The sequence below is a fragment of the Streptomyces sp. RPT161 genome, from assembly GCF_027533845.1.
Classification (GTDB): Bacteria; Actinomycetota; Actinomycetes; order Streptomycetales; family Streptomycetaceae; genus Streptantibioticus_A; species Streptantibioticus_A silvisoli_A.
The window spans coordinates 113,803-171,473 of the sequence record NZ_JAPZVN010000005.1 but is presented as its reverse complement, the minus strand read 5'-3'; the positions used below and the strand labels follow the sequence as shown (position 1 = coordinate 171,473).

General features: G+C 71.1%; 48 protein-coding genes, 2 tRNA genes and 1 pseudogene (2 of these 51 only partly in view). 24 read left to right on the top strand and 27 right to left on the bottom strand.

The genetic code is table 11. The features are described 5' to 3' along the window. Positions 1-604, top strand: the 3' portion of a protein-coding gene (locus O5O46_RS13975) for a S41 family peptidase (RefSeq protein WP_269855839.1). Its footprint begins 2,948 nt before the window's first position; the window shows 604 of its 3,552 coding nt (coding positions 2,949-3,552); its start codon lies beyond the left edge, outside the window; the stop codon is at positions 602-604. A 1-nt stretch (position 605) separates the two neighbouring features. Here O5O46_RS13975 and O5O46_RS13970 read toward each other — a convergent pair whose 3' ends face one another. The 6 genes from O5O46_RS13970 to O5O46_RS13945 form a co-directional block, all read right to left on the bottom strand. After that, positions 606-2,720 carry an AfsR/SARP family transcriptional regulator gene (locus tag O5O46_RS13970; RefSeq protein WP_269855708.1) on the bottom strand — a complete coding sequence of 705 codons (2,115 nt, stop codon included), beginning with the start codon at positions 2,718-2,720 and terminating at the stop codon, positions 606-608. Positions 2,721-3,170: 450 nt separating this feature from the next. Continuing rightward, a complete protein-coding gene (locus O5O46_RS13965; protein ID WP_269855707.1) occupies positions 3,171-3,338 on the bottom strand; it encodes a hypothetical protein in 168 nt (55 codons plus the stop codon). A gap of 277 nt (positions 3,339-3,615) precedes the next feature. Then, positions 3,616-4,500 carry an SDR family oxidoreductase gene (locus O5O46_RS13960; protein ID WP_269855706.1) on the bottom strand — a complete coding sequence of 295 codons (885 nt, stop codon included), beginning with the start codon at positions 4,498-4,500 and terminating at the stop codon, positions 3,616-3,618. Positions 4,501-4,540: 40 nt separating this feature from the next. Further along, positions 4,541-6,034 (bottom strand): flavin-containing monooxygenase, encoded by a 1,494-nt coding sequence (locus tag O5O46_RS13955; protein WP_269855705.1) that lies wholly within the window; start codon positions 6,032-6,034, stop codon positions 4,541-4,543. A 109-nt stretch (positions 6,035-6,143) separates the two neighbouring features. Further along, the gene (locus tag O5O46_RS13950) at positions 6,144-7,073 is read right to left on the bottom strand and encodes a DUF2637 domain-containing protein (RefSeq protein ID WP_269855704.1); all 930 of its coding nucleotides are present in this window, start codon (positions 7,071-7,073) and stop codon (positions 6,144-6,146) included. After that, a complete protein-coding gene (locus O5O46_RS13945; protein WP_269855703.1) occupies positions 7,070-7,276 on the bottom strand; it encodes a hypothetical protein in 207 nt (68 codons plus the stop codon). Before O5O46_RS13945 ends, O5O46_RS13950 begins: the two co-directional genes overlap by 4 nt. A gap of 188 nt (positions 7,277-7,464) precedes the next feature. On the opposite strand from O5O46_RS13945, the gene O5O46_RS13940 reads away from it, so the two are divergent. Further along, the gene (locus O5O46_RS13940) at positions 7,465-8,190 is read left to right on the top strand and encodes a MerR family transcriptional regulator (protein WP_269855838.1); all 726 of its coding nucleotides are present in this window, start codon (positions 7,465-7,467) and stop codon (positions 8,188-8,190) included. 3 nt (positions 8,191-8,193) lie between these two features. Here O5O46_RS13940 and O5O46_RS13935 read toward each other — a convergent pair whose 3' ends face one another. Further along, positions 8,194-9,441, bottom strand: a complete 1,248-nt coding sequence (locus O5O46_RS13935) for a glycosyltransferase 87 family protein (protein ID WP_269855702.1) — start codon at positions 9,439-9,441, stop codon at positions 8,194-8,196. A 142-nt stretch (positions 9,442-9,583) separates the two neighbouring features. Beyond that, the gene (locus O5O46_RS13930) at positions 9,584-10,780 is read right to left on the bottom strand and encodes a MarP family serine protease (RefSeq protein ID WP_269855701.1); all 1,197 of its coding nucleotides are present in this window, start codon (positions 10,778-10,780) and stop codon (positions 9,584-9,586) included. Here O5O46_RS13930 and O5O46_RS13925 point away from each other — a divergent pair. Then, positions 10,772-11,794: pseudogene (locus tag O5O46_RS13925) on the top strand (DNA-3-methyladenine glycosylase family protein); the annotation flags it as partial. The gene O5O46_RS13930 and the pseudogene O5O46_RS13925 sit on opposite strands and share 9 nt — an antisense overlap. A gap of 676 nt (positions 11,795-12,470) precedes the next feature. Beyond that, positions 12,471-13,121: a TetR/AcrR family transcriptional regulator gene (locus O5O46_RS13920; protein WP_276096679.1), complete on the top strand. Its 651-nt coding sequence runs from the start codon at positions 12,471-12,473 to the stop codon at positions 13,119-13,121. Between the two features lie 40 nt (positions 13,122-13,161). On the opposite strand, the gene O5O46_RS13915 is transcribed toward O5O46_RS13920, so the two are convergent. Next, positions 13,162-13,914 carry a ScbR family autoregulator-binding transcription factor gene (locus O5O46_RS13915; protein WP_269855699.1) on the bottom strand — a complete coding sequence of 251 codons (753 nt, stop codon included), beginning with the start codon at positions 13,912-13,914 and terminating at the stop codon, positions 13,162-13,164. A 220-nt stretch (positions 13,915-14,134) separates the two neighbouring features. Here O5O46_RS13915 and O5O46_RS13910 point away from each other — a divergent pair, with 220 nt between their 5' ends. Beyond that, complete coding sequence (locus O5O46_RS13910; RefSeq protein ID WP_269855698.1) at positions 14,135-15,031, top strand: ScbA/BarX family gamma-butyrolactone biosynthesis protein; 897 nt, start codon at positions 14,135-14,137, stop codon at positions 15,029-15,031. A 120-nt stretch (positions 15,032-15,151) separates the two neighbouring features. Continuing rightward, complete coding sequence (locus tag O5O46_RS13905; RefSeq protein WP_269855697.1) at positions 15,152-16,093, top strand: NAD-dependent epimerase/dehydratase family protein; 942 nt, start codon at positions 15,152-15,154, stop codon at positions 16,091-16,093. 187 nt (positions 16,094-16,280) lie between these two features. Here the strand turns inward: O5O46_RS13905 and O5O46_RS13900 are convergent. The 7 genes from O5O46_RS13900 to galU form a co-directional block, all read right to left on the bottom strand. Next, positions 16,281-16,354, bottom strand: a tRNA-Ala gene (locus O5O46_RS13900). A gap of 73 nt (positions 16,355-16,427) precedes the next feature. Next, on the bottom strand, positions 16,428-17,423 hold the full coding sequence (sepX, locus tag O5O46_RS13895) for a divisome protein SepX/GlpR (protein WP_269855696.1): 996 nt from the start codon (positions 17,421-17,423) through the stop codon (positions 16,428-16,430). A gap of 151 nt (positions 17,424-17,574) precedes the next feature. Next, complete coding sequence (locus O5O46_RS13890; RefSeq protein WP_391858397.1) at positions 17,575-18,135, bottom strand: GNAT family N-acetyltransferase; 561 nt, start codon at positions 18,133-18,135, stop codon at positions 17,575-17,577. 56 nt (positions 18,136-18,191) lie between these two features. Then, a complete protein-coding gene (locus O5O46_RS13885) occupies positions 18,192-18,695 on the bottom strand; it encodes a MogA/MoaB family molybdenum cofactor biosynthesis protein (RefSeq protein WP_269855694.1) in 504 nt (167 codons plus the stop codon). Further along, a complete protein-coding gene (moaC, locus tag O5O46_RS13880; RefSeq protein ID WP_269855693.1) occupies positions 18,692-19,195 on the bottom strand; it encodes a cyclic pyranopterin monophosphate synthase MoaC in 504 nt (167 codons plus the stop codon). Before moaC ends, O5O46_RS13885 begins: the two co-directional genes overlap by 4 nt. 75 nt (positions 19,196-19,270) lie before the next feature. After that, entirely contained in the window at positions 19,271-20,575 is a 1,305-nt protein-coding gene (gene glp, locus O5O46_RS13875; protein ID WP_269855692.1) for a molybdotransferase-like divisome protein Glp, read from the bottom strand. Continuing rightward, positions 20,572-21,480, bottom strand: coding sequence for a UTP--glucose-1-phosphate uridylyltransferase GalU (gene galU, locus O5O46_RS13870; RefSeq protein WP_269855691.1), 909 nt, complete (start codon positions 21,478-21,480; stop codon positions 20,572-20,574). Before galU ends, glp begins: the two co-directional genes overlap by 4 nt. Positions 21,481-21,559: 79 nt before the next feature. Here galU and O5O46_RS13865 point away from each other — a divergent pair, with 79 nt between their 5' ends. Beyond that, a complete protein-coding gene (locus tag O5O46_RS13865) occupies positions 21,560-22,159 on the top strand; it encodes a 5-formyltetrahydrofolate cyclo-ligase (RefSeq protein WP_269855690.1) in 600 nt (199 codons plus the stop codon). 19 nt (positions 22,160-22,178) lie between these two features. On the opposite strand, the gene O5O46_RS13860 is transcribed toward O5O46_RS13865, so the two are convergent. Beyond that, positions 22,179-24,893 carry a penicillin acylase family protein gene (locus tag O5O46_RS13860; protein ID WP_269855689.1) on the bottom strand — a complete coding sequence of 905 codons (2,715 nt, stop codon included), beginning with the start codon at positions 24,891-24,893 and terminating at the stop codon, positions 22,179-22,181. Between the two features lie 205 nt (positions 24,894-25,098). On the opposite strand from O5O46_RS13860, the gene O5O46_RS13855 reads away from it, so the two are divergent. The 5 genes from O5O46_RS13855 to mscL all read left to right on the top strand — a co-directional run bounded on the left by O5O46_RS13855 (position 25,099) and on the right by mscL (position 30,003). After that, entirely contained in the window at positions 25,099-26,646 is a 1,548-nt protein-coding gene (locus O5O46_RS13855; protein ID WP_333482376.1) for a potassium/proton antiporter, read from the top strand. Positions 26,647-26,838: 192 nt separating this feature from the next. Then, complete coding sequence (locus O5O46_RS13850; protein WP_443072513.1) at positions 26,839-28,125, top strand: MFS transporter; 1,287 nt, start codon at positions 26,839-26,841, stop codon at positions 28,123-28,125. Between the two features lie 122 nt (positions 28,126-28,247). Beyond that, positions 28,248-28,541, top strand: a complete 294-nt coding sequence (locus O5O46_RS13845) for an FmdB family zinc ribbon protein (RefSeq protein ID WP_269855688.1) — start codon at positions 28,248-28,250, stop codon at positions 28,539-28,541. Between the two features lie 94 nt (positions 28,542-28,635). After that, on the top strand, positions 28,636-29,484 hold the full coding sequence (locus O5O46_RS13840; protein ID WP_269855687.1) for an S-methyl-5'-thioadenosine phosphorylase: 849 nt from the start codon (positions 28,636-28,638) through the stop codon (positions 29,482-29,484). A 39-nt stretch (positions 29,485-29,523) separates the two neighbouring features. Further along, positions 29,524-30,003, top strand: coding sequence for a large conductance mechanosensitive channel protein MscL (gene mscL / locus O5O46_RS13835; RefSeq protein ID WP_269855686.1), 480 nt, complete (start codon positions 29,524-29,526; stop codon positions 30,001-30,003). 4 nt (positions 30,004-30,007) lie between these two features. On the opposite strand, the gene O5O46_RS13830 is transcribed toward mscL, so the two are convergent. Together O5O46_RS13830 and O5O46_RS13825 are read right to left on the bottom strand one after the other, a co-directional pair. Beyond that, a complete protein-coding gene (locus tag O5O46_RS13830; protein WP_269855685.1) occupies positions 30,008-30,181 on the bottom strand; it encodes a hypothetical protein in 174 nt (57 codons plus the stop codon). A gap of 26 nt (positions 30,182-30,207) precedes the next feature. After that, a complete protein-coding gene (locus O5O46_RS13825; protein ID WP_269855684.1) occupies positions 30,208-31,185 on the bottom strand; it encodes a sigma-70 family RNA polymerase sigma factor in 978 nt (325 codons plus the stop codon). 201 nt (positions 31,186-31,386) lie between these two features. On the opposite strand from O5O46_RS13825, the gene O5O46_RS13820 reads away from it, so the two are divergent. Beyond that, positions 31,387-31,896, top strand: a complete 510-nt coding sequence (locus O5O46_RS13820; RefSeq protein ID WP_269855683.1) for a GNAT family N-acetyltransferase — start codon at positions 31,387-31,389, stop codon at positions 31,894-31,896. Positions 31,897-31,957: 61 nt separating this feature from the next. Here the strand turns inward: O5O46_RS13820 and O5O46_RS13815 are convergent, their stop codons facing one another. The 5 genes from O5O46_RS13815 to O5O46_RS13795 form a co-directional block, all read right to left on the bottom strand. After that, entirely contained in the window at positions 31,958-32,449 is a 492-nt protein-coding gene (locus tag O5O46_RS13815) for a MarR family winged helix-turn-helix transcriptional regulator (protein ID WP_269855682.1), read from the bottom strand. Positions 32,450-32,535: 86 nt separating this feature from the next. Further along, the gene (locus O5O46_RS13810) at positions 32,536-34,056 is read right to left on the bottom strand and encodes an MFS transporter (RefSeq protein WP_269855681.1); all 1,521 of its coding nucleotides are present in this window, start codon (positions 34,054-34,056) and stop codon (positions 32,536-32,538) included. A gap of 78 nt (positions 34,057-34,134) precedes the next feature. Next, positions 34,135-34,782, bottom strand: coding sequence for a TetR/AcrR family transcriptional regulator (locus tag O5O46_RS13805; protein ID WP_269855835.1), 648 nt, complete (start codon positions 34,780-34,782; stop codon positions 34,135-34,137). Positions 34,783-34,932: 150 nt separating this feature from the next. Further along, complete coding sequence (locus O5O46_RS13800) at positions 34,933-35,970, bottom strand: ABC transporter permease (protein ID WP_269855680.1); 1,038 nt, start codon at positions 35,968-35,970, stop codon at positions 34,933-34,935. Between the two features lie 25 nt (positions 35,971-35,995). Beyond that, on the bottom strand, positions 35,996-36,532 hold the full coding sequence (locus O5O46_RS13795; protein ID WP_269855679.1) for a DoxX family membrane protein: 537 nt from the start codon (positions 36,530-36,532) through the stop codon (positions 35,996-35,998). A 266-nt stretch (positions 36,533-36,798) separates the two neighbouring features. Here O5O46_RS13795 and O5O46_RS13790 point away from each other — a divergent pair, with 266 nt between their 5' ends. The 3 genes from O5O46_RS13790 (at position 36,799) to O5O46_RS13780 (ending at position 40,492) form a co-directional block, all read left to right on the top strand. Continuing rightward, positions 36,799-38,556 carry an acyclic terpene utilization AtuA family protein gene (locus tag O5O46_RS13790; RefSeq protein ID WP_269855678.1) on the top strand — a complete coding sequence of 586 codons (1,758 nt, stop codon included), beginning with the start codon at positions 36,799-36,801 and terminating at the stop codon, positions 38,554-38,556. A gap of 174 nt (positions 38,557-38,730) precedes the next feature. Then, positions 38,731-38,904, top strand: a complete 174-nt coding sequence (locus O5O46_RS13785) for a hypothetical protein (RefSeq protein WP_269855677.1) — start codon at positions 38,731-38,733, stop codon at positions 38,902-38,904. 223 nt (positions 38,905-39,127) lie between these two features. Continuing rightward, positions 39,128-40,492: an NAD(P)/FAD-dependent oxidoreductase gene (locus O5O46_RS13780; RefSeq protein ID WP_269855676.1), complete on the top strand. Its 1,365-nt coding sequence runs from the start codon at positions 39,128-39,130 to the stop codon at positions 40,490-40,492. Positions 40,493-40,504: 12 nt separating this feature from the next. Here the strand turns inward: O5O46_RS13780 and O5O46_RS13775 are convergent, their stop codons facing one another. Then, positions 40,505-42,967 carry an RICIN domain-containing protein gene (locus O5O46_RS13775; protein ID WP_269855675.1) on the bottom strand — a complete coding sequence of 821 codons (2,463 nt, stop codon included), beginning with the start codon at positions 42,965-42,967 and terminating at the stop codon, positions 40,505-40,507. 201 nt (positions 42,968-43,168) lie between these two features. Between O5O46_RS13775 and O5O46_RS13770 the strand changes: the two genes are divergently transcribed. From O5O46_RS13770 to pgi, 4 genes are all read left to right on the top strand, one after another. Then, positions 43,169-43,241 (top strand) — tRNA-Arg (locus O5O46_RS13770). A 302-nt stretch (positions 43,242-43,543) separates the two neighbouring features. Beyond that, positions 43,544-45,466, top strand: coding sequence for a DNA helicase RecQ (gene recQ / locus O5O46_RS13765; protein WP_269855834.1), 1,923 nt, complete (start codon positions 43,544-43,546; stop codon positions 45,464-45,466). A gap of 128 nt (positions 45,467-45,594) precedes the next feature. Then, a complete protein-coding gene (locus O5O46_RS13760) occupies positions 45,595-47,883 on the top strand; it encodes a heavy metal translocating P-type ATPase (protein ID WP_333482370.1) in 2,289 nt (762 codons plus the stop codon). 224 nt (positions 47,884-48,107) lie between these two features. Further along, on the top strand, positions 48,108-49,766 hold the full coding sequence (pgi, locus tag O5O46_RS13755) for a glucose-6-phosphate isomerase (protein WP_269855674.1): 1,659 nt from the start codon (positions 48,108-48,110) through the stop codon (positions 49,764-49,766). Positions 49,767-49,883: 117 nt separating this feature from the next. Here pgi and O5O46_RS13750 read toward each other — a convergent pair whose 3' ends face one another. Then, positions 49,884-52,376, bottom strand: coding sequence for a D-alanyl-D-alanine carboxypeptidase (locus O5O46_RS13750; RefSeq protein ID WP_269855673.1), 2,493 nt, complete (start codon positions 52,374-52,376; stop codon positions 49,884-49,886). A 283-nt stretch (positions 52,377-52,659) separates the two neighbouring features. Between O5O46_RS13750 and O5O46_RS13745 the strand changes: the two genes are divergently transcribed. The 4 genes from O5O46_RS13745 to O5O46_RS13730 all read left to right on the top strand — a co-directional run bounded on the left by O5O46_RS13745 (position 52,660) and on the right by O5O46_RS13730 (position 56,869). Then, positions 52,660-53,364 (top strand): GOLPH3/VPS74 family protein, encoded by a 705-nt coding sequence (locus tag O5O46_RS13745; protein ID WP_269855672.1) that lies wholly within the window; start codon positions 52,660-52,662, stop codon positions 53,362-53,364. A 329-nt stretch (positions 53,365-53,693) separates the two neighbouring features. Continuing rightward, positions 53,694-54,551 (top strand): helix-turn-helix domain-containing protein, encoded by an 858-nt coding sequence (locus O5O46_RS13740; protein WP_269855671.1) that lies wholly within the window; start codon positions 53,694-53,696, stop codon positions 54,549-54,551. Between the two features lie 191 nt (positions 54,552-54,742). Next, positions 54,743-54,961 carry a DUF397 domain-containing protein gene (locus tag O5O46_RS13735; RefSeq protein WP_269855670.1) on the top strand — a complete coding sequence of 73 codons (219 nt, stop codon included), beginning with the start codon at positions 54,743-54,745 and terminating at the stop codon, positions 54,959-54,961. A gap of 384 nt (positions 54,962-55,345) precedes the next feature. Beyond that, positions 55,346-56,869 (top strand): sodium:solute symporter family protein, encoded by a 1,524-nt coding sequence (locus O5O46_RS13730; protein ID WP_269855669.1) that lies wholly within the window; start codon positions 55,346-55,348, stop codon positions 56,867-56,869. A gap of 30 nt (positions 56,870-56,899) precedes the next feature. Here the strand turns inward: O5O46_RS13730 and O5O46_RS13725 are convergent, their stop codons facing one another. Continuing rightward, positions 56,900-57,671 carry the 3' portion of an ADP-ribosylglycohydrolase family protein gene (locus O5O46_RS13725; protein ID WP_269855668.1) on the bottom strand. The gene runs 323 nt beyond the window's last position, so the window shows 772 of its 1,095 coding nt (coding positions 324-1,095); its start codon lies off the right edge, out of view — the gene reads right to left on this strand; the stop codon is at positions 56,900-56,902.

Sequence of the window (57,671 nt, the reverse complement as noted above, 5' to 3'; positions counted from 1 at the left end):
CCCGGACATGGGCGGCTCCGGCTGGGCGCAGTTCAACCGCGACCTGCGGATGGAGGTCTCCCGGCCCGCGCTGATCGTGGACGTACGGGGCAACGCGGGCGGCAACATCAGCGAGTTGGTGATCGAGAAGCTGACCCGCAAGATCCTCGGCTGGGACCTGACCCGGGGCGCCCAGCCGGTGAGCTACGCCAGCAACGCCCCGCGCGGACCGATCGTGGCACTCGCCGACGAGGCGACCTCCTCCGACGGCGACATGATCACCGCCGCTTTCAAGCAGCTGGCCCTCGGACCGGTGGTCGGCACCCGCACCTGGGGCGGAGTGGTCGGCATGACCGGCCGCCACCGGCTGATCGACGGCACGGTGATCACCGTGCCGATGAACGCCGCCTGGTTCGACGGGTACGGCTGGGGGATCGAGAACGGCGGCGTCGCCCCGGACATCGAGGCGCTGCGCACTCCGCTGGACTGGGCCGAGGGCCGCTCCTCGCAGCTGGCGGTGGCCGTGCGCACCGCGCTGGACCTGCTGGAGAAGCATCCGCCGGCCACCCCGCCGGACCTCTCCGGGCGTCCCGACCGCAGCCGTCCGCCGCTGCCACCGCGGTAGTTCACGCCGCGCCGTCGGAGCCCGCGTCCGGGGAGCGGCACAGCGACCCCTCGGGAAACAGCACGGCGGCGTCCTGCGGTCCCTGGCCGTCGGTCCAGCGGGCCAGCGCGGTGAGGTTCACGGCCTCCGACTCCAGCCACTCACCCGCCTGTTGGGATCCGCTGAACAGCGCGGAGGCTCTGCGCGGCACGGTCAGGCAGGCGCGCACCGCGGCGGCGGTGCGTGAGGCGTACCAGCACACCAGCCGGGCGCGGGCGGCCCGCAGCTGCGCCGGGTCGTCCTCGGTGCGGGCCCGCTCGGCCGCGTAGTCGCGCAGCAGTCCGGGCAGCCGCAGTCGGCCGTGCGCGCTCTCGATGACCAGATGGGCGGCGGACAGCCGCTGGGCGTGTCCGGTGACCTCCTCCACCGGCAGGTCGGCGAGCGCGGCGACCGCCTCGATGCCGGTCTCCGGCAGGTCGGCGGCCCCCAGCAGCCGGAACAGCCGCCGGGCGGGGGCGGGCAGGGCCCGGTAGGAGTGCTCGAAGGCGCTGCGCACCGCGCAGCCGCCACCGCCCAGCGAGAGCAGGGTGAGCCGGTCGCCGGCCCGCAGCCGGTTGGCGTAGCTGCGGAAGGACGAGAAGCGGTGGCTCGCCAGATTGGCCGCGGCGGCGCACAGGGCGAGCGGCAGATGGCCGCACTCGGCGGCGAGTTCGGCGGCCGCCTCGGGTTCGGTGGCGACCCGGTCGCGGCCGACGATCTGGGCCAGCAGGTCCAGTGCGCCGTCCGGTTCCAGGCAGTCCAGCGGCATCCGGTGGGCGCCGTGGAAGGCGGTCAGTTCGGACAGTTCGGTGCGCGCGGTGACCAGCACCGCGCAGCCCGGCTCGCCCGGCAGCAGCGGGGTGACCTGCGCCGGGTCTCCGGCGTCGTCCAGGACCAGCAGCACCCGGCGCCCGGCCAGCCGGGCCCGCAGCAGCGAGGAGCGGGCCGTCGAGCCGGGCGGTACACAGCCCTGGCCGTCGCCGGTGGGCAGCCCGGTGGCGTGCAGCGCGTCGGCGAGCAGGTCGTCCGGGTCGCGCGGCGAGCCGTCCGGCGCGGTGAGCGGCAGGAACATCTGCCCGTCCGGGAACCTGGCGGCCAGCCGGTGCGCGACCCGTACCGCCAGGGCGGTCTTGCCGCAGCCGGGCGCTCCGGTGAGCACCACCACCGGTACCGTCCCGGCCGCCGTGGGAGTGCTGAGCAACCGGACGGCCTGCCCCTCGGTCGCCTCCCGGCCCGCTAACTCGGCGGGGCCGCAGGGCAGTTGCCGCGGCTCGGCCCAGGGGGCCTGGGCGGCTGGGCGGACCTGGGGCATTCGGTCGCGCGGCGGCGGCCACTCGATGTCCACGTCGTCCAGCAGGCACTGGTGCACTGCGCGTAGATCGGGGCCAGGCTCAACGGCCAGTTCGGCGTAGAGGAGCTGGGCGACGTCGTGGTACGCGGTGAGCGCCTCGGCGCGGCGACCGCACTGGTACAGCGCCGTGATCAGCTGACACCACGGGCGTTCGCGCAGCGGGCGTTCGGCGACCACCCCGCGCAGCACCGACAGCGCGTTGGCGGCGGCGCCCTGCATCAGGTCCAGGTCGCACAGCCGCTCCACGACGTGCAGCCGCTCGTCCTCCAGCGCGGGCGCCTCGTCGCGCTGCAGCGTCTCGCACGGCACGTCCTGCAGCGCCGCACCCCGCCACAGGCTCAGCGACTCGGTGAAGTTGCGGGCTGCCAGGGCGAGTTCACCGCGGACCAGGGCGCGCTCGGCGGTCGCGGTCAGGGAGCGGAAGCGGGTGAGGTCGACGGTGTCGTCGGGAGCGGTGAGCGCGTATCCGCCCGGTCCGCTGCGGATCAGCTGGTCGGTACCGGTGGCCTCGCGCAGCGTCCGGCGCAGCCGTGCCACGTAGGCCTGCACGGCGTTGCGTGCGCCGCCAGGGGGTTCCCCGTCCCAGAGTCGCTTGATTAAACTCTCAACGGTCACCTCCTGATTGGTCTGCAGCAGCAACAACGCCAGCACGGATCGCTGGCGCCCGGCCCCGAGCGGGATCTGCCGCGCGGCATACCGAATGTCCAGCGGCCCGAGCAGGCCGAAGTACACAGCTTCTGTCGTCATATGCGTCCCCACCGGATGAGGTCAGCCATCCGGCACCATCCTGCCTTGTGGGGATGCGGTGAAAACCTCGTCTTTTCCGCCAAGCATGGTGTCGGTGCGGATCGCGACACGCCCTCAACACGGCCCGGCGGCTACGCAGCGTGTCAGGGTCGCGTCAGCCAGCAGTCAGCGGGCCGTCATGGCGGTGCGGCAGAGTGCGTGTCGCCGGATTCCCGTGGGGGCCAAGCCTCCCGGCCGCTACGGGATATGACGGTGCGTCAGCCACGGACCCCGCACGCGGTCGCCTACCCGCGTCAGCGATCGCGTGCGGTCGTGGTGGCGACAGCCCGTCTCGTACCAGCGCCGGGCCTGCGGCCGCCGGCCCGACGATCCGGCTGATTCCGGCAGGGCGGAATCAGAAAGGGGGGAAGGGCGCGCCCGTGGGGGGACGCGCCCTTCTCCGTATACGACTCAGCAGTCGAACCGGTCCTGGAGGTCGTCCAGCACCTCCTGCTCCGGGTACCTCTCACCGGCTTCGCGGACCTCGCGGTCCTCCACCGCCGGATCCGCTCCCCGCGCACACCTCGCCGGCCGCCGACGCATAACTTCGGCGACCTTCTCGCGGACCCGCTCGCGCATCCCCACGACTCCAGCGAAGCACGCCCGCCCCTCGCCCGCATCCCGGAACTGTCACCGCGCGTAACATCACGGTTTCATCTCCGCGCCTGGAGATTTTTCCGCTGGTTGGTCTGAGCTTCGCGAAGGATTTACCGACCCTTCACTCACTGCCAAGGAATCCTGCGCTCCGGGGCCCGAGTTGTAGCGCTTTTCGTGTCTCCACCCCAAGCCGCCACGGCGTGGACCCGCGGGGTCGCGGCGGACGCCACCAGACAGCGGCCGTCCGGCGAAGCGCGGTTCAGTGCCGGGCGCGATGTGTCTCGTCGGCCTGGCCGCCGGGGCCGACCAGGCCGCGGCGGGGCTGCGGTACGGCGCGCAACTGCTCCTCGGCGCGCCGCACTTCGCGTTGGCCCACCGTCGCCACCAGCCCCGGAAGATACCCCCGTACCGCCTGCATTCCGCGTAGCCACCACTGGCCGTACACATGCGGGGCGCGGCGTTCCACGCCGGCGGCGATGCGGTCGACGGCCGGGCCGAGCGGATACGTGCGGTTCAGCGGCCACGGGAGCCTCGCCCGCAACTCCCGTAGTACCGCGTCCTGATCAGCGCCGCGCACCATGTCGGTGTCCGTCCAGCTCAGATAGCCGACTCCCACCCTGACGCCCTGGTGGGCCACTTCGGCCCGCAGGCTGTGGGCGAACGCCTCGGCGCCCGCCTTGCTGGCGCAGTACGCGGCCATCATCGGCGCCGGGGACAGCGCCGCCAGCGACGCTATCTGCAGGTAGTAGCCGCGCGAGGCCACCAGCGCGGGCAGGAAGGCCCGCGCCGTGGCGACACTGCCCAGCAGGTTCACCTCGATGACCCGGTCGAACGACACCGGATCCGCGTCCAGGAACGGCCCCCCGGTGGCGATCCCCGCGTTGGCCACCACGGTGTCCACCCGGCCGTAGCGGGCGACGATCTCGGCTGCCACCCGGGCCATCGTCTCGCCGTCGGTGACGTCCGCCTCCCACGCGGCGCCTTCCGGCCCCAAGTCACCGGCGACCTCGGCAAGTTCGGCGGGCTCCAGCCCGACCAGCGCCAACCGCGCACCGCGCGCCGCCAGCTTCCGGGCCAGCGACGCGCCGACCCCGCGTGCCGCACCGGTGACCACCACGACCTGACCTCTGATCGGCCTGCTCATCGCACATCCCCCTGCTTCCACGTCGAGTTGGTGACGCCCGTCACACCCCTACCCCTTCCGCTGGCACCGGCGCTCGCAGCACCTCGTACTCCGCCAGCCGTACCTCCCGGGTGGCGCGCCGGAACTCGGCCGTGGTGCCGGGCCAGACCGTGGTGTTGCGGCCCGCCGCGTCGAGGTACCAGCTGGTGCAGCCGCCGCTGTTCCACACCGTGCGCCCCATCCGCCGCTGCAACGCCTCGTTCCAGGCGCGCACCGCCCGCGGCCGGGCGTCCAGCGCGGCGGCACCGGTGCGGTCCAGGGTGCGCAGGTAGTCCGCGATGTAGTTCAGCGTGGACTCGATCATCAGGATCATCGAGCTGTTGCCCAGACCGGTGTTGGGCCCGATGATCAGCAGCAGGTTGGGGAAGCCGTCGACCGTGCTGCCGCGCAGCGCGGCCATCCCGTCCTTCCAGTGCTCGGCCAGCGTCCGCCCCTCGGCGCCGATCACCCGGTCCGCGATCGGCATGTCCGTGACGTGGAAGCCGGTGCCGAACACGATGGCGTCCACCTCGCGTTCGGTGCCGTCGGCCGTGACGACGCGCGAACCGCGCACCTCGGTGAGCGCCGAGGCGACCACCTCGGTGTTGGGCCGGGCGAGCGCCGGATAGTAGTCGTTGGACAGCAGGATGCGCTTGCAGCCGATGGTGTAGTCGGGGGTGAGCCTGGCCCGTAGCGCCGGATCCTTGATCGCCCGGCGGATGTGGGCTCTGGCGATCTGCTCGGTGGCCCGCATCAGTTGGGGCCGTTTGACGAACGCGCCGACCTGGAACTCCCTGAGCAGCCAGAGCAGTCCACGGCGCGCCCGGTGGGTGGCCGGGACGGTGTGGTGCAGCCACTGCTCCACGGCGTTGATGCCCCGGTCCATGCGCGGCATGACCCACGGCGGGGTGCGCTGCACGACGGTCAGCCGGCGCACCCGGGGCTGGATGGACGGCACGATCTGGATGGCGGAGGCGCCCGTGCCGACCACCGCGACCCGCTTGCCGTCGAGGTCGAAGTCATGGTCCCAGCGTGCGGAGTGGAAGACCCGTCCGGGGAAGTCCGGCAGTCCCGGGATGTCCGGGACCTTCGGGTCGGACAGCGGCCCGGTGGCGGATATCAGAACGTCGGCGGTGCGCTCACCACTGGTCGTGCGCAGCTCCCAGTGCGCCGCCTCGGCGTTCCAACGGGCCCGCAGCACCTCGGAGTCGAACCTCAGGTGCGGGCGGAGCCCGAAGGTGTCGGCGACCCGCTCCAGGTAGGCGCGGATGTGCGGCTGCCCGGAGAAGGCGCGCGGCCAGGCCGCGTTGGGCGCGAAGGAGAACGAGTACAGGTGCGACGGTACGTCGCAGGCGCACCCCGGATAGTCGTTGTCCCGCCAGGTGCCGCCGACCGCGTCGGCCCGCTCCAGGATGACGAAGTCGGTGACGCCCTCGCGGCGCAGCCGCACCCCCGCCCCCAACCCGCCGAAGCCGGATCCGATCACCGCCACCCGGGTGTGCTCGCGCTCGGCCATGCCGCTGCCTCCTGCCCGTACCGCTCACCGCATCGCGCCAGCAATCACTGGCACAGTTCGGAGGGTAGAGCAGTCGCGTTACCGGCGGTAGGGGTTGACGCGCACCGGATCAGCCGCGGCCGTGCCGCTGCCGGGGCAGCGCGTGCCGCGGCGGGTTGGTGAGGGTGATCTGGCGGACGAGCTGGTGGAACGAGACCAGGGCGGTGACCGGCGGCAGCCCGGCAACAGCCATGCCCAGCACGGTCCTTGGCGCGTGCGCCACGCACAGGTACACCGCGATGGCGGAGAACATGACCACCACCGCCCAGGAGTGCCCGGCGCGGCGCCGGTGCACGGCGGCCCGCAGAATCGACAGCGAACCGACCATCCACGGCCCGTAGACCAGCAGGGGCCACAGGGCGACGACGCCCTCCGGCGCGTCGGGGGAAGCGAGACGGCGCAGCGGATCGTAGGAGATGACTCCTCCCAGGACACTCAGCATGGCGACGATCGCGGCGGTGGCCGCGGCGATGACGAGGCTGAGCACCCTCAGCCAGGGGAACGGCTTGGGGCGCTTGTCCCGCAGTTGCTGGACGAGCCGGATCACCCGGCCCGGTCGGCGGCGGGCGCCGCGCTGCCGGGGGATGACCGGGGGCGCCGACTCGACGTAGTCGTCGTCCAGTTCGGCGTCGTCGTCCTCGGGCGCGGCGTCCTGGAGGAGTTGGGCCAGTCCGGCGTCGAAGTCCCATGTGCCGTCGAAGACTTCGGCACCGGACAGGTCCTGCCCGTCCAGCGTTCTGGGGTCGAAGTACGGTGCCTCGAAGGACGGTTCGACGGGCGCGGCGTAGGGCGCCTCGAAGGACGGCTCGTAACCGGTCTGGTAGGACGCCTGGTAGGACGGTTCGTCGTGCGGCATCCGGTACGTCGAGGCGGCGCCGTACCCCTGCGGCACACCGTACGAGGCGCCGTACGGGCTGCCGTACGAGGTGTCATGGGCCGTCCCGTACGACACCTCGGCCGTGTCCCATCCCTCACCGGGAGCGGCCCGGTACCCCCTCACGGGCGCCCACCCGGCGCCACGCCGTAGCGGCGGACGAACTCGCCCTGCAGCCCGTCCAGCACCCCGAACAACTCCTCCAGCAGATCAGCGCTGTGCTCGTAGTCCACCGCCCCGGGCAGGCCCCATCCCCCGTAGCGAAGAGACGCCTCTACCCTCTCGTCGCGGCGACCGGCCGCTGTGCCCCGCAGGCATTCTGTCGTCACGCACCCACCAACGAGGCAGCGTATGCGGGGATTTGGACCACCTGGGTGAATTGTCCAACCCGTCGCATCCGCGCACCCCGATAACCAGACCGCACGCGAGGCGGCCGGGGTGCGCGTGCTGCGGCCGTAAGCTGGCCGACGTGGAGGAGTCAACCGGCGGTAAGCGGCGGGCCGGACGCGAGTACCGGATGCCGGAGCTGGCCGAGGAGGCCGGGATCAGTGTGCGGACGCTGCGCTTCTACCGTGAGCGCAAGCTGCTTCCGGCACCGCGCCGCGAGGGGCGGATCGCCTGGTACTCCGAGGCACACCTGACCCGGCTGCGCACCATCGCCGCGCTGCTGGAGCGCGGGCACACCCTGGGCGGCATCGCCGAACTGCTGACCGCCTGGGAGAACGGCCGGGACGTGGGCGAACTGCTCGGCCTGGAGAACGCCATCGCCGCGCCCTGGTCGCAGGAGACCCCGGTGCGGCTGACGCGCGGCGAACTGGCCGGCTCCTTCGGCACCGAGGTCACCGCGGACAACCTCGCCAGCGCGGTCGAGTTGGGCTACCTCGGCGTGGACGGCGAGCACATAGTGCACGTCAGCCGCCGCCTGCTGGACGCCTCCGCCGCACTGGTCCGCGAAGGCGTGCCGCTGTCGGCGGTGCTGGCGGCGGGCCGCGAGGTACGGGCGCGGGTCGACGCGCTGGCCGACCTCTTCACCGCGCTGATCCGCAGGCACGTCATCGACCCGGTCGCGGAGGGCTGCGAAGGGCTGCCGCCCGGTGGTGCGACCCGGCTGGCCGAGGCGCTGGACCGGCTGCGGCCGCTGGCGAAGACCGTGGTGGACGCCGAGCTGTCGATGGCCATGGACCGCCGGGTGCGCGCCGAACTCGACGACTGGCTGCACCAGCGCAACCCCAACAGCCCCTGAGCGTCAGGCGGTTACCCGCTCCACGCGCCTCGGCTGCGCCGCCTGGGTCCGCGGCGGCGAGGTGCCGCGCCACAGCTGCCGGCACGCCCATACGCTCGCCACCAGCAGCAGACCGTTCCTGACCAGCAGCACGGCGATGCCGGGCAGGTTGCTGCGCACCACGGGACCGAAGCCGATCGGGAACTCCAGCACGGTGAAGACGCAGGCCACCAGCACCAGGCCGATGGGCAGCCGCTGCGCCGTGCGCCGGTGGGCCAGGCACACCCCGCCGAGGCCGAGCAGCCAGATCAGGTACTGCGGGCTGATCACCCGGCTGGTGGTGATGAAGACCAGCACCGCGGTGAACGCCGCGTCGTACAGCACCGCCTGGTCGAACGCGCGGGCCTTCAGCCGCCACCACACCAGCCAGCCGAACGCCAGCACGGTCGAGGCCAGCACCAGCTTGCTCATGGTGTGCACATACGGGCCGAGGAACTCGAATGAGCCGTAGTGCAGCCGGGACGTGCCGGACCACAGCCCCAGGTAGCGGGCGACATGGAAGGGCAGCGCGCCCAACGACTCGATCTCGATGCCGCGTTGCCGCTGCTCGGTGAGGAACGCGAACGCGCCCCGGGTGAACACCAGGAACACCAGCCCGAGCGCGGCCACCGTGGCCGCCGCGGCCCCCCACACCCTGCGAGTGGCCCGGCCGCGCGCCACCCCGGCCAGCACCAGCACCGGCCACACCTTGACCATCGCGCCGATCCCGGCCAGCACCCCGGCCACGCGTGGATACCGGGCGACGGCCAGCAGCGCGGCCACCGCGACCGCGGTCGCCATCACGTCGTAGCGGGCCAGCGCGATCGGCCCGAGCACCGCCACCCCGACGATCCACAGCCACGCCCCGTCCAGCCGACCGCCCGGGGCGCGGGCGGCCCGCAGCAGCAGGGCGAACACCAGCGCGTCGGCGGCGCAGGCCAGCAGGTAGAAGGCGGACGCGTAGGACAGGAACGGCAGCAGGGCCGGGGCCAGGAAGGCGGCCGCCGCCACGGGCGGGTACTGCCAGGTCACGTCGCCGACCGGGAAGCTGCCGGTCAGCAGGTGCTCGTACCAGCCGTGGTAGATGACGGCCACGTCCGGCCGTACGTCGTCGCCGGGGTACCGCCAGACCCCGAACAGCGCCAGCAGCAGCACCGCCCGGGTCGCCGCCCAGGCCAGTACCGCCCACAGCGCCCCGCGGCCGTCCGCGCCCGTCGTTCTACGCCACCACACAGCTCTCAGGCCTCTCCGCCGCCCGCCGCCGCGGGGAAGACTGCCGGTACCGACCCGCCTTGAGGTGACCATACGATGAACAGCGCACGACGTCGCGTCGATGACGCCGCACGCTGCTCCGACCGGTGTTCGGGACGGGCGGTCACAGCGCGGCACGGGTTCCGGTGCTGACCGGCTCGGTGGCGGTCGCGGCACGGCCGGCGTCGGCGGCGACCTGCTGCGCGGTCAGTACGTAGCCGGTGTCCGCGTCCGAGGTGGAACGGGCGAAGACCACCCCGTAGACCTTGCCGCTGGTGGTGAGCAGCGGGCCACCCGAGTTGCCGTGCCGTACGTCGGAGCGGATCTGGTAGATGTCGCGGGTCGTGGTGTTGTCGCCGTAGATGTCCTGGCCCTTGGCGGTGATCCGGCTGGCCACCGTTGCCGCCCGCAGGTCGAGGCCGCCGTCCTCGGGGTATCCGGCCACCACCGCCGGGCCGCCGCGGTGCGCCTGCGCGGCGAAGGACAGCGCGGGCGCGGGCAGCCCGGGCACGTCCAGCACCGCCACGTCGGTGCTGGGGTCGAACAGCACGACCTTCGCGTCGTACCTGGGGCCCACCCCGCCGATCTGCACGGTCGGCTCCTGGACACCGGCGACCACATGGGCGTTGGTCATCACATGGTCACTGGCGTAGACGAACCCGCTGCCCTCCTGGCCGCGCTCCCCGCCGTCCACGTCGGCGACGCCCACCACCTTGACCACACTGTGCTTGGCCGCCGCGGTCGCCGCGGGGGTGACGGCGTCTCCGGAGGGCGCCGGGACACTGGTGGTCGGCTCGTTCTCGAACGGGTTGAACACCTGCGGGAAGCCCGCTCCGGACAGCGCGTCGGTGGCCCGGCTGAACCACGCCGGGGTCTGTGCGGGCATCGCCCGGTCCACCGCGCCGAGCACCGTCGAGTTGCGGATCTGCTGGCTGAGCGCCGGCATCGGCGCGGTGGCCAGCACACTCGCCATCAGCCACGCCACCGCCAGCAGCGCCAGGGCGCCGGCCGCCGCGCCGCCGACGCCGTCCACCCAGCGGACCGGCCCCCAGTCCAGGCCCTGCCGCACCTTCCAGGCCAGCCGACCGGCCAGGGCGTGCCCCAGCCCGGCTGGGACCAGCACCACCAGCAGCGCGACCACGGCCGCCGCCGCGGTGCCCGCGGTCACCGGCCGCAGGGCGAAGGGCAGCAGCCACACACCGACCACCGCACCACCGAGAAACCCGGCCAGCAGGATGCAGCTCGCGACGAGGCCCCGGCGGTAGCCGGAGACGGCGTAGCCGACGGCTGCCAGCAGGAGCAGCAGGTCTAGCAGGTTCATACGGGGGAAAACGCGACGGAACGACCCGCGGTTCCCTTCGCGACCCTTCTCACAGGGTTCGCGTCTCACAGGATCCGGGTCGATGTCGGATTTCCGCTAGCCCCGGCCCGGGCGACCCGCGAGGGTGGAGCGGTGAGGCTCAAGCTGCCCTTCCGGGCTCCCCTGTGCCCGGACAACCTCTTCGGGCACCTGATCGCGACCGCCGTACCCGGTGTGGAGGAGTGGCGGGACGGCGCCTACCGCCGCACGCTCCGGCTGCCGCACGGCCCCGGCGTCGTGGCGCTGCGGCCGAGGGCGGACCACATCGCCGCCGAACTGCGCCTCACCGATTCACGGGACGAGGCGGTGGCGGTCGGCATCTGCCGCCGTCTGCTGGACCTGGACGCCGACCCCGCCGCCGTGGACGGCCTGCTGCGCCAGGACCCGCTGCTCGCGCCGCACGTCGACCGGCACCCCGGGCGCCGGGTGCCGCGCGCCGTGGACGGCGCGGAGTTCGCGGTGCGCGCGGTGCTCGGCCAGCAGGTGTCGACCGCCGCGGCCCGCACGCTGGCCGGGCGGCTGGTCGTCGCGCACGGTGAGCCGATCGACGACCCGGCGGGCGGGCTGACGCATGTGTTCCCATCCGCCGAGGCACTGGCCGCGCTGAACCCGGAGGCGCTGGCGATGCCCAGGTCCCGGCGCAGGACGCTGGTCGAGCTGGTGGCCGCGCTGGCCGACGGGAAGATCGCCCTCGACGCGGACGGCGACTGGGAGCGCACCCGCGAACAACTGCGTTCGCTGCAGGGCTTCGGACCGTGGACAGTGGAGGTGATCGCGATGCGGGCGCTCGGCGATCCGGACGCCTTCCTCCCGACCGACCTCGGAGTGCGCCTGGCCGCACAGGAGTTGGGCCTGCCCACCACCCCTGCCGCCCTCACCCGCCACGCCGCCCGCTGGCGCCCCTACCGCGCCTACGCCGTCCAGTACCTGTGGGCCACCGGCGACCACCCGATCAACCGGATCCCCGTCGGCTGACGGCTGAAGCTCCAACCGCCGTACACAGGCGGCGCTACAGCCCCAACCCGCGCCCGTGGACCAGGCGGCCTCCGGCCGTCCGGGGCGGGCTTCACGGCGCCCCGCGAGCACCCCGCACTCCGGCCGCGCCTCCGTGGCGCACGCCGTCCCGCGAATGGCTCGTTCCATGCGGTGCCCTTGCCATCACTCATGGAAACCGCTTACTTCACACAGATCCTTGTATATGGAAACCGACCCGCCTGTTTGTGGCGCCCCGAACCACCCTTCATGAACCTGACAGCCCATTCTCCCAGATGGCCTTCCGGGCGCCACAACCGCCCCACAACGGCTCATACAACCCCCCAACGCATCCGCTGACCTGCACCTATGACCCGCACCCCGCTGAGGGGGCGCATAGCTGACACACAGGCGCACCTCCGTCAGTGTTGCGGAATCAACCCGACAGTATTGTTTGTTTTTCCACGGGACAGTGGCAAGATGCCCACGGAAACCGCACACAGGCCGTTGCGGCGGAGCACCGTGCCGTTCGCTTGAGAAAGCACCCCGTGACGAGCCGTCAACGACGCGTAACCTCCCTCCACGACGAAAGGACGGGTACCGGCCGATGCAGGTCCGTGCTGCTCGAACTCGCCAGGCCCTCATCAACGCCGCCGCGAAGCTGATCGACGATCGCGGTATGAAAGGCACCGGTCTTCTCGACGTCAGCCGGGCGGCCGGGGTGAGCAAGGGGGCCTTGTACTTCCACTTCGCCTCGAAGGACGAACTGATCACCGCCGTCACCGACGAGGCCCGCAGCTCGGTGCGCGCGCTCGCCAACGAGCACCTCGACGGCCAGACCTCCACCCTCGCGGGCGCCGCCCGGTTCACCGACGCGATGTCACGGCGGATGCGCGAGGACCACGTACTGCGCGCCGGACTGCGACTTGAGTCGGAGGGCGCGGTGAGCAGGGTGACGGGAGGTGAGTCGCTGCGCGAGACCTGGCTGACCACACTGCGCGGCCGGCTCGCCAAGGACGCCGCCGAGGGCGCGCTGCGCCAGGGCGCCGACGCGACGCACACCGCCAACCTGTTGGCCGCCGTCACCGTGGGCCTGGAGTCACTGGGCCGCGAGGACGAGTCGTGGTGGGACCCGGAAGTCACCAGCGGTATCTGGCAGTTGCTGATGATGTTCGCCAGGCCGCAGCAGGAGAGGGTGGGCTGCGGGGGGACCGACCCGGTCGCACCCGCCGGGCAGCTCGGCGAGGTACGGGAGTTGACGCCCAGCGTGCCGGTGCCGTCGAGCCCGGCGGAGTTGCTGGGGGTGTCCGGCGCCGCACGCGCCAGTTGACCGCACCCGGTCCAACCGGCCGGGGCGCGGGGGAGGTTGGTCAGACCTGGGGCAACGCCTCGGTCAGTGACGTCTCCAGCTCGTCGGCCACCGAGCGGCTACCGGAAGCACGGCCCGGTACGCCGCCGGTGGCGAACCCCCCGGCGCTCCGGGCCGGTTCGGCGCCCTGCGCCGGTCCGGTCATGATGACCCGCTGCGGGTCCACCACCAGGTGCGGAAGCAGCCCCGGAATCGCCAGCGCGGGCAGCAGGTACTTCCACAGCGCGGCCACCCTCAGCGGCAGGTCCCGCCGCTGCCCGTAGACCTGGGACAGCAGTTGGATACCGGTGAACGCGCCGATGATGAGCTGCGACACCTCCTCCGGATCCACGCTGACCAGCAGTTCGCCGCGCTCCTGCGCCTGCCGCAGCAGATCGAGGATGACATCGGCGGCGCCCTGGTACGGCGCGACGTTGGGGTTCTTGTACGACGCCTGCTCCACGCTGAGCCGAACCCCGGCGCGCAGTACGACATCGGTGCGCAGCCGGTGCGCGAACGCCATCGCCAGGTCGATGGTGGCCTGCAGCTTCACCTCGTTCTCCGGCGGGACCAGTGCCTCGGACTGCGCGTCCACCACGGCGTCCGCGATGGCCTCCTTCGAGGGGAAGTGGAAGTACAGCGCTCCCCTGGTCAGCCCGCTTCTGGCGAGGATCTCGGTGGTGCTGGCCCCCTCGTAGCCGTACTCGTCGAATACCTCGGCAGCCGCCTCCAGGATCGTGCGCCGGGTCTTCACCGCCCGCGCCTGCTGCGCCATTTCAACTCCTGAGCCCTTTGAAAACCAAACCGGCTTGTCTGTACCTTATCCGGAGCGTCTGTCGCCGATCCGTTAAGAGAGGCGCCGGATCCGCGGCTTCGCCATTTGTCCACTGCCCTCGCAGAGACAGGTATCCTCCATGCAGTCGTCGAGTGTCACCGCACCGCGTATCCCGCTTTCCCGCTCGGCTGTCACACTCGCCACTCCTCCGCAATCGACCGTGGCACGCGAAATACCCGAGCTCACCACCACCGTGCCGCGGCAGTACGTGCACCGGGCGGCCATAAGTGAAGTCTTCCTCACCGGCTGGGAAACCGGCGATCCCGACGGCTTCATTGTGCGGGGCCAGTGGCCGCGTGGCCATGCGCTGTTCGCGCCGCGCTTCGGACAGCAGGATCCGCTGCTGATCGCCGAAACGATTCGGCAGGGCGGCACGCTGCTGGCCCACACCGAGTACGACGTTCCGCTCGACCACCACTTCCTCATGTCGAGCCTGGAGTACACCTCCGTGCACGAGGCCCTCACCGCGGGGCCGGTGCCGAGCGAGGTCGAGCTGCACATCACCTGCCACGACATCGCCCAGCGCGGCAAGCAGGTCTCGATGCGGTACCGGGTGCACGTCTGGCTGGGCCAGATCCGGGTGGCCGTGGCCAGCGCCAGCTACAAGACGCTGTCGCCCCACGTCTACCGGCGCGTCCGCGGCGAGCGTCCGGTCAGCAACGACGCCGTGCTGCCGCCCGCCGTCGACCCGGCCCTCGTGGGCCGCCGGGACCCGCGAGACGTCGTGCTCTCCGGTTCCGAGAGCCCGCACCGCTGGCTGCTGCGAGCGGACACCTCGCATCCGCTGTTCTTCGACCACCCGGTCGACCACGTTCCGGGAATGCTGCTTCTCGAAGCCGCCCGACAGGCCGCCCAGGCGGTAATGCACCCAGTACCGGTACAGGCCCTCGGAATGGCCAGTACTTTCAGCCACTACGCGGAACTCAACACCCCGTGCCGCATCGCGGCGGAAGTCGGACAGCGCGGCCAGGACGGAAACACCCCAGTTCGGGTCACCGGAGTTCAGAACGGCCAGAGCGTCTTCGACTGCACGGTCACCACCCGGCCACTGGGCTGAATTCAGCCAATCCTCGGCACAGGGGTTGACACCCGCAATACCCAGGAAAAGGGAATTCCATCCGCCAGTCCGGCGAGAATCACGGAACGCCCCGCCGCGAGACAGGAAGATCAGGGAACCATGCCCGGCACCATCATGATCACCGGCGCCACCGGCTTCATCGGCAGCCATGTGGCCCGCCACGCCGCCCGGCTGTTGCCCGACCGGGAACTGCGCCTGATGGTCCACCGCAAGGCGCTGGTCCCACCCGCCTCACCGCATGTGGAGACCGTCCCCGGGGACCTGGCGGATCCGCGCTCGCTACGCGGTGTGTGCGCCGGCGTGGACGTGCTGGTGCACTGCGCCTCGCAGATCGGCGGGCCCGCGGAGAGCTGCCAGGCCGTCAACGCCCACGGCACCGAGGCACTGGTCGCCGAGGCGCGACGCTCGGGAGTGCGCCGGATCGTCTACGTGAGCACGGCGGCGGTCTACGGGCGCGGCCCGTTCCGCGGCGAGCGGGCGGAGGACCTCCCGCTGGCCCCCGCGTCGGCCACGTCGCGCAGCCGGGCAGCCGCCGAGCAGGCGGTACTGGCGGCGGATGGCATCGTGCTGCGCCCGCACATGGTCTACGGCGCCGGGGACCGCTGGGTGGCCCCCGGGCTTCGCGGCCTGATGACGGCCCTGGGCAGCACGGTGGACGGCTGGCGGTGCCACCTGTCGCTGATCGACGTGGACGACCTGGCCCAGGCGGTGCTGGCCACCGCCCTCGCTCCGCGCGAGGACCTCACCGCGTCCGTCTACCACGCCAACCACCCGCGCCCGGTCCTGGTGGCGGACCTGCTGCGGGCCCTGGGCGAGGTCTACGGCCTGCCCTGGCCCACCGTCGACCGCGACTACGCGACGGCCCGGGCGCACCTGCAGGCGCAGGGCAGGACCAGTCACGACCTCGACATGGTCACCGTCGACCACTGGTTCGACAGCGACCCACTGTGGACCGCGCTACGCCGCGCCCCCGGCCCCGGCTTCGCCAACCGCTTCCCGCCACACACCACTTGGTACCGCGACGCGTCCCAGGCGGCGTGACGCGGCGCACAGTCCCCCGCCGCCAAGCCCTCAACTCGCCGGAGCCACATGGTGCTTGGCGGCGGCCCCGCAGGATGGGCGCGGGTGGCGAAGCCCCCGCACCGCGCAGCGAAGTCGAGCAGAAAAAACAAGAGGGCGACCGATCCGCGATTCTCACGGACACAGGTCGCCCTGACTCGTTGTGTTGTGGACCTGAGGGGATTTGAACCCCTGACCCCCTCGATGCGAACGAGGTGCGCTACCGGACTGCGCCACAGGCCCTTGCAACGAGGAAAACTCTAGCATCCCCGCCGGGGTGCTTGTGCCCACCCCTGTTCGAGGGGGCGGCCCGACCTCACTCGTTGGCGGCGCGCGGGCGGTCCTCGGCGATGCCGGGGGCGTACTGGTCGAACAGCGGGGTGCGGTCCCGGTCCCGCTCGCGGGGGCGGCGGGGGCGGGGCTGCTCGGGCTCGGCGGCGGTGGTGCCGGAGCGGGCGGAGCTCCAGGTGTCGGGAGCGCCGAGGTCGACGCTGCCGGTGCTGCGGGGGGCGACCGGCGCGGTGACGTACGTCGGCAGCGGCACCGGGACCGGCTCCCAGCCGTCGTCCGCGGCGACCTGGTTGCGCTGCTGGTCGACCCACTCGGCGTGGTCGGTCTGCTCGACCAGGGCACGGCGGTCGGCGGTGCGCGGCGAAGGAGGCTCCGGGGCGGCGGGAGCGGCGGGCTCCTGGACGGCCGCACCCGCCTGCTCAGGGCGGGGCCGCTCGCGCGGGCGGTCCCGCAGCCGCCGGGCCGCCTCGATCGCCCGGCGCTGGTCCATGGTGAACTCGAAGCGGCGCCGCTCGGCCCGGCGCAGATGGGCGATGTAGAAGGTGAGCAGCACTCCGGGCACGCCGGGCGCCCACAGGTACGCCAGACCGCCCACCGCGGCGCCGATCGTGCCCGCGGTGAAGGCCAGGAACAGCACGGTGGTGGTGCGACGGCGGCGGGCGAGCACCTTTGCCCGTGCCAGCCGCGCCCGTTGGGCGGTGCGCTGGGGCTGTCCGCCGCGCTCGACGGCGGGCTCGACCGGTTGCACCTCGGTGGCGGGCAGTGCCAGCGACCGTACGTCCACCTCGGGCTCGGGATCGGGCTCCGCCGCGGGGAGCTCGGGCCGCGGTTCGCCGCCCTCGCGCGCCTTGGCGTACCGGCGCTCCATGCCCGCGCGTCCGGACAGCAGCCGGATCGCGGTGCTGAAGCGTTCCGTCGGACGGGCCTCGTTGAGCTCGTCCTGCCTACGGAGCCACATCGGCACCAAGTAGGCAGCCCACGCCCCGACAATGGCTGCGTAGATGAGGCCGCTGCTGCTCACGCCCAACACGGTAGGGGCCCCAGTGACGGCCCAACAGCAATTCGGCGCGGTGTGTCGCACGATCTGGCTGATATGCCGAACTTTTTTTGTGATTGTTGGGCTGGTCTCGCGGCGAATACGGTCATTCAGGGGCCATTTTCGAACAGGTATTTTATTTGTGGGATGCGCCGGGACGCGCCCGGTGCCAGCGGGCCAGCATGCCCTCGGGCACCTCGTCGACAGTGAGCGCGTAGACCAGGTGGTCCCGCCATGCCCCGTCGATGTGCAGATAGCGCGGGCGCAGCCCCTCCTCCCGGAAGCCGAGCTTCTCCACCACCCGGCGGCTCGGCCCGTTCTCCGGGCGGATGCACACCTCGACGCGGTGCAGGCCCATGGAGCGGAAGCAGTGGTCGACGGCGAGCGCGACCGCGGTCGGAATGACCCCGCGCCCGGCCACCGCCTCGTCCACCCAGTAGCCGATGTGCGCCGAGCACATCGACCCCCAGGTGATGCCCGCGATCGTCAACTGCCCCACCAGGCGCCCCTGGTACTCCACGACGAGCGGCAGCATCCGCCCTGCGTGCGCCTCGGCCCGCAGATGGCGCACCATCTGCCGGTACGTCGGACGGTGCGCGACATGGCCGGGCGGCGCGGGCGGCATGGTGGCCTCCCAGGGCCGCAGCCACTCGCGGTTGCGGCGGTTGACCTCCCGCCAGGCGCGCTGGTCGCGCATCCTTATCGGGCGGAGCGTCACATCGCCGTCCACCAGTTCGGTGACCCAGGGTCCGTTCAGCTCGGTCTCCGGTCGGTGCGGGGGTGGTCGCCGCCGTGGATCTGGTCGACGGCGTGGGCCAGGAGCGGTGCGAGGACGGCCAGGCCGTCCCGTACGCCGCCCGTCGAACCGGGCAGGTTCACCACCAGGGTGCCTCCCGCGACACCGGCGAGGCCACGCGAGAGCGCCGCGGTGGGCACCTTCTCGCGGCCCGCCGCGCGGATCGCCTCGGCGATGCCGGGAACCTCGAAGTCGATGACCCGGCGAGTGGCCTCGGGGGTGCGGTCGGTGGGCGAAAGGCCGGTGCCGCCGGTGGTCAGCACCACGTCGTAGGCGGCGGCGACCGCCGCCCGCAGCGCCTCCTCGACGGGGTCGCCGTCCGGCACCACCCGCGGCCCGTCCACCGCGAACCCCAGCTCCGTCAGGGCGGCCGCGATCAGCGGCCCGCCCCGGTCCTCGTAGACCCCGGCGGCGGCCCGGTTGGAGGCGGTCACCACGAGCGCCCGGCCCGCCCCGCTCACCGTGACCCCTCCGGGCGGGACCAGTCGCCGGACTTGCCGCCGGTCTTGGTCTCCACTCTGATGTCCGTGATGACCGCGGCCTTGTCCACCGCCTTGACCATGTCGACGACGGTGAGCGCGGCGACGCTGACCGCGGTCAGCGCCTCCATCTCCACGCCGGTGCGGTCGGTGGTCTTCACCGTGGCCGCGATCTCCACCGCGTCGTCCGTGACCGCCAGTTCCACCCGCACACCGGAGACGGCGAGCGGATGGCACAGCGGGATCAGCTCGGGCGTGCGCTTGGCGCCCATGATGCCGGCGATCCGTGCGGTGGCGAGGGCGTCGCCCTTGGGCACGCCCTCGCCGCGCAGCAGTTCCACGACGCGGCCGGAAACCAGTACCCGCCCGGTGGCGCGGGCGGTGCGCGCGGTCACGTCCTTGCCGCTCACGTCGACCATGCGGGCCGCACCGGCCTCGTCGAGGTGCGTCAGATGACCTTGGTGGTCAGGTGGGCTGCTCATGGTTCTCCCGGTCCAGTGCTCCGCCGGTCAAGTCCGCTTGCCTGGTGCAGCAACGGTACCGGCAGCCGCCGACGGTCAACCGAGCAGGATCACGTCCACTTCCGCGCCCTCGTCGATCCCGGTGCTCCGCTCGGGCACCACGATCAGCGCGTTGGCGTGCGCGAGCGCCTTGACCAGGTGCGAACCGGCGCCGCCCACCGGGGTCACCGCGCCGTCCTCGTACCAGCCGCGCAGGAACTGCCGCTTGCCCTCGGGCGAACCGCTGATCCGCGCCGCGCAGCGCGCGGTGACCGTCTCCCGGCGCACCGGCTCCAGGCCCATCAGCGCGCGGATCACCGGCCGTACGAACAGTTCGAAGGAGACGTAGGAGCTGACCGGGTTCCCGGGCAGCGCCAGCAGCGGGGTGCGGTCGGCGCCGATCAGGCCGAAGCCCTGCGGCTTGCCCGGTTGCATGGCCAGCTTGCGGAACTCCAGTTCCGACAGCGCCTCCTTGACCACGTCGTACGCGCCGACGCTGACGCCGCCGCTGGTGACGATGAGGTCGGCGCGGATCAGCTGGTCCTCGATCGTCGCGCGCAGCGTCGCCGCGTCGTCGGCGACCGCGCCCACCCGGTAGGCGATGGCGCCCGCCTCACGGGCGGCGGCGGCCAGCGCGTAGCTGTTGGAGTCATGGATCTGCCCGGGCCCCAACTCCTCGCCGGGCGGCACCAGTTCGCTGCCGGTGGACAGCACGACGACCCGTGGCCGCGGCCGGACCAGCACCTGGCCGCGGCCGATCGCGGCCAGCAGCGCGATCTGCGGCGGCCCCAACCGGGTCCCCGCGGCGAGAGCCGGCTCGCCCACCGGAGCGTCACTGCCGCGGGCGCGGACATGGGCGCCGGGCTCGACCGGCCGGTGGACCCGGACCTCGCCGCTGGCGCCCGCCGGGTCGGCGCTGTGTGCCCGCATGGTGGTGGCCGGGCCGGCGCCGTGGCCCGCGTCGGTCCACTCGACGGGCACGACGGCCTGCGCGCCGGGCGGCAGCGGTGCGCCGGTCATGATCCGCGCGGCCTGCCCGGGGCCGACGGTGGGCAGCTGCGCTTCGCCCGCCGCCACGTCGCCGATGACCTTGAGGACCACCGCGGTGTCCTCGCCCGCGCCCGCGACGTCGGCGACGCGCACCGCGTAGCCGTCCATCGAGCTGTTGTCGAACGGCGGCAGCGCCACCGGGACCGTCACGTCCTCGACCAGTACGCACCCTTGCGCGTCGAGGAGTTGCAGCTCGATGGGTTCCAGCGGGGTCAGCCGCCGCAGGATGTCGTCAAGGTGGTCGTCCACCGACCACACGCGGTCCGCCCCACCCCCGTCCGCCGCCGGGGCGGACCTCTCCGGACTGCTCACGTTTGCATTTCCTCCGAGACGTAATGGCGAAGCCAGGCCCGGAACTCCGGTCCCAGGTCATCACGTTCGCATGCCAGCCGCACGATCGCCCGCAGATAGTCACCGCGGTCACCGGTGTCATACCGCCGCCCGGAGAACAGCACACCGTGCACCGGGCCGCCCGGCGTCTCGTCCAGGGCGAGTTCGCGCAGCGCGTCGGTGAGCTGGATCTCGCCCGCACGCCCCGGCGGGGTCTGCTTGAGCACGTCGAAGACGCCGGCGTCGAGCACGTACCGGCCGATGACGGCGTACGAGGAGGGCGCCTCGGCGGTGGTCGGCTTCTCCACCAGGTCGGTGACCCGGACGACGTCGACCTCGTCCATGGGTTTGACCGCGGCGCAGCCGTAGAGGTGGATCTGTGCCGGGTCGACCTCCATGAGGGCCACCACACTGCCGCCGAATCGTTCCTGGACCTCGATCATGCGGGTCAGCAGTCGATCACGCGGATCGATCAGGTCGTCGCCGAGCAGTACCGCGAACGGCTGCCGCGCCACATGCGGCTCGGCGCACAGCACGGCATGGCCGAGGCCCCTGGGGTCGCCCTGGCGCACGTAGTGCATGGTGGCCAGGTCGCTGGACTCCTGGACCTTGGCCAGCCGGGACTCGTCCCCCTTGCGGCTGAGGGCCTCTTCGAGCTCGTAGTTGCGGTCGAAATGGTCCTCCAGTGGCCGCTTGTTACGGCCGGTCACCATGAGTACGTCCGAGAGCCCGGCGGCCACGGCCTCCTCGACGACGTACTGGATCGCGGGCTTGTCCACGACCGGCAGCATCTCCTTGGGCGTCGCCTTGGTCGCCGGGAGGAACCGGGTGCCGAGCCCTGCAGCGGGGATGACAGCCTTGCTGATCCGAGGGCGTACCTGAGTCATGTTCCGCACGATAACCGTTGTGTGTGACATAGAAATGTGATCCGCGTGTGAATCGCGGACATGATCACCAGGGGATGTAATGGGCGATACCGGTCAGGGGGCCGCCGACAAGATCACGCTGCGCGCCGATCTGCTGGCGGCCCGCCGCGCGATGACGCCGCCGCAGCGGTCGGCGGCGGCCCGCGCACTGGCCGAACACGCCCTTGAACTGCCGCAGTTGGCGGCGGCGGGCACGGTCGCCGGCTATGTGTCGGTGGGCGGCGAGCCCGGCACCCGGGAACTGCTCGACGTCCTGCGCGGGCGCGGGGTGCGGGTGCTGCTGCCGGTGCTGCGGCCGGACAACGATCTCGACTGGGCCGTATACGGCGGGCCGGACTCGCTGGCCCCGGCCGGGCGCGGTCTGCTGGAGCCGGACGGCCCGCGGCTGGGGTGCGACGCGGTGCTGGGCGCGGACACCGTGCTGCTGCCGGGGCTGGCGGTGGACGCGCACGGCGTGCGGCTGGGCCGCGGCGGCGGCTCCTACGACCGGGTACTGGCCCGGCTGGCCCGCGCCGGTGCGCACCCGGCGCTGGTGGTGCTGCTCTACGCGCACGAGGTGGTCGCCCGGGTCCCGAGGGAACCGCACGACCACCCCGTGCACGCGGTGATCACACCCGACGGCGTCCGGCGCTTCGCCTGAGGAGCGCCCCGGGGCCGCCCTACGGCGTCAGCGTCAGCTTGTCCTTGGTGCCCTTGTCGACCGTCGCACTGGTGTAGGACCAGGGCAGTAGCTGGCCGTTGACCCACATGTTCGTCTGGTCCGTGTAGTGGGCGCTGTAGGCGTGACCCGAGGCGCCGGTGAGGTTTATCCAGCGGGACTTGTCGAAGTCGTCGAGGTTGACGATCATCCGCATCGACGGCACCCAGACCACGTCGTAGCCGCCCGCCGCGTTCCAGCCGCTCGCGTCGACCGCCGCCTCGCCGCCGCTGAGCTGCCACGGGCCGCGGTTGAGCAGCCACTTGAGCAGGGCGGGGTTGTCACCGCTGCCCAGCGTCTGGCTGCGCAGCTCCATCTTGTGCAGCCGTCCCCAGCTCCAGGTGTCGATGTCCTTGCCGAGCTTGGAGGTCAGCTCGAAGCGGGCGTCCTTCATCGCCTGGGCGAGCAGCTGGTCACGGGTGGTGGCCGGCTTGTTGCTCGTGGTGGAGGTGTTCCACCAGGGGTTGTTGGCGTTCGGCAGGATCTCGCGGACCACTTCGAACCACCGGTCGCCGCCGTCCGGCTGCGCCTGCGACGGATCGCGCTCACCGCACTCGTTGACCAGCTGCTGGCCGCCGCCCAGGTTGTTGGCCTGGCCGGAGTCGCTGGTCGGGGTCACCCACAGGCACTGCCCCTTGGGCCGCAGCTCCTTGGGCATCTTGTTGCCGAAGGCGAGCTTGAGGGTGTTGCGCCACACAGCGTTGAAGTACGCGGCGGCGGCCGAGTCCGAGCTCTGGCTGAAGTCCCAGCCCTCCAGCAGCTGCTGCGCCTGGCGGACGTAGGGGTCGGTGACGTTGATCTTCAGCAGGTACGGCACCAGCAGCTTGGCGATCTCGCTGCTGTTGTCCATCTGCATGGACTGCATGTCGTCCATGGAGATCTTTCCGCCGCCCGCCAGTTTTGACTGGATCAGGTCGTTGATGCGCTGGCTACGGGTGCCGTAGCCCCAGTCGTCGGTGATCTCGTACGGGTAGTCCTTGCCCGCGACGGCCTGGTTGGCGGTGACGATGTAGCCGCTCTTGGGGTCCTCCTCGTAGGGCAGCGCGGTACGCGGCACCCAGCCGGTCCACTGGGCGCGCGGGTCCCATCCGGGAGCCGGCCAGCGGCCGTCGAAGCCCTTGGCGCGGACCGGGATCTGGCCGGTCGCCTGGTATCCGATGTGGCCCTTGGTGTCGGCGTAGACCAGGTTCTGCGCGGGCGCCGAGAAGTCCGCGGCGGCGGCCCTGAACTGGTCGAAGTTGGCGGCCTTGTCCACCTCGAAGACCGCGTCCATGGTCTTGCCCGGGGTGAGCGCGGACCAGCGCAGCGCCACCGCGTAGCCGCCCCGACGGTCCGGCGCCGGGTCGCTGACCGGTGCCTCCTGGCCGACGGTGCTCAGCTCGTCGCTGACATCGGAGATGACCGGCATCCCGTTGTTGGCGACCCGCACGGTGATGGTGCGGCTGCTGCCGCCCGCGACCTTGATGGTCTCCTGGCGGGTGGTGAACGGCACCTGCTTGCCGTCGTAGAGGTAGCTGTCCCCGGTGACCTTCTCCAGGTACAGGTCGGTGGTGTCGGCGCCCATGTTGGTCAGGCCCCAGGCGATGTTCTGGTTGTGCCCGATCACCACACCGGGCATTCCGGCGAACGTGTACCCGGTGACGTCGTAAGGGCAGGAGGCGCTCACCGTGCGGCAGTGCAGGCCCATCTGGTACCAGACGGACGGCAGTTGGGGCGCCAGGTGCGGGTCGTTGGCCAGCAGCGGCTTGCCGGTGGTGGTGTACTTGCCGGACACCACCCAGGCGTTGGAGCCGATGCCGTTGCCGGTCGGTCCGAGCAGCGCGGGCACGTTGTCCACCGTGTGTGCCAGCGCGGCGAGTTGGCCGCCGGCGTTGTTGGTGCCGGGCGCCGACGCGGTACCGGTGGTGCCCTGCGGTACGAAGTCCTTGCCGCCGTTCGCGACCGTGCCTGCGTCCACGACGGGCTGGTTGCGGTCGTACGGGTACTGCGGGTAGAGCTGCTCGATCTGCGCGGTGGTGAGGCGGCTGGTCATCAGGGCGCGGTCGATCTCGTCCTGCATGTTGCCGCGCAGGTCCCAGGCCATCGCCTTGAGCCAGGAGACCGAGTCCACCGGGGTCCACGCCTCCGGCTTGTAGCCGTTGCCGATGTCCAGCGCGGTGTACTCCACCGACAGGGCGGCGCCGTGGTGGCTGGACAGGTAGGCGTTGACACCGTCGGTGTAGGCCTGCACGTTCGCCTTGGTCTCGGGCGACAGCTGGGTGTCCCACTCCTGCTGGGCGGCCTGCCGCATGCCCAGGGTGCGGATGAAAGCGTCGTTGTCCACCTCGCTGGAGCCGAACATCTCGGAGAGGCGGCCCGCGGTGAAGTGGCGGCGCACGTCCATCTCGTAGAAGCGGTCCTGCGCCTGCACGTAGCCCTGCGCGCGGAACAGGTCCGCGGTGGAGTCCGCGTAGATCTGCGGGATGCCCTGCGCGTCCCGGTCCACCTGGACCGGGCCTGACAGCCCCTTGAGCTGGAGCGTGCCGGTGGTCTGCGGGTAGGAGGCGCGGATCGTACTGACCGTCCAGTACGAGCCGTAGCCGATGCCCGACACCAGGAGCAGTACGACCACGATCACGAGCAATCGTGCGCGGCGGCCCTTCTTCTTCGCGGGAGGGCCGGACGTGTTGGCGGGCATCGCTGTCCTTCGCGGGGCAGGGTGGACCGAAGTGCTGGCAGCAACCATATGGGGAGCGGGCGCCCGCCAGGCAGGGGGACCCCGGAATCCCAAGTACAGGTAAAATGTTAGAGAGGGAAACGAACTCCCGTTCCAGCAACCCCAGTACGGCCCGCCCCCTTAACGGAAGGACCGCGCCCTGTCTGTCGAGCACCTCAACGAAGTCCTGCTGGTCTCCGCCCTCGTCCTGCTCGTCGCGGTGGCGGCGGTAAGGGTGTCGTCCCGCAGCGGGCTGCCGAGCCTTCTGCTCTACCTGGGCATCGGCGTGGCCATCGGCCAGGACGGCATCGGAGTCCAGTTCAACGACGCGGCCCTGACCCAGGTGTTGGGGTACGCGGCGCTCGTGGTGATCCTCGCCGAGGGCGGCCTTGGCACCAAGTGGCACGAGATCAAACCCGCGGTGCCCGCGGCGGCCGTGCTGTCCACGGCCGGCGTCGCGGTGAGCGTGGCCGTCACGGCCGCCGCCGCGCACTTCCTGGTGGGCCTCGACTGGCGGCAGGCGCTGATCATCGGCGCGGTGGTGTCCTCGACCGACGCGGCGGCGGTCTTCTCCGTGCTGCGCAAGGTGCCGCTGCCGCCCCGGCTGAACGGCATCCTGGAGGCCGAGTCCGGCTTCAACGACGCGCCCGTCGTCATCCTCGTGGTCGCCTTCTCCACCGCGGGACCGATCGAGCACTGGTACGTGCTGCTCGGCAAGATCGTGCTGGAGCTGGCGATCGGCGCCGCCGTCGGCATCGCCGTAGGCAAGCTCGGCGCCCTCGCGCTCAAGCACGTCGCGCTGCCCGCCTCCGGTCTGTACCCGATAGCCGTGATGGCGCTCGCGGTGCTGGCCTACGCGGGCGGCTCCCTGGCGCACGGCAGCGGCTTCCTCGCGGTCTATCTGGCCGCCCTGGTGCTGGGCAACGCGCCGCTGCCGCACCGGCCGGCGACCCGCGGCTTCGCCGAGGGCGTCGCGTGGCTGGCGCAGATAGGCATGTTCGTACTGCTCGGTCTGCTGGTCGCACCGCGCGACCTGGGCCCCGACCTGCTGCCCGCGGTGATCATCGGGGCTGTGCTGACGCTGGTGGCCAGGCCGCTGTCGGTGGTCGCCACGCTGACCCCGTTCCGCGCCCCCTGGCGGGAGCAGGCGCTGCTGTCCTGGGCGGGGCTGCGCGGCGCCGTGCCCATCGTGCTGGCGACCATCCCGATGGTGCACCAAGTCGCCGACAGCCACCGGGTGTTCAACATCGTCTTCGTGCTGGTGATCGTCTTCACCCTGGTGCAGGGCCCCACCCTGCCGTGGGTCGCCAGGCGTCTGCGGCTCGGCACCCCGGAGGCCGCCGCGGACCTGGGCATAGAGTCCGCGCCCCTGGAGCGGCTGCGCGGCCATCTACTGTCGGTCTCCATACCCGAGCGGTCCCGGATGCACGGCGTGGAGGTCTCGGAGCTGCGGCTGCCGCCCGGCGCCGCGGTCACCCTGGTGGTACGGGACGGCAAGAGCTTCGTGCCGGGCCCGGCGACCGTACTGCGGCGCGGCGACGAGCTGCTGGTGGTGGCCATCGACCAGGTGCGGGACGCGGCCGAGCGGCGGCTGCGCGCGGTGGGCCGCGGCGGCAAGCTGGCGGGCTGGCTGGAGGGCCACGCCCCGGCCGCGCACCGGCCGCACAGGGGGACGCGTCCGGTGTCGCACCGCCCACACGGCCGGGTGGAGCGCGGATCCGACTCATACCGCTAACATGGTGATGTTGTAAATCCCCAACTCTGCCTGATGCAGAGCTGGCGCGACCGCACGGCGGCCGCGGTCCCTCTGCCACCCGAACGGTGCGGACCGACGGTATCTACCGGCGCCCTGCGCGAGAGGACAGCTCTCGGCGCATCGCGTGGCAATCCCATCGGTGCGCTACCAGGCGGCAGAAAGGCCCTGGCCGTGGCAACCACGGTCCGCGAACACGACCGCGTGGACACCGGTCCCGAGACCGGCACCGGTACCTCAGAACAGACAACGAGCCGGTCCGCGCGCCCCGGCTACAAGCAGCTGCTGCGCACTGCGGACGCATGGACGTTCCTGCTCCCCGGCTTCGCCGCCCGCCAGCCCTTCGCGATGCTGACCATCGGCATCGTGCTGCTGGTGCAGCACACCACAGGCTCCTACGGCAGCGCCGGCGTGGTCTCCGCCGCCACCGGCGTGTCCATGGCGCTGTTCGCCCCGCAGAGCGGCAAGCTGGCCGACCGCTTCGGCCAGGGCGCCGTACTGCTGCCCGGAGTCCTGGTGCACACCGCCGCCATCGCCGCGCTCATCACCCTGGCGCTGGCACACGCCCCGCTGTGGGCGCTGCTGGCCGCGGCGGTGCCCGCGGGCGCCTCGGTGCCGCAGGTCGGGCCGATGGTGCGGTCCCGGTGGGCGGTGAAGCTGAACGGCTCGCCGCTGATGTCGACGGCCGCCGCCTTCGAGTCGGTGACCGACGAGTTCACCTTCGTGGTCGGCCCGGTGCTGGCCACCGCGCTGTGCACGTCGGTGCACCCGGCGGCCGGACTGGTCGCCGAGGCGGCGCTGACACTGGTCGGCGGTCTGCTGTTCGCCGCGCAGCGGCGCACCGCACCGGTGCCGAGCCGCTTGGCGGGCGGCGGCACGCGGCACGCCTCCGCGCTCACCGTGCCGGGCGTGCGGGTGCTGGCGATCGTGTTCCTCGGCATCGGCTCGGTCTTCGGCGGCATGCAGGTCTCCCTGACCGCCTTCACCCAGGCGATCGGCGAGCCCGGCATCAACGGCCTGCTGTACGGCACGTTCGCCGCGGGCAACATGTGCGCGGGCGTCGTGTGCGGCGCCATCGCCTGGAAGGTCACCCCGCAGCGCCGGCTGCTGGTCGCCTACCCGCTGCTGACGCTGGCCTGCTCGACACTGTGGGCGGTGCACGCGGTGCCGCTGCTGGGCGCGCTGGGGCTGCTGGTCGGGCTGTGCATCGCGCCCTCGCTGATCACCGGCTACACCCTGGTGGAGTCGCTGGTCCCGGCGGCGGCCAGGACCGAGGCGTTCACCTGGCTGACCGGCGCGGTGGCGCTGGGCCAGGCCGCGGCTGCCACGGTCTCCGGTCAGCTGGCCGACCGGTTCGGGGCCAGCGCGGGCTTCCTGGTCCCGCTGGGCGGTACGGCCCTGGCGCTGGCCACCCTGCTGACGTTGCGGGGACGCCTGTCCACCACCCGTCAGGACGGGTGACCGGCCGCCGGAAGGGGTACGCCGTGCCGGGTGTGACACGGCTCGCGGTGGACTGATGCGCCGGAATACTGCACTATGGAGCGTCGTTAGCACTCATTGAGTGAGAGTGCCAGGAGGAGCAAGTGCCGACCTACCAGTACCAGTGCACCGAGTGCGGCGAGCCCCTAGAGGCGGTGCAGAAGTTCAGCGACCCGGCGCTCACCGAGTGCCCGAGCTGCCAAGGCAGGCTGCGCAAGGTGTTCTCCGCGGTCGGTGTCGTCTTCAAGGGCTCCGGCTTCTACCGGACGGACAGCCGCGGCTCGTCGTCCAGCAGCAGCCCGGCGAAGTCGTCCTCGACCAGCTCGGAGTCCAAGTCGTCCGGCGGCTCGGAGTCCAAGTCGTCCAGCACGGCGGCAGCCAGCACTCCGGCCGCCTGACCGGGCGGGCCGCACACCTTACGTCTTGCGTACGGACCCCACCGAAGCGTTTCGGTGGGGTCCCGGCCATGTCCGGCACGGCTAGGGTGACGGCATGACGCAGACCAGCAGCGGCCCGGCGGAGATAGGTGTCATCGGAGGGTCCGGTTTCTACGCCTTCCTGGACGATGTGACGGAAATCACAGTCGACACCCCCTATGGCGCGCCGAGCGACTCCCTGTTCCTCGGAGAGGTGGCCGGACGCAAGGTCGCCTTCCTCCCCCGGCACGGACGCAAGCACCATCTGCCGCCGCACCGGATCAACTACCGCGCCAATCTGTGGGCGCTGCGCTCGCTCGGTGTCACCCAGGTCCTCGGCCCCTGCGCGGTGGGCGGCCTGCGGGACGAGTTCGGCCCCGGCACCCTGCTCGTCCCCGACCAGTTGGTGGACCGTACGAAGTCGCGCGTCCAGACGTACTACGACGGCGAGGCGCTGCCCGACGGCCGGGTGCCCAACGTGGTGCACGTGGCGTTCGCCGACCCGTACTGCCCGCAGGGGCGGCGCACGGCGGTGCGCACCGCGCGGGCCGGCGGCTGGGACGCGGTGGACGGCGGCACGCTGGTGGTGATCGAGGGGCCGCGGTTCTCCACCCGCGCCGAGTCACTGTGGCACGCGGCACAGGGCTGGGCGGTGGTCGGGATGACCGGGCATCCGGAGGCGGCCCTGGCGCGTGAACTGGGCCTGTGCTACACGTCGTTGACACTGGTGACAGACCTGGACGCGGGCGCGGAGCACGGTGAGGGCGTCTCCCAGGAGGAGGTCTTCAAGTTCTTCGCGGCCAATGTCGCCCGGCTGCGGGACGTACTGTTCGACGTGGTCGGTGAGTTGCCGCGGGCCGACGAGCGCGACTGCCTGTGCGCCCACGCGTTGGACGGTCTGGACACCGGTCTCGAACAGGCCTAGCCCGCCCGCGAGTTGAGCGGGCGATTGAGGAACGGTGTGGTGAGCGAGCAGGCGAGCGGTCAGCAGCAGGAGCCCGAGCCCGGTCTGTGGGGCGGCTTCAAGGAATTCCTGATGCGCGGCAACGTGGTCGATCTGGCCGTCGCTGTCGTCATCGGGGCCGCGTTCACCGGGGTGGTCAACTCCGTGGTGAACGGCGTGATCAACCCGGTGGTCGGCGCGTTCGGCACCAAGGACCTGGCCAGTTACAAGTCGTGCCTGAAGGGGCCGTGCGGATACGACTCCGCCGGGCACGTCACGCACGGCGTGGCCGTCCTGTGGGGCTCGGTGCTGGGCGCGGTGCTCAACTTCCTGATCACAGGAGCGGTCGTGTACTTCCTGATGGTGGTGCCGATGAGCCGCTACCTGGCCCGGCGGGCGGCCAGGCGCGCCCAGCAGGAGGAGGAGCACGCCGAGGCCGAGGCGACCGAGGTGCAGTTGCTCCGGGAGATCCGCGACGCGCTGGTGGCGCGCTCCTCGTAACGGGTCACAGGTGGTGCGGGGGCTTCTCGTCCAGGAACCGGGCGAGGTCCCCCGCACCGCCGCTCGGCCGCTCGCCCCAGCCGTCGTCCGAGTCGTCCCTCGACGGACGGTCCAACGGGTCGTCGAAGACCAGCCGGGGTGCCGTCTCGGGGCGCTCGGGGACGCTGTCGGTGCTCATGGGTTCAAGGGTACGGTCGTCCCGGCTCACGCCGCTTCGTGGTCGAAGCCGCGGTCCCGGGCCATCCGCTTCAGCTCGACGAGGGCGTGCTTCTCGATCTGCCGGATGCGCTCACGGGTCAGCCCGTGCTGCTTGCCGACCTCGGTGAGGGTGCGCTCCTTGCCGTCGTCCATGCCGTAGCGGGCGCGGATGATCGAGGCGGTACGGCCGTCGAGACGGCCGATCAGGTCCTCGAGCTCCTCGCGTCGCAGCATGACCAGGACCGAGTCCTCCGGCGAGGTGGCCGAGGTGTCCTCCACCAGGTCGCCGAACTGGGTCTCGCCCTCGTCGTCCACGGACATGTTCAGGCTGACCGGGTCGCGGGCCCAGTCGAGCACATCGGCTATCCGCTCGGGCGACGCGCCCAGCTCCGCCGCGATCTCGGCGGGCTCGGGGTCGCGCCCGTGCTCACGGTTGAACTCCCGCTGCACCCTGCGTATCCGGCCCAGTTCCTCCACCAGGTGGACGGGCAGCCGGATGGTGCGCGACTGGTCGGCGATCGAGCGGGTGATGGCCTGCCGGATCCACCAGGTCGCGTACGTCGAGAACTTGAAACCCTTGGCGTAGTCGAACTTCTCAACCGCCCGGACCAGACCCGCGTTGCCCTCCTGGATGAGGTCGAGCAGCGGCAGTCCGCTGCGCGGATAGCGGCGGGCGACCGCGACGACAAGACGCAGGTTGGAGCGGATGAAGACGTCCTTGGCGCGCGCTCCTTCGTCCACGAGCGCGCGCAGTTCCTCCTCGCTCGCCCCCGCGGCTGTCTCTCCCTCGTCGAGCAGGTGCTCGGCGAAGACCCCGGCCTCGATGACCCTGGACAGTTCGACCTCCTGCGCCGCGTCGAGGAGCGGGGTCCGCGCGATCTCGTCGAGGTACATGCCGACCAGGTCGCGGTCAGCCGCCTCGCCGCCGGTGGCGCGAACACTGCTGGGCCCATCGGTGCGACGGGCGACGGCACGGGTTGCCATGCGTGCTCCCTTTGCGTGGTTCGGTCGCGTAATCAGTGATCTCGTATTCGTTTGCTCTTGGGTCGGTCGGACACCTTCTCGCGTGCCCACTCAGTCCGAAACAACGACTGGAATCAGGACAGAATTCCCACGCGGCCCGCTGATTTTCGTGATCTTGCAGTATCCTGCTGGATTTCCCATGGGCAGACGGAGGAGCGCGCCGTGACGAACCATACGGAAGCGCAGATCAGGCCGGGTACGCGGGCCGATCTGGAACAGCTCACCGCCATCTACAACCATTACGTCCTTCAGACGCACTCCACCTTCGACACGGTTGCGTCCACCGCGGAGCAGCGGCAGCCGTGGCTCGCCGCCCACCCCGGGCACGGGCCGCACCGCCTCTTCGTCGCCGAGGGGGGCGGGCGGGTGCTCGGGTACGCCACGAGCAGCCGGTTCCGTGCCAGGCCCGCGTACCGCACCTCGGTGGAGACGGCGGTCTACTGCGCGCCGGACGCGGGTGGCCGCGGCATCGGCACACTGCTGTACACGGCGCTTTTCGAGGCGCTGGCCGACCAGGACCTGCACCGCGCCTACGCCGGCATCGCGCTGCCGAACGAGGCTTCGGTCCGGCTGCACACCCGGTTCGGCTTCCGCCAGTGCGGGCTGTACACGGAGTCCGGCCACAAGTTCGGCCGCTACTGGGACGTGGCGCGGTTCGAGAGGCCTCTCTAGCCCCCGGCGAACCCCCGGCGACCACGGCGCGTCGGCCGCCTCGCCGGTGCGGTGGTGGCCGCTACCGCCGCCAGGGCAGATCCGCGCCGCCGTGCGGCGCCAGGCCCTCCGCGACCGTGCGCATGATCTCGCCGAGCTGGCACACCTGCTCGGCGCTGAGCCGGTCGAACAGCGCGCAGCGCACCGCCTCCACATGGCCTGGCGCGGCCGCCGCCAGCGCGGCGAACCCCTCCTCGGTCAGCACCGCCATCTGGCCGCGCCGGTCCGTGGGGCAGTCCTCGCGCCGCACCCAGCCGTTGTGCTCAAGACGGCCGACGGCGTGCGACAGACGGCTGCGGGTGATCTTCGAGCGCTCCGCGAGATCGGTCATCCGCATCCGTCGCTCCGGCGATTCGGAGAGCCAGACCAGCAGCGAGTAATAGGTGTGCGGCATTCCGGCGTCACGCTGCAACTGGCGGTCGATGTGATCGGAGAGCAATTGGCTCGCCGCCATGTAGGCACGCCAGGTCTTCTGCTGTCCGTCGTCCAACCAGCGGGGTTCCGTCGTCGCCATGCCTCCAGCCTACGACTGCTTGAACATTCAATGACGAATGCCCCGCCTCCTTACGAAAAGGAAGCGGGGCATTCGCCGTGCGGACGTCAGTGCGCGACGACCGGAATCGGAAGGTCCACGACCTCCTCCTCACCGTCGCCAGAGCTGGCCGAAGGCCCGCCCTGGTGGCCGGTGTTGATGGCGACGAACGCGATCACGGCGGCAGCAACCAGGATTCCGACCGCCCACCAGATGGCGGCGGCGTACCCGTGCACCATGGCCTGCAACTGCAGCAGCTTGGCGGCCTGCGGCGAGCGGACCTGCGCCAGGTGCGCGGTGGCGTACGAGGTGGTGGCGCTGGCCGCGATGGTGTTCAGCAGCGCGGTACCGATCGAACCGCCCACCTGCTGCGAGGTGTTGACCATCGCGGAGGCGACACCGGCGTCACGCGGCTGCACACCGTGCGTGGCCAGGCTCATCGCCGGCATGAACGCGGTGCCCATGCCCAGACCCAGCAGGACCAGGGCGGGCAGGATCAGCGCCGGGTAGGAGCTGTCGACCTTGATCTGGGTCAGGATCAGCATGCCGATGGCGGCGACCACGAAACCCGGCCCCATCAGCAGCCGCGGCCGCACCCGGGTCATCAGCCGGGCACCGATCTGCGTCGAGCCGGTGATCATGCCGACGACCATCGGCAGGAACGCCACACCGCTGACCACCGGGGTGTAGCCCTTGACGACCTGCATGTAGTACGTGAGGAACAGGAACAGCCCGAACATGCCGATCACGGCGAGACCCAGCGAGGCGAACACACCGCCGCGGTTGCGCTCGGTGACCACGCGCAGCGGCAGCAGCGGAGTGGCGACCCGGGACTCGACGATCACGAAGGCGAACAGCAGCACCGCCGCCGCCACGAACAGGCCGACGGTGATCCCGGCGCCCCAGCCGTTGGACTCGGCGCGGGTGAAGCCGTAGACCAGGGAGACCAGGCCGAGGGTGGCCAGCAGCACGCCGGGGATGTCCAGCCGGTTGCGGTTGCGGGTGCCCGCGGGCTCGTGGATCACGGCGATCGCACCGGCCGCGGCGACCACGGCGAAGCCGATGTTGACGAACAGGGCCCAGCGCCAGTTGAGGTACTCGGTCAGCACGCCGCCGAGCATCAGGCCGATGGCCGCGCCACCGCCCGCGATGGCGCCGTAGATGCCGAACGCCTTGGCGCGCTCCTTGGCCTCGGTGAACATCACCGAAAGCAGCGACAGCGCGGCCGGCGCCAGCAGCGCGCCGAACACGCCCTGCAGCGCGCGGGCACCGAGCAGCATGCTGGTGTTGACCGCGGCGCCGCCCAGCGCGGAGGCGCCCGCGAAGCCGAGCAGACCGATGATGAAGGCGCGCTTACGGCCCGCGAGGTCGGCTATTCGACCGCCGAACAGCAGAAGTCCGCCGAACGCCAGGGTGTAGGCGGTGATCACCCACTGCCTGTTGCCGTCGGAGATGTGCAGGTCGTGCTGGGCGGACGGCAGCGCGATGTTCACGATGGTCGCGTCCAGCACGACCATCAACTGGGCGATGGCGATGAATACGAGGGCTTTCCAGCGCCTCGGGTCAAGCGGAGGTGCGCCAGCAGGCATGGGTGTAACCACCTAGGGATGCGGAGAGGTCAAGAAGTCTTGAAAAGGGCGATGCTATGGGGATGTTGTGGGAAACGCTCAGGATTTTTGCTGGAGGTCCTCAAGCGTCACCGCGCTTCCCGGCAGCTCGGACCGTGCGGGGGTCCGTAGTCCGTCGAGGAAGAGCTGTAGATGGCGATGGGCGAATCGGTCGATGTTGAAGCAGGCCGTGCCGGGCAGCGGCCGGGTGAGCTGGGACAGCGCAACCATCAGATCGCCCACGGCGACATCGGTGCGGAGCTGTCCCGATCGGTGCGCACTGGAGATCAGGGCCTGCACGGCCGCCGTCAAGTGATCACCAACGGAGACGAGTTCGGGGTCACCCTCTTCGAACGCGCCGGACAATAGCGTACACAACGCGCCGATGCGTTCGTCCGCCGCTTCGTGTGTGAACCGCCGCAGCGCCTCGAACGCGTCCGGCTCCTCGGCGAGCGCGGCCTCGGCCCGTCGCGCGACGCGGTCCATGACCGACAGCGTGACCGTGCGGATCAGCTGCGTGCGGTCGGCGAAGTGACGGTAGAGCGTGGCATTGCCGACCCCGGCCCGCCGGGCGACCTCGTCCAGCGGGATGTCGGGGCCGTGCTCCACGAGCGCCTCACGGGCAGCGGTGACGATGCGCTCCCGGTTGCGGGACGCGTCCGCCCGCAGCCGGGGCCGCTGACGCTCGATGGCGACACTGCCCACGATGGCGCTCCTTTCCGGTTTTTCGTCGCTTGGGGGGTTTACGGGCCACAGCCCACAGAAGGGACATGGCCGGATTTCGGCCAACCGCATGGTTAAACGGGGAGAACTCCCCCGGATATTTCGGGGGTTCGTGTGACCTGCGACACGCCCCCGCTACGCGGCAGTGCCGAGCGCCCGGCGACCGCGCACCGAGGCCGCGTACGAGACGAGCAGCCCACCCGCCGCCCAGGCGGACAACACCCACCAGGCGAGCGCGGTGCCGTTCCCGTTGAAGTAGACGGTGTTGCGGACCAGCGTGGTGGCCGCCCCCGTCGGCAGCGCCTGGCCGATCGCGCTCCAGAACGGCGGCAGCAGCGAGGACGGATAGACCCCGCCGGCGCTCGGATTGCCCAGCACCACGAAGACCAACAGCGCCAGGCCGACGCCGAGTTGGCCGAACAGCACCTGAAGCGCCATGCCGACGGCCGCCGCGGTGAACGTGGTGAGCGCGCCGATCCCCCACAGCGCGCCGAAGTGCCCGGGCAGTGCCCCGAAGACCGGGTCGACGATGATCGCGCCGCCCAGTCCCGAGGCGATCGACAGCAGCGCGAGGGAGCCCAGCCGGATGGTCGTGCGGTGGACGTTGGCCGGCCGCGCGCCGTGCGACATCGCCAGCGCGGACGAGGCCACATAGCCGCCCACGATCAGCCCGATGACCAGGTAGAACGAGCTGAGCCCGCGCCCGTCGGCGGGGTGCGGCGGCCGGATGTCGGTCACCCGCACGGTACGGCCGTTGGCCCGCTCCACGTCCTGCGCGATCTGACCTGCGGTCTGGGCGACCGACGGCCCGCCCGCGGAGGCGACCAGCAGGGTGTCGGTGGTGCCGCTCGGGTTGATCACCACGGCGGCGTCCACGGTGCGGCGCAGGATCAGACGGCGCGCCTCGGCGCGGTCGGTGGCGGTGCGCGCCCTGACCGGGTCGCCGGGCAGTGCGTTCAGCCTGCCGACCACCTGGCCGCGCACCGGGGCGGGGGCGACCACGGCGACCGGAATGCGGTGCGGGGCGGGCGAGTGGAACGCGCCCAGGTAGGAGACGATGAACGCCAACTCGATCACGAAGACGCCGATGACCAGCAGCGCGGCGCGCGTGCTGACGGCGTCCCGCAGCTCCGCCAGGAACCCCTTGGGCGCGGTGGTGTCGGAGTCGGCCATCGCGGGAGCCCGCCTCTCAGTCGTCTCAGTCGTCCGGAACGGCGCTGGACGCCGCGGCGAGCTGGTGCTCCCTGCGGCGCCGGATGACCGCGGCGCCCGCCAGCGCGCTCGCCGAGAAGGCCAGCCCGGCGACCCAGGGCCGGTCGAGCACATGGCACGTGGTGTGGTCGAGGGAGTAGCGCCCCGGCCCCGCCACCCCCAGCCCGGCCGCCGAGTAGCCGAGGAACAGCGGGTACTCGTAGCCACCGGACTGCGCGAAGAACCCGGCCGGGTAGTGCACCGCGACCGCGCCCGCCATCGCCCCGGCCGCCGCCGCGCCCGCCACGGGCGTGGCGAATCCCAGCGCCAGCAGCAGTCCGCCGCCCGCCTCGCCGAGCCCGGCGGCCAGCGCGCTCCGCCTGCCGGGCTTGAAGCCCATCTGCTCCATGGCCGCGGCCGTGGCCGTCAGGCCGTGGCCGCCGAACCAGCCGAACAGCTTCTGGGCGCCGTGCGCGAACAGCACCCCGCCCACGCCCAGCCGCAGCACGAGCAGTCCTAGGTCCTTGCGGTGCGTCAGGGACATGGCTGGTCCTTAATGTCGCGGGTCCGGGGCGGGCGTCAAGGAGGCGGGTGATGAGAGTCGGAGTGCGGGGCAGGCGGCGGAACGGGAGCTTCCAGACTTGCTGGCGCCGCGCCCGCTCGCCGCTCCTGCTAGGCCGTCAGAGGGCTACCCCGCGGTAACGAGATGTCGGAAACGCACGACACCGCCGCTCCTTTACCGCTAGAAGGGTGGAGCACGGCCCAGTTCGACGACTCGACACTCGAAAACGTGATCTGGAGTGACGCCCGATGACCCAGCCGCGCCCGTCCCTGCGCATCGCCAACTGCTCCGGCTTCTACGGCGACCGGCCGTCCGCCGCCCGGGAGATGGTCGAGGGCGGGCCCATCGACGTACTGACCGGCGACTACCTCGCCGAACTCACCATGCTCATCCTCTGGAAGGCCAGACAGCGCGATCCGGAGGGCGGCTACGCGGTGTCGTTCCTCGCCCAGATGCGCGAGGTGCTCGGCACGTGTCTGGAGCGCGGCATCAAGGTCGTCGTCAACGCGGGCGGTCTCAACCCGGCGGGTCTGGCGGCCAAGCTCGGTGAACTGGCCGCCCTCGCGGAGCTGGCCCCGAAGATCGCCCACCTGGAGGGCGACGACCTGCTCCCCCGGCTGTCCCAACTCCAGGCGGCGGGCGAGGAGTTCGCGCACCTGGCCTCCGGGCGACCGCTGGCCGACGCCGGTGTACGGCCGGTGACCGCCAACGCCTACCTGGGCGCCTGGGGCATCACCGAGGCCCTGCGCGCCGGGGCCGATGTGGTCATCTGCGGACGGGTCACCGACGCCTCGCTGGTCGTCGGCCCCGCCGCCTGGGCGTTCGACTGGGCGCCGGACGACTGGGACCGGCTCGCGGGCGCCGTCGCCGCGGGGCACATCATCGAATGCGGCGCCCAGGCCACCGGCGGCAACTACTCCTTCTTCACCGAACTCGACCGCCCGGTCCATCCAGGTTTCCCGATCGCCGAGATGTACGCGGACGGCTCGTGCGTCATAACCAAGCACCCGGACACAGGTGGGGCGGTCACCGTCGACACCGTCACCGCGCAACTGCTGTACGAGATAGACCGGCCCAGCTACCCCAACCCCGACGTCATAGCGCGCTTCGACACCGCCAGGCTGAGCCAGGACGGACCCGACCGGGTGCGGGTCCGCGGTGTCAGGGGCGAGCCCGCGCCGGACAGGCTCAAGGTCTGCCTCAACTACCAAGGCGGCTACCGCAACACCGCCGCATTCGTCCTCACCGGCCTGGAGCTTGAGGCGAAGGCCCGGTTCGCCGAGGCGGCGCTCCTCGACGCCGTGGGCGGTCGCGACGCCTTCGCCGAACTCGACATTCGGCTGGACGGCCCGCATACACCCACCGGCACCGCACGGCTGGTGGTGACCGCCAAGGACCCCGACCAGCGGAAGGTCGGCCGCGCACTGTTCACCGCCATCGCGGGCACCGGCCTGTCCAACTATCCGGGCTGCCACCTGGAACAGGCCTCGCCGCACGCCTCCGAGTACGGGATCTACTGGCCCGCGCTGGTCTCCGGCGACGCGGTACATCCCGAGGTGGTGCTGGCCAATGGCACGCGTATATCCGTTCCGCGTCCTCCCGTACGTCCGTATGTGATGAAGGAGGATGTCCCAGCTGATCCGGCGCCACCGCTGCCCGGTCCGTACGTCAGCGTTCCGCTCGGTACCGTCGTCGGGGCGCGCTCGGGCGACAAGGGCGGCGACGCCAATGTGGGGCTGTGGACCCGCGATGACGCGGCGTATGACTGGCTGCGCGGCTTCCTGGACGTGGAGCGGCTGCGGGAGCTGTTGCCCGAGGCGGCCGAGCTGGCCATCAGCCGCTATGAGCTGCCGAATCTGAGGGCGCTGAACTTCGTCGTCCACGGCCTGCTCGGCGAGGGCGTGGCCGCCTCCACCCGTCCCGACCCCCAGGCAAAGAGCCTCGGCGAACAGCTGCGGGCCTGCCTCGTGGAGATCCCGCAGGCACTACTGAAGCCCCGGACATAACCGCCACTTGGGGCCGCGCTGACCAGCCCTTGAACCTCTGATGACCAAGATCCGGGCCTGGCTGTGGAACTGCCCACATTGCCCCGGCCCAGCCGCTTGACGCGCATCCGGGCTGCGTAACCTGGGCCCGCGTCGCCTGCATCGGGCCGGCGAGAGCACGGAGGGAACCAACCCGTGGACAACACCATCCTGCACAAGGCCATATTCCTGCTGCGCGACTGCCACGAGCCGGAGCAGCAGGTCGTCGAGGGCCTGAAGAACTACTTCCCCGAGCTGTCGCTGGGCGAGCGTGAGCGCTACGCCAGCGAGGCATGGGACATGGTGCACGGCAAGCACTCCGCGATCTGATCGCCGTCCCGCTGACCGGTGGCCGGACCCCCTCGGGTCCGGCCACCGGTCTTTTCGGGCCCGGCGTGCCTGACGCGCCCGCGCCACCGCCTCCAGCAGGCGGACTGCGCCCAACCCCAGAAAGATGGGGGGTGACCGCCGTGAAGGGGGCAGACGAGCAGTACGAAGGGCTCGTCCCCCGCACAGCGACGGGCCTCAGCGAAGGCGAGAAGGGACGGACACCGTGGCACGACCCAAGATTCTCGTAGTGGGCGCCGGATTCGCCGGAGTCGCTTGCGCACGCCGCCTGGAGCGCAGGCTCGCCCCGGAGGAGGCGGACATCGCCCTGGTCACCCCGTACTCCTACCAGCTCTACCTGCCGCTGCTGCCCCAGGTCGCCTCGGGCGTTTTGACCCCGCAGTCCGTGGCCCTCTCGCTGCGCCGCAGCACCAAGCACCGCACCAAGATCATCCCGGGCGGCGCCATCGGGGTGGACACCAAGGCCAAGATCTGCGTCATCCGCATGATCACCGGCGAGATCATCAACGAGCGGTACGACTACATCGTGGTGGCCCCCGGCAGCATCACCCGCACCTTCGACATCCCAGGACTCACCGAGTACGGGCGCGGCATGAAGACGCTCGCCGAGGCCGCGTACATCCGCGACCACGTCATCGCCCAACTCGACCTAGCCGACGCCAGCCAGGACGAGCAGGAGCGGGCCTCCCGGCTGCAGTTCGTGGTCGTCGGCGGCGGCTACGCGGGCACCGAGACCGCGGCCTGCCTGCAACGGCTGACCACGAACGCGATCAAGCGCTACCCACGGCTCGATCCCCGGCTCATCAAGTGGCACCTCATCGACATCGCGCCCAAGCTGATGCCCGAACTCGGCGACAAACTGGGCCGCAGCGCGTTGGAGATCCTGCGCCAGCGCGGCATCGAGGTCTCGCTCGGGGTGTCGATCGCCGAGGCGGGCCTCGACAAGGTGACGTTCACCGACGGCAGGGTGCTCCCCTGCCGCACCCTGATCTGGACCGCGGGCGTCGCCGCCAGCCCGCTGGTCGCCACGCTCGGCGCGGAGACGGTACGCGGCCGGCTGGCGGTGACCGCCGAGATGACCCTGCCGGGGTTCGACGGGGTCTTCTCGCTCGGCGACGCCGCCGCGGTGCCCGACCTCGCCAAGGGCGACGGCGCGGTGTGCCCGCCCACCGCCCAGCACGCGCTGCGGCAGGGCAGGAAGACGGCCGACAACATCATCGCGAGCCTGCGCGGCCAGCCCCTCCAGCCGTACGTGCACAAGGACCTGGGTCTGGTGGTCGACCTCGGTGGCAAGGACGCGGTCTCCAAGCCGCTCGGCATCGAACTTCGCGGCCTCCCGGCGCAGGCGGTGGCCCGCGGCTACCACTGGTCGGCGCTGCGCACCAACGTCGCCAAGGTCCGGGTGATGACCAACTGGCTGATCAACGCGTTCGCGGGCGATGACTTCGTGCGGATCGGCTTCCTGTCCCAAAAGCCCGCGAAACTGCAGGACTTCGAGTACACGGACGTGTACCTCAGCCCGGAGCAGGTGCGCGAGCACACCGCCTCGATCATCGCCCACGAACGGTGAAGGCGGCCGGGATCAGTTGATGCGCGCCAACTGCCACTGCTGGTTGGCACCGCCGTTGGACGGCCACTCGATCACCCTCGCACCGTCGGTGGTCGACTGGCCGTCGACGTCGGCCAGCATCCCGGTGGCGCGGTTCTCCAGGGTGGCGTAGCCGTCGCCGGACGGAACGATCCGCCACTGCCCGGCGGCGCCCAACGGCCCACTACGGATGTCGAGTTGGGTGCCGGAGTCCGGGTTGCCGCCCGGCGCCTCCAGCACCTTCCCGCTCTGTACGCCTACCAGCGCGTAGTAGCCGTCGCCGGTGGGCCGTACCGTCCACTGCTGGTTGGCGCCACCGTTGCCGGTCCACTGGTCCACGGCCGAACCGTCGGCGGTGGCCTGGCCGACGACGTCGAGCGTCTTGCCGCTGTTGCGGTTGACCAGCCGATAGGTGCCCGCGTACGTCTGGGCGGGACCCGGCGTCACGCTGAGGTTGTCGTACTGCGCCTGGACGTACCCGGCCGTCCCGATGCCCACCTGACCTGAGCCGTACGAGGTGTCGTCGGCAGTGCCGACGGTGTGTCCGTCGATGGACGCGGTGATGGCCGAACCGTCGAAGCCCAGTGCCAGCCGGTGCCAGCCGTCGCCCGCGGCCTCGGTGTCAGTGCCCTGGGCCAGCACCGTCACCTGGTGTGCGGTGTTGTCGCGCTCGATGGCCCAGCCGCCGCCGTGCGACAGCGACAGGTCGTAGGAGTCGATCCCGGCCGGGGAGAAGCCGCTCTGCGTCCCCACCCGCCCGAGCAGCCGCACCGCGCCGTCCTGGGTGAGTCGGGTGTCCACGGCGACCGTGTAGTTGGTCCAGCCGAGGTCGCCGAGGGTGGCATAGGGGTCGGCCGGGTTGTCCCAGTTGATGGGCGCGGTCGGCGCCATCTGCTGGACGCAGGTCCCGCCCCGTCCGCCACCGCAGCGCACCGCCTCGAAGCTGCCCTGCTGCGCGGCGAGCAGTCGTGCCTCACCACCCACCCCGGGGTGCTCGAAGTCGTCGCGGTACGGCAGCGGCAGCGGGCCGCGAGCCGCGGACCGGGCGGTTCCGGCGCCCTGTCCTGTGGTGGTGGTCACCGAGTAGACGCGCCCCGGCTGGAGGCTCAGCGTGTACACACCGTTCACCGGGGTGAGATCCGGCTGCCGCACCATGTAGTCGCGCTGGTCGTCGGAGTTGAAGTCACTGGACCACACGTGCAGCGCACCGGCGGCCAGCCCACCGGTGACCCTCAGGGTCATCGTCTGGGCCGCGGTCGCGTCCAGCGTCTCCGCGACCGTGCTCCACGCGCCGGAGTCCGGCGAACGCAGCGTCACATACGAGCCGTTGGCGCGGGCGCCGCCCAGGTAGCCGCTGGCGGTATCGATGTAGTGCCAGCCGGGCCGGGTGAACTGGGTGGTGTGCGCCGTCGCCCAGGTGCTCTTGCCGACACTGTACGCACCGGACCACGGCTGGTCGGCGGTGACCAACCCCATGGTGTTGTAAGGCAGGTTGGGATATACGGCGGCCACTACCGGCCAGTTGATGTACGCGGTCAGCCTGGCGTCGATATACCCCCGGTTGACCGCTCTGGCCAGCGCGGCGCCGCCGGTGTTGTAGTCCTCGGACCCGTTCTCGCTCGCCCACAGCTGCTTGCCGGTGGCCAGGGCGTCGGAGGTGGTGGAGCACTGGGTCATCGCCGACATGTAGCTGCACGGGTAGTGCGTACCGACGATGTCGACCGCCTTGCCGAAGGCCGGGTCACCGCGCATGGCGGTGGCGACGTCCCACCCGGAGTCCGCGCCCACCACCTGGGTGTGGCGGTAGCCGTCGGCGGCGAGGGCGGCGTGCAGCTTCTCGTACCAGGCGGCGTTGTAACCACGCTCGTTCCAGCCGCCGAGGTAGTCGATGGTGAGCCCGTGCCGTCTGGCGCAGCCGAGCCAGGAGACGAGGTAGTCGACGGTGTCCTGGGACCAGAAGTTCCCGCCGCTGCCGGTGTTGCCGATCCACCCCGGCGCTCCCCAGGCCAGCCCGTACAGCTTGATCCCCGGGTTGCGCGCCTTGGCCTGCTCCATCAGCCACCACTCGTACCCCGTACCGCAGTTGACGGCACCGCGCGAGTGCTCATGGCTGGCCTCGGCGCCGTCGGTGGAGTTGGTGTCGCCGCCGATCTCCACCTTCAGTATCTGCAGCGCCGCTCCGTACCCGGGCCTGAACAGGTAGTCGAGTATCTGCCCGCGCTGTCTGGCCGGATAGTCGGTCAGCAGACGGGTGTTGCCCCCGCCCCCGCTGATCGCCCCGACCCCGTCGAAGGTACGCCCCGCGCCATGCCCGTCCACGGTCACCGCGGTGACCGCCCGCTCCCTGCCTACCGCCGCCGAGGGCTGGCCCCCGACGATCATCCCGACGACCAGCAAAAACGCCCCGAGGGCGGCGATCCTGGCGGGAACTCTCCCGCCAAAACGGTGGGTCCACATGCTGCCGTACTCCTCCAACTCATGGTTGGTATTGGGCAGTTGAGTTTGGAGCACACTGAAGAAGCAGACTCAACCAACCAGAAAGCGACGTCAAGCCCCCCGACCACAGAGCGCGCCCCCACGATCACGCCCGCCAGCCGTGCCCACACCCCTCCCCCCGATCCGCTAACCTGTCCCGGGCTGCCCCTACAGGTGGCCCCCGCCTCCATAGCTCAGGGGATAGAGCACCGCTCTCCTAAAGCGGGTGTCGCAGGTTCGAATCCTGCTGGGGGCACCGCGCGCCGCGTCTGCGGCGGTACGGTGAAGGCCCAGGTCAACCGGTGATCAACCGGCTGCCTGGGCCTTCTTGCCGCGCGGACCGGGTCGTGGCGGCGCGGTCCGCATCCGGTTCCTCGGAGCCGCCTGGGAGGAACCGGGCTGGCAGCCCGGTCCACAGCGGCTCGCGGTCGGCCTGTGGAGATCGCAAGTTGTCCACAGGCCGCCTCGTGCCCTGCGTGATTCTCCTAGCATGGCCGGATGACTCCCCTGGAAAACGGTCCCGTAGCCGCTGTCGCCGACGTTGAGCCCGACGTGCCCATGGACGATGGGCTGCGGGTGCTGCGGCGGGTCTTCGGGTACGACGCGTTCCGCGGGGAGCAGCGGGAGATCATCGAGCATGTGGTCGGCGGGGGCGACGCGCTCGTGCTGATGCCGACCGGTGGCGGCAAGTCGTTGTGCTACCAGATCCCCGCTCTGGTGCGGCCCGGCGTGGGCGTGGTGATCTCACCGCTGATCGCGTTGATGCAGGACCAGGTGGACGCACTGCGGGCGCTGGGGGTGCGAGCCGGGTTCCTCAACTCCACACAGGACTTCGACGAGCGGCGGATGGTCGAAGCGGAGTTCGTCTCCGGCGAGTTGGACCTGCTCTACCTGGCGCCGGAGCGGTTGCAGAGCGAGGCGACCGTGAGCCTGCTCGACCGTGGTGAGATCTCGCTGTTCGCGATCGACGAGGCGCACTGCGTCGCCTCCTGGGGGCATGACTTCCGCCCGGACTACCTGGCGCTGTCCGCGCTGCACGAACGCTGGCCCAAGGTGCCGCGCATCGCGCTGACCGCGACGGCCACCAAGGCGACGCACGCCGAGATCGCCACCCGGCTGAAGCTGGAGGACGCCCGGCACTTCGTGGCGAGCTTCGACCGGCCGAACATCCAGTACCGCATCGTGCCCAAGAACGACCCGAAGAAGCAGCTGCTGGACCTGCTGCGCACCGAGCACGCCGGGGACGCGGGCATCGTCTACTGCCTCTCGCGCGCCTCCGTGGAGAAGACCGCCGAGTTCCTGGTGCGCAACGGCGTCGAGGCGCTGCCGTACCACGCGGGGCTTGACGCGCGGACCCGTGCCGACAACCAGGCGCGCTTCCTGCGCGAGGACGGTCTGGTGGTGGTCGCCACGATCGCGTTCGGCATGGGGATCGACAAGCCGGACGTGCGGTTCGTCGCCCATCTCGATCTGCCCAAGTCCATCGAGGGCTACTACCAGGAGACCGGTCGGGCGGGGCGCGACGGCCAGCCGTCCACCGCCTGGCTGGCGTACGGTCTCCAAGACGTCGTACAGCAGCGCAAGTTGATCGAGACCTCCGAGGGGGACGACGCACACCGGCGCCGGCTGACCGCGCACCTCGACGCCATGCTGGCGCTGTGCGAGACAGTCGACTGCCGCCGGGTGCGGCTGCTGGCGTACTTCGGCCAGCGCGGCGAGCCGTGCGGCAACTGCGACACCTGCCTGTCGCCGCCGGAGTCCTGGGACGGGACGATCGCCGCGCAGAAACTGCTGTCCACCGTGGTCCGACTCAAGCGGGAACGGAACCAGAAGTTCGGGGCAGGCCAGATCGTCGACATCCTGCTGGGCAGGAAGACCGCCAAGGTCATCCAGTTCGACCATGACGCGCTGAGCGTCTTCGGCATCGGCACGGAGCTGCGCGAGGCGGAGTGGCGCGGTGTGGTGCGCCAACTGCTGGCGCAGGACCTGCTCGCCGTCGAGGGCGAGTACGGCACGCTGGTGCTCACCGATACCAGCGGCGAGGTGCTGCGCGGGCAGCACGTGGTCATGCTGCGCCGCGAGCCGGAGCGGCCTACGCGTGCCGCCAAGGAACCGAAGGCCGCCAAGGCCGGGCGCAAGGTCCCGGTCGACCTGCCGGAAGCGGCGGTTCCGGTCTTCGAGCTGCTGCGCGCCTGGCGGGCGGCCACCGCGAAGGAGCAGGGCGTACCCGCCTATGTGATCTTCCATGACGCGACCCTCCGGGAGATCGCGACCACCATGCCGAGCACCCTGGACCAGCTCGGCACGGTGAGCGGCGTCGGCGAGAGCAAGCTGGCGAAGTACGGGCAACCGATCCTGGACGTCCTCGCCGATCGCCCGCAGGAGGATGAGGCGGACGACGCCCCCTTCACCGACGCCGAACCGGACCCGTTCGACTCCGACCCGTTCGACTCCGAACCGTTCCCGGACGACACCCACTAGACGCCACCGGGACGACACACCGACCAGCCACCTGAAGGGAGTGACATCTGGGAATACCCCTAGGGGGTATAAGGTTGTGTGGAGCGCAAGGCTCCGCCAGACCGCCAGACCCCCGGGAGTGAGCGTCGATGACCACCCCACCCGCCGCGAACCCGACCACGGCCCCAACCGCCAGCGCGGGCCCCGGCACGTCGGGGGCCGCCGAGGCCGAGCTGGAGATCGGTGGGATGACCTGCGCGTCATGCGCCGCCCGCATCGAGAAGAAGCTCAACCGGATGGACGGCGTCACCGCCACCGTCAACTACGCCACCGAGCGGGCCAAGGTCAGCTACGGTCCCGGCCGCACCGTCGCCGACCTCATCGCCACCGTGGAGGCCACCGGCTACACCGCCGCGCTTCCCGCGCCCCCCGCGGCGGAGCCGGACCAGCCCGCATCCGACCAGGCCCCCGACGAGCTGGCCGTACTGCGGCAGCGGCTGCTCACCGCCACCGTCCTCGCCGTCCCGGTGATCGCCATGGCGATGGTCCCGGCGCTGCAGTTCCGCAACTGGCAGTGGCTCTCCCTCACCCTCACCGCACCCGTGGTGGCCTACGCCGCCTGGCCGTTCCACCGGGCCGCCTGGACCAACCTGCGGCACGGCGCCGCGACCATGGACACGTTGATCTCGATGGGAACGCTGGCGGCGTTCGGCTGGTCGCTGTGGGCGCTGTTCCTCGGGCACGCCGGAATGCCGGGTATGAAGCACCCCTTCGAGCTGTCGATCTCCCGCACCGACGGCAGCGGAGACATCTATCTGGAGGCCGCGGCCGGGGTCACCGCGTTCATCCTGGCCGGACGGTACTTCGAGGCACGCTCCAAGCGCCGCGCGGGCGCCGCGCTGCGCGCCTTGCTGCACCTGGGTGCGAAGGACGTCGCGGTACTGCGCGGCGACCGTGAAGTGCGGCTGCCCATCGGCGAGTTGGCGGTCGGCGACCGGTTCGTCGTGCGGCCCGGCGAGAAGATCGCCACCGACGGCGTGGTGGCGGACGGCACTTCGGCCGTGGACGCCTCCATGCTCACCGGTGAGTCGGTGCCCGTCGAGGTGGCGCCGGGCGACCCGGTCACCGGCGCCACCGTGAACGCGGGCGGCCGGATCGTGGTCGAGGCCACCCGGATCGGCGCGGACACCCAACTCGCCCGGATGGCAAGGCTGGTCGAGGAGGCGCAGAACGGCAAGGCGGCGGCCCAGCGGCTGGCCGACCGCATCTCGGCGGTCTTCGTGCCCGCCGTCATCACCCTGGCGCTGGCCACCCTCGGCTTCTGGCTGTTCGCCGGTGCGGGCGCCACCGCGGCGTTCACCGCGGCCGTCGCCGTACTGATCATCGCCTGCCCGTGCGCCCTGGGCCTGGCGACGCCGACCGCGCTGATGGTGGGCACCGGACGCGGTGCGCAGCTCGGCATCCTCATCAAGGGACCGGAAGTCCTGGAAACCACCCGCAAGGTGGACACCATCGTGCTGGACAAGACCGGCACGGTGACCAGCGGCGTGATGGCGCTCACCGACATCGTGACCGCCGGCGGCGAGGACGCGGACCGTACGCTGCGGCTCGCGGGCGCTCTGGAGCACGCGGCGGAGCACCCCATCGCCAAGGCCATCGCCCGCGCCGCCGAGGAGCGCACCGGACCACTGCCCACCCCCACCGGGTTCACCGCCGTACCGGGCGTGGGCGTCCGCGGCGTGGTCGACGGGCGCACCGTCTCCGTTGGCCGCGCCGACACCCGGCTGCCCGCCGAGCTGCGCGACGCCAAGGAGCGCGCCGAGGCCGCGGGCCGCACCGCCGTCGTCGTCACCCACGACGGCGGACCGCGCGCCGTGCTGGTGGTCGCCGACACCGTCAGGCCCACCAGTGCCGAAGCCGTCCAGCGGCTGCGCGACCTGGGGCTGACACCCGTACTGCTGACCGGGGACAACCAGCGCGCAGCGCGGGCGGTCGCCGCCGAGGTCGGCATCGCCGCGGACCAGGTGATCGCCGAGGTCATGCCGGAGGACAAGGTCGAGGTCGTCAGGCGGCTGCAGCGCGAGGGGCGCAGCGTCGCGATGGTCGGCGACGGTGTCAACGACGCGGCGGCGCTGGCCCAGGCAGACCTGGGCCTGGCCATGGGCACCGGCACCGACGCGGCGATCGAGGCCGGTGATCTGACGCTGGTGCGCGGTGACCTCAGGGTCGCGGCGGACGCGATCCGGCTGGCCCGGCGCACCCTCGGCACCATCAAGGCCAACCTCTGCTGGGCCTTCGGCTACAACGTGGCCGCGCTGCCGCTGGCTGCCGCCGGACTGCTCAACCCGATGATCGCGGGCGCCGCGATGGCGTTCTCCTCGGTCTTCGTTGTGGGCAACAGCCTGCGGCTGCGGAACTTCCAGCCGACGAACCGGTGAACGGCCGCGCGCCCCTTTGAGCCGGGCCGCCAACCGGTGAGCGACGCGCCGGTGAACGCCCGGCGGCACGCGGTCGCCGATTGGATCCCGTTGTGCGAAGCGGCAGGTGAGCGGACGTAGGGTGACGAGTGACGGCCTTGAGCGACCAGCCCACCGGCCGTACGACCTCATCGGCCCGCACTACCCCACCGGCCCGGCCCGCCGGTCGACGACGAGGAGCAACGATGCCCGAGAGCCCAGCAGACCACGCCACCCGGCTGGACCGGCTGCCGCAGTGGGAAGCGCTCGGCAAGCACCGCGAGCAGTTGGGGGAGGTGCATCTGCGCGACCTGTTCGCCGCCGACTCCGAGCGCGGCCAGCGCTACACCCTGACCGTCGGCGATCTGCACATCGACTACTCCAAGCACCTGGTGACCGACGAGACGCTCACCCTGCTGCGCGAGCTGGCAGAGGTGCGCGGGGTGGCCGAGCTGCGGGACGCGATGTTCCGCGGCGAGAAGATCAACGTGACCGAGAACCGCGCGGTACTGCACACCGCGCTGCGCGCACCGCGTGACGTGGTGGTCGAGGTGGACGGCGAGAACGTCGTGCCCAGGGTGCACTCGGTGCTCAACAAGATGACCGTGTTCACCGACAAGATCCGTTCCGGTCACTGGACGGGCCACACCGGCAGGCCCATCAAGAACATCGTCAACATCGGCATCGGCGGCTCCGACCTGGGGCCGGCCATGGCGTACGAGGTGCTCCGCCCGTACACCGCGCGTGACCTGACGTTCCGGTTCGTGTCGAACGTGGACGGCGCCGACCTGCACGAGGCGGTACGGGACCTCGATCCGGCCGAGACGCTGTTCATCATCGCCTCGAAGACCTTCACCACCATCGAGACCATCACCAACGCCAAGTCGGCGCGCTCCTGGCTGCTCAACGGCCTCGGCGCCGACGAGAGCGCGGTGGCCAAGCACTTCGTGGCGCTCTCCACCAACGCGGAGAAGGTCGCCGAGTTCGGCATCAACACGGACAACATGTTCGAGTTCTGGGACTGGGTCGGCGGTCGCTACTCGTTCGACTCGGCGATCGGCCTGTCGCTGATGATCGCCATCGGCCCCGACTGCTTCCGCGAGATGCTGGCCGGTTTCCACCTGGTGGACGAGCACTTCCAGTGCGCGCCGATCGAGGAGAACGCGCCGTTCCTGATGGGCCTGTTGGGTGTCTGGTACGGCAACTTCCACGACGCCCAGTCGCATGCCGTGCTCCCCTACAGCCACTACCTGTCGCGCTTCACCGCCTACCTCCAGCAGCTCGACATGGAGTCCAACGGCAAGTCCGTGGACCGGGAGGGCCGCCGGGTCAACTGGCAGACCGGGCCGGTGGTGTGGGGCACCCCGGGCACCAACGGGCAGCACGCCTACTACCAGTTGCTCCACCAGGGCACCAAGCTGGTTCCGGCCGACTTCATCGGCTTCGCCCAGCCGATCGCGGAACTCGGCGAGTTGGCCGACCACCACGACCTGCTGATGGCCAACTTCTTCGCCCAGACCCAGGCGCTGGCCTTCGGAAAGACCCCGGAGGAGGTCACCGCCGAGGGTGTGCCCGCCGAACTGGTGCCGCACAAGACGTTCGTGGGCAACCGCCCGACCACCACCATCCTGGCCAAGGAACTGACCCCCTCGGTGCTCGGCCAGTTGATCGCGCTCTACGAGCACAAGGTCTTCGTCCAGGGCGCGGTCTGGAACATCGACTCCTTCGACCAGTGGGGCGTCGAGCTGGGCAAGGTGCTGGCCAAGCGGATCGAGCCCGCGCTGACCGAGGGCGCCGACGTGCCCGGCCTTGACTCGTCCACCAGCGCGCTGGTTCGCCAGTACCGCTCGCTGCGCGGTCGCTGACCCCGCAGCCGGCGGATATCCACAACCTGTGGAGAACTCCGCCGCCGCGATGAGCCGCGAAACACGAAGCCGCGGTCGCCTCCTGGGCGACCGCGGCTTCGTGCTCCCCGCTCGGCCTCAGCCGAGGCGGGTCAACTTGCTGCCGAAGGACGGCGCGTTGAGGTCCGACCGCAGCGCGACCGGAACCTTCACCTGACCGGGACCGCTGCCCACCGTCAGCGTGCCCACCGTGGCGCCCGCCTTCGCCGAGTGCGGTACGCCCGACGAACCGGCGTTCAGCGCGATGTCCACCTTCAACCCGGCCCAGCCGACCGCCTGCACGTCCTGCGTGGCGACCACCGGAGTCCTGCCCCCGAGGCCGTCGTCGACGTAGCCGACCACATCGCCCTTCCTGATCACCTGGTCGGAGGTGAGCGACTGCTGGGCGGTCATGATGAGTTGCCGCCCGGCGGCCAGCACGGTGTCGATGATCGAGGGCTTGTACTGGCCCATCACCGCGCCGATGATCAACTGGGTGGTGCCGCCGACCTGCTTGACCGCCGCGAAGACCAGGTTGCCACCCGCCTTGGTGCTGGTGCCGGTCTTGATGCCGACGGTGTTGTTGAGCGGAACCAGCCCGTTGTAGTTGCGGTAGGTGTCGCCACTGGCCGCCTTGTACGAGGGCTTCGCCACGATCTCCCGGAACACGTCGTTGGTCATCGCCTGCCGGGCCAGCTTGATCTGGTCGACGGCGGTGCTCACCGTGGTGGCGTCCAGGCCGCTCGGGTCGGTGTACGTGGTGTTGGTCATCCCGAGGTCCTTGGCGGCCGAGTTCATCTTCTTGACGAAATCGGCCTCGGAACCGCCGTCCCAACGCGCCAGCAGCCGGGCGATGTTGTTCGCCGAGGGAAGCATGATCGCTTCCAGCGCCTCGTACTCGCTGATCTTCTGGCCCGCGGTCACCTTGACCACCGACTCGTTCTCCCGGCTGACGTCCGCCGCCGCCTGCTGGTCGATCGGGATCAGCGGCCCGGCCTCACCGTGCTTGAGCGGGTGGTCGTGCAGGATGACATAGGCCGTCATGACCTTGGCGACGCTCGCGGTGGGCACCGGCTTCTGGGGGCCGAACGACCCCATGCCGCCGAGCCCTTCGACCTCCACCGCCGCCTGGCCCTCGGTCGGCCACGGCATGGACGGCGCCGCGCCGCCGAACGTGTACGAGGCGGGGCTGGTCAGCGTCAGCTTCGGACTGGGCAGCGGGCGCACCGCCTGCACCACGCAGAAGATGATCGCGAGCAGCGCGACCAACGGCGTCCAGATCTTCACCCGGCGCACCGTGGAGCGCAGCAGGGTCGGCGGCGGGGGCGGGGTGTTGGTCAGCTCGGCCAGCAGCTTCAACGGTTCACCGGGCGCGGGCGGCAACGGCTGCTGCCTGGTCCGTTCCACGGCTTCCGGTCCGTCGTCCGCCTGCGTCTGGGCGGCCTTGGCCGACGGTGCGCCGGACTTGGCGTCGGCCTGGGCGGGCTGGGCCGACGGCTGCGTCGGGCTGGGCGCCGTCGCGCCGGGCTTGGCCGTGCTCTGGGCGGTCTTGGCCGACGGCTGGGCAGACTTCGCCGGGGCCTCGGCGGAGGATGCCTCGGCGGCCTTCGCGGAGGCGGACGCGGGCTTCTCGGGCGTCGCGGCAGCCGGGGCCGCCGACTTCACGGGCGCGGCCGACGAGGCGGTGGCCCCGGCGGCCGAGGGCTTCGCCGCGGGCGTGGTGGCCGACGGCCCTCCGGAGCGGGACTCCGGGCTCTCCTGCTTCGGCTCCCGCCGCGATTGCGCCCCGGATTCCGGTCCGGTCCTGTCGGCGTCCGGCTTGGCGGCCTTCTCGGCCTGCCCGGACTTCTCCGGCTGCCCGGGCTTCTCCGCCTCCGAGGCGGGCTTCTGGGCGGGCTTCTCCGCCTCCGTAGCGGGCTCGGAGGGCCGAGCCGGGACGTCAGCGGACGAGGGCTTCGCCGGGGTCTTCTCCGGCGCGGGCTTGTCGTCCGCCGCCTTCTTCGGGCCAGCCGGAGCGGACGCCTTCGCGGAGACGCCCTTCGACTGGCCGGTTTCCTCCTTGCCGTCCCTGGCCGCACCGGACTTGGCGGCAGCGTCCGAACGCGACGCGACCGCGGCGGCGCCGCTGCCGGAACGCTTCTCTTGATCGGCTTCCGCTTCGGGCTCCTCCGAAGACTCCCCTTCGGGCTTGGCGGAAGAGTCGCCGCCCGCCCGGGACTTCGCGCCCGACGCTGCCGGGGTCGGCACACGGCCGCTGTTGGACGTACCGGAGCGGTGCTCGGCGTCCGGTTCCGCTACGTCATCCGCCGTAGATTCGGTCGACTCACCCGCCGGGCGTTCGCGCCCGGCGCGCTCGGTGACCGCAGTGGCGGAACGGGCCGCGCCGTCACCGGCGGGCACCCGGATCCGCATCGTCATCGTCGGCTCGGGGGCGCCGTCCTGCCCCGTACCCTCGGCCGAGGCGCCGTCAGTTGCGGCGGCCTGCCGCACCGCGACCCTCGGGTCCACCTTGTCCTCTTTTGTCCCCGCACGCTCCGTCGTCTCCCCCGACGACTGCCGCTGCTCCGCCCTGCCGGGGGATTCGCCCGCCACCCAAGCCTCCCGTACACATCAGGCGGGGCGCCTCACCCGGCGCCCCGCTGCCGATATCCAGTGTCCCGGACCAGTGTCCTGCGCGTGCCCGCGCCCTCGTCGCCAGACCCGCCGATCCCACCGCAACCCGTTGGGAACGGCCGGTCCACGCCACACGACGCCACCGCCACCCCGCTAGACGAGAACGACATACCTACCGGTTCCCGCAGATAAGGCAAAGGCACTCTCGACACATCGGTGTGAGAGGCGTCACCCTGTCATTCATCCACGCGGGGAGGCATGGATGGGCAGGAGCCGCAGAACAATTCCGGAAGAGCTGTTGCTGCTCGCCTTGGACCCGACCACCGGGACCACGGCGCAGCCGCAGTCACTCGACCTTGGTCTGGCCGGAGCGCAGCTAGTGGAGCTGGCGCTGGCAGGACGGATAGCCCCGGACGGGGATCGTATCGCCGTGGTGCATCCGCGGCCGACAGGTGATCCGACCCTGGACACCGCACTGGAACTGCTGCGCCGGCGCGGCAGCCCGGTGCGCGCCGTCCACTGGATCGGCGGGCCCCGGTTGGGGCTGCGTCAGACGTATCTCGCGCACTTGGAGCGGTGCGACATGGTGCATGCCGTGCCGGGCCAGATGTGCGGGGTACTGCCGACGACTCGCTACCAGGCGACCGACAGCGCGGTCAGCCGGGAGATCAGGGCCCGGCTGGACAACGCGATCCGCACCGGCGTACCGCCGGACCCGCGGACCGCGGCACTGGCCTCGCTCGCCCACGCGGTGGGGCTCGGCAAGCATCTCTACCCCGGTAACGAGGGCCGGTCCTCGCGATCGCGCCTACGGGATCTCATCAGGTACGACCCGATAGGCGGCTTGGTGGCGCACGCCGTGATGGACGTGCAGAACGGCGTGGCGGTCCAGCCGCGACGAGCACCCGCCCAGGCCGCACAGGCCCGCACCGCCAGTCGCGGCATGGCCAGGGCAGGAGCCCGCTGACGCCCTCGGGCGACCAGGTGGCCCAGTCCGTGGCGCCGTCCGAAATCCACCGGACGAGAACCACGGGCAACAGCACGGCCCGCACCCCCGTCCCCATGACCCGGTACGGGAGCCGCTGAAGCGCGCGGGGTGGTGACCGGTCGAACACCGGTACACCACCTCGCGCGTTTCGCTGGTACCGCACAGCTAATTGCTCCCGTTCTTCTGCGCAGCGTTGACCTCTGGTGGCAGGCTGCTGACCGGCAGTACACCGGTCGTACAAGAGCAGGTACCTGAACTCCTACAAGAGCAGCGGTGCCGGTGCGGTTCACAGTCGGAGGTGCAGTTCCGTGGCGTCCAACGTCAATCCCACTGTCAGGCGACGCAGACTGGGTTCGGAGCTGCGCAAACTCCGCGAGATGAAGGGCATGACGGCCGAGGAGGTCGCCGCCCGGCTCCTGGTGTCGCAGTCGAAGATCAGCCGGTTGGAGAACGGGCGCCGCAGCATCAGCCAGCGTGACGTGCGCGATCTGTGCGGGGTGTACGGCGTTGAGGACCACCGCATCGTGGACTCGCTGATGCAGATGGCCAAGGAGTCACGCCAGCAGGGCTGGTGGCACGCGTTCGGCGACGTCCCGTACAGCGTCTACATCGGGTTGGAGACCGACGCCGTCTCGCTGCGGGTCTACGACTCGTTGATCGTCCCCGGCCTGTTGCAGACCCCGGCGTACGCGCGGTCCGTGATCGAGGGCATGTGGCCGGAGGCCACCGCCGCCGAGGTGGAGAAACGTATCCAGGTGCGGCTCAAGCGGCAGGAACGAATCACCGACCCGGTCAGCCCGGTGCGCTTCTGGGTGGTGCTCGACGAGGCGGCGCTGCGCCGGGTCACCGGCAACGAGCGCATCATGAGCGAGCAGTTGGACCACCTGGTGCAGTGCAGCACCATGCCACACGTCACGTTGCAGGTCCTGCCGTACGGCGTCGGCGCCCATCCGGGAATGTACGGCGAGTTCGCGATCCTGGAGTTCGAGGACGCGTCGGACGCCTCCGTGGTCTACCTGGAGGGTATGACCAGCGACCTGTACCTGGAGAAGCCCACCGACGTACAGGACTACTGCGTGATGTACGAGCATCTGCGGGCACTGGCACTCAACCCTGAGCAGTCAAGGCAGTTCATGGCCCGGATCGCCCGCGAATACGTCTCGTAGGCCCCTTGAGCACTCCGGTGCCGCTTGCGGCGCCGGAGACTACACCGTTGTCACTGATGACGGAAGAGGTGGATGGAAGATGCCATCCGGTCGAGTGAACGGCGGCTCCAGGTAGTGATGTTGCCGAGTAGCGTCGTCCGCGTCGCCAAGGTCGACAACTCCCCAACCCCCTCGGCTATTTCGGAGCTGACATGAACAACGAGCAGAGCGCGCACGGCATCACGGCGGCGTGGAAGAAGTCCTCGTACTCCGGCGCGCACGGCGCGTGCGTGGAGGTGCGCACCCCCGGGGCGCACGCCGTAGCGGTGCGCGACTCCAAGGACCCGCAGGGGCCTTCGCTGGCCTTCTCCTCGGACTCCTGGGCGACTTTCATCGCCGGCGTGGAGGCGGGCGCGTTCGACCTCGGCTGAGACCCGGCCGAAGCAGCGCCATAACCCCCCACAAACACCGCCGCGAGTGCGGCAGTAACACCAGAGTCCTCTCGACTGGTCGCCGTCCTGGCCGAGGGGGCTCGTTGCTGTTCACGGGCCTTGGCTGTTGTGGACGTTCGGTCCCGCGCCTGCGAAGCACCCGTTCATGGTGTCGTCGCGCGTCGAGTCACAACAATGCCAAGAGAGGTCAAGAGGCGGTAAATTCGTCCTCCGATCTGACCGTTGTTCATACCCGTGAACCGCAACCTCTTGACCGGCCACCCGATCGCGGTTTGAATCCCCCGCAAGTCCCGCTCCTGCGAAGCGCGTTCGTGTTCCTTGTGCACAGCTCTGGTGTTCACAAGACGGACCCCTGGAGGGGGCATGAACGGTTTCGACTGGGCCGTCCTCGTCGGGTACTTCGGCGTGATGGTCGCGATCGGCGTGTGGTCGCACCGGCAGGTGGGCGACGTCAGCGACTTCTTCACCGCGGGGGGCAGGATGCCGTGGTGGCTGTCCGGCATCTCGCACCACATGTCCGGGTACAGCGCCGTGATGTTCACCGGATACGCCGGGATCTCGTACCAGTTGGGCGTCACCTCGTTCTTCACCTGGTCCTTCCCCATCGCCATCGGCGTCCTCATCGGCGCCAGGAGCTTCGCGCCCCGGCTGAACCGGGTGCGGTCGCGGCTGAGGGTCGCCTCACCGCTCGAATTCCTCAAGGTCCGCTACAACGTGCCGACCCAGCAGGCACTGGCCTGGTCCGGGGTGCTGCTGAAGATCGTCGACGTCGGCGCCAAATGGGCGGCGATCGCCACCCTGCTGTCCGTCTTCACCGGGTCCTCCCTCGACCAGGGCATCCTGGTCACCGGTGTGGTGACCTCCGTCTACTGCACGGTGGGCGGGCTGTGGGCGGACGCGCTCACCGAACTGGGGCAGTTCGTCATCCAACTGCTCGCCGGTGTCGCGATGTTCGCGGAGACGCTGGGCAGGATCGGCGGCGTCAGCGGCCTGTGGAACGTGTGGGACCGGCTGCCCGCCGGGCACACCCATCCCACCGCCGGGCCGTACACCGTGACGTTCCTGCTCGCCTACCTGTTCATCAAGACCTTCGAGTACAACGGCGGCATGTGGAACCAGGCCCAGCGCTACATGGCCACCACCAGCGCCCGGGCCGCCACCCGGTCGGCGACGCTGTCCGGTGCGCTGTGGCTGCTGTGGCCGCTGGTGCTGTTCTTCCCGATGTGGGTGGCGCCGTTACTGGTGCACGCCAGGAAGCCGGACGCGAGCGACGCCTACGCGCTGCTGGCGGAACGGCTGCTGCCGCACGGCCTGTTGGGGCTGGTCGTGGTCGGGTTCTTCTCCCACACCATGGCGATGTGCTCCTCCGACGCCAACGCGATCGCGGCGGTGTGCACCCGCGACATCCTGCCGTCGCTCTCCGGCGCGGTACGGCACTGGTCGGCACGGACCGGGCTGGTCGCGGCCCGGATCGCCACGGTGTCGTTCCTGGCGCTGTCGATGGCGGTTGCCACCCAGGTCGACTCACCGACGTTCAAGGACATCATCACGGTGGTCGTCAAATGGGTCGCGGGCCTGGTGGGGCCGATCTCCATACCGCTGCTGATGGGCCTGCTGCGGTGCTGCCGCCGTTCGGGCCCGACGGCGGCGCTGGCCAGCTGGGCGCTCGGCCTGTCCGGCTTCTGGCTGACGAACTTCGGCCTGACCGGGGTGTCGTTGCAGGCGCAGATCGCGACACCGGTGGCCGTGTCACTGGTGTCGTACGTGGTGATCGGCCTGCTGCGGCCGGAGCGGACGGCGGAGCGTGACGCGGTGGTCGAGCTGGTCAACGGGAGCGCGGTGAACGCACCGGCTCCGGTTCGCCCGGCCACCCGCCCGTCGCCGTAGGGGAGTTCGGGCGGGCGGCCGGGTGCGGCGTCACCCGGAGACCGGATACCGGCTCAGCCAGGCGCTCGCGCCGGTCAGGGCGGCGCCCTGCGTCATCTGCATGGAGAAGTCGTCGGCCAGTTGGAGGATCGTCTCGCGCCCCTCCAACTCCACCACCCACGCGGGCGGCAGCGCCGTCTCTCCGTGCTGTACGCCGAGCAGGTTGCCGCATATCGAACCGGTGGAGTCGCTGTCGCCGGAGTGGTTGACGGCCAGCAGCAGCCCGTGCCGTACGTCCTCCGCGACCAGCGCGCAGTACACGCCGATGCCCAGCGCCTCCTCGGCGGTCCAGCCCTGGCCGAGCGACTCGACCCGCGCGGCGGATGGCGGCCCCTGACGGGCCGCCTCCAGCGCGCCGCGCAGCGCCTGTGTGGTCTCCTCATGGCCGGAGTGGACGGCCAGTTGCGTCAGGGCCTGCTGTACGGCCTCTTCCAGCGAGTTGCCGTGCGCCAGCGCGTGCACGAGCACCGCGAGCGCACCGGCCGCCAGGTATCCGGTGGGGTGGCCGTGGGTCTGGGCGGCGCACTCCACCGCGAGTTGGCAGACCAGTCCCGGCTCCCAGCCCACCAGCAGGCCGAACGGCGCGGAGCGCATCACCGTGCCGCAGCCCTTGGAGCCGGGGTTCTTCGGCTGGGCCAGCGTGCCCATCCGGTCGTCGCCCAGGCCGGAGAGGCAGGCGCGTCCGGGGGCGCGCTGGGAGTACAGCCACTCCTCGCGGGCCAGCCAGCCCGCGTCGGCGTCACGCTCGTCGGGGCCCCAGTCG

Excerpts from the sequence above, each read along its gene's own strand:
- O5O46_RS13940 (WP_269855838.1), top strand. The coding sequence starts at position 7,465 with ATGCCGGAGCTGGCCGAGGAGGCCGGGATCAGTGTGCGGACGCTGCGC.
- O5O46_RS13735 (WP_269855670.1), top strand. The coding sequence starts at position 54,743 with ATGAACAACGAGCAGAGCGCGCACGGCATCACGGCGGCGTGGAAGAAG.
- O5O46_RS13865 (WP_269855690.1), top strand. The coding sequence starts at position 21,560 with ATGGGCGATACCGGTCAGGGGGCCGCCGACAAGATCACGCTGCGCGCC.
- O5O46_RS13800 (WP_269855680.1), bottom strand. The coding sequence starts at position 35,970 with ATGGCCGACTCCGACACCACCGCGCCCAAGGGGTTCCTGGCGGAGCTG.
- O5O46_RS13825 (WP_269855684.1), bottom strand. The coding sequence starts at position 31,185 with ATGGCAACCCGTGCCGTCGCCCGTCGCACCGATGGGCCCAGCAGTGTT.
- recQ (WP_269855834.1), top strand. The coding sequence starts at position 43,544 with ATGGACGATGGGCTGCGGGTGCTGCGGCGGGTCTTCGGGTACGACGCG.
- pgi (WP_269855674.1), top strand. The coding sequence starts at position 48,108 with ATGCCCGAGAGCCCAGCAGACCACGCCACCCGGCTGGACCGGCTGCCG.
- galU (WP_269855691.1), bottom strand. The coding sequence starts at position 21,480 with ATGACTCAGGTACGCCCTCGGATCAGCAAGGCTGTCATCCCCGCTGCA.
- O5O46_RS13955 (WP_269855705.1), bottom strand. The coding sequence starts at position 6,034 with ATGGCCGAGCGCGAGCACACCCGGGTGGCGGTGATCGGATCCGGCTTC.
- O5O46_RS13915 (WP_269855699.1), bottom strand. The coding sequence starts at position 13,914 with ATGGCGCAGCAGGCGCGGGCGGTGAAGACCCGGCGCACGATCCTGGAG.
- O5O46_RS13795 (WP_269855679.1), bottom strand. The coding sequence starts at position 36,532 with ATGTCCCTGACGCACCGCAAGGACCTAGGACTGCTCGTGCTGCGGCTG.
- O5O46_RS13745 (WP_269855672.1), top strand. The coding sequence starts at position 52,660 with ATGGGCAGGAGCCGCAGAACAATTCCGGAAGAGCTGTTGCTGCTCGCC.
- O5O46_RS13830 (WP_269855685.1), bottom strand. The coding sequence starts at position 30,181 with ATGAGCACCGACAGCGTCCCCGAGCGCCCCGAGACGGCACCCCGGCTG.
- O5O46_RS13960 (WP_269855706.1), bottom strand. The coding sequence starts at position 4,500 with ATGAGCAGGCCGATCAGAGGTCAGGTCGTGGTGGTCACCGGTGCGGCA.
- O5O46_RS13790 (WP_269855678.1), top strand. The coding sequence starts at position 36,799 with ATGACCCAGCCGCGCCCGTCCCTGCGCATCGCCAACTGCTCCGGCTTC.
- O5O46_RS13860 (WP_269855689.1), bottom strand. The coding sequence starts at position 24,893 with ATGCCCGCCAACACGTCCGGCCCTCCCGCGAAGAAGAAGGGCCGCCGC.
- O5O46_RS13815 (WP_269855682.1), bottom strand. The coding sequence starts at position 32,449 with ATGGCGACGACGGAACCCCGCTGGTTGGACGACGGACAGCAGAAGACC.
- O5O46_RS13760 (WP_333482370.1), top strand. The coding sequence starts at position 45,595 with ATGACCACCCCACCCGCCGCGAACCCGACCACGGCCCCAACCGCCAGC.
- O5O46_RS13965 (WP_269855707.1), bottom strand. The coding sequence starts at position 3,338 with ATGCGCGAGCGGGTCCGCGAGAAGGTCGCCGAAGTTATGCGTCGGCGG.
- O5O46_RS13730 (WP_269855669.1), top strand. The coding sequence starts at position 55,346 with ATGAACGGTTTCGACTGGGCCGTCCTCGTCGGGTACTTCGGCGTGATG.
- moaC (WP_269855693.1), bottom strand. The coding sequence starts at position 19,195 with ATGAGCAGCCCACCTGACCACCAAGGTCATCTGACGCACCTCGACGAG.
- O5O46_RS13970 (WP_269855708.1), bottom strand. The coding sequence starts at position 2,720 with ATGACGACAGAAGCTGTGTACTTCGGCCTGCTCGGGCCGCTGGACATT.
- O5O46_RS13810 (WP_269855681.1), bottom strand. The coding sequence starts at position 34,056 with ATGCCTGCTGGCGCACCTCCGCTTGACCCGAGGCGCTGGAAAGCCCTC.
- O5O46_RS13775 (WP_269855675.1), bottom strand. The coding sequence starts at position 42,967 with ATGTGGACCCACCGTTTTGGCGGGAGAGTTCCCGCCAGGATCGCCGCC.
- O5O46_RS13890 (WP_391858397.1), bottom strand. The coding sequence starts at position 18,135 with ATGCGCGACCAGCGCGCCTGGCGGGAGGTCAACCGCCGCAACCGCGAG.
- O5O46_RS13905 (WP_269855697.1), top strand. The coding sequence starts at position 15,152 with ATGCCCGGCACCATCATGATCACCGGCGCCACCGGCTTCATCGGCAGC.
- O5O46_RS13840 (WP_269855687.1), top strand. The coding sequence starts at position 28,636 with ATGACGCAGACCAGCAGCGGCCCGGCGGAGATAGGTGTCATCGGAGGG.
- O5O46_RS13930 (WP_269855701.1), bottom strand. The coding sequence starts at position 10,780 with ATGAACCTGCTAGACCTGCTGCTCCTGCTGGCAGCCGTCGGCTACGCC.
- O5O46_RS13920 (WP_276096679.1), top strand. The coding sequence starts at position 12,471 with ATGAAAGGCACCGGTCTTCTCGACGTCAGCCGGGCGGCCGGGGTGAGC.